Origin of the sequence: Belliella calami (genome assembly GCF_022549695.1) — a bacterium.
GTDB classification, from domain to species: domain Bacteria; phylum Bacteroidota; class Bacteroidia; order Cytophagales; family Cyclobacteriaceae; genus Belliella; species Belliella calami.
On record NZ_JAKZGS010000025.1, the window covers coordinates 1 to 45,682 of the forward strand.

General features: G+C 37.9%; 40 protein-coding genes and 1 rRNA gene. 12 read left to right on the top strand and 29 right to left on the bottom strand.

The features are described from left to right. From MM236_RS18495 to rpmH, 6 genes are all read right to left on the bottom strand, one after another. Positions 1–84: ribosomal RNA gene (locus MM236_RS18495) — 16S ribosomal RNA — on the bottom strand; the annotation flags it as partial. Between the two features lie 403 nt (positions 85–487). Further along, on the bottom strand, positions 488–994 hold the full coding sequence (locus MM236_RS18500) for a DUF2480 family protein (protein WP_241276485.1): 507 nt from the start codon (positions 992–994) through the stop codon (positions 488–490). Further along, positions 991–1,680: a tRNA (adenosine(37)-N6)-threonylcarbamoyltransferase complex dimerization subunit type 1 TsaB gene (tsaB, locus tag MM236_RS18505; protein ID WP_241276486.1), complete on the bottom strand. Its 690-nt coding sequence runs from the start codon at positions 1,678–1,680 to the stop codon at positions 991–993. Before tsaB ends, MM236_RS18500 begins: the two co-directional genes overlap by 4 nt. Before the next feature lie 10 nt (positions 1,681–1,690). After that, the gene (locus tag MM236_RS18510) at positions 1,691–3,361 is read right to left on the bottom strand and encodes a S41 family peptidase (protein ID WP_241276487.1); all 1,671 of its coding nucleotides are present in this window, start codon (positions 3,359–3,361) and stop codon (positions 1,691–1,693) included. Between the two features lie 6 nt (positions 3,362–3,367). Next, positions 3,368–3,745: a ribonuclease P protein component gene (rnpA, locus tag MM236_RS18515; protein ID WP_241276488.1), complete on the bottom strand. Its 378-nt coding sequence runs from the start codon at positions 3,743–3,745 to the stop codon at positions 3,368–3,370. Between the two features lie 45 nt (positions 3,746–3,790). Beyond that, positions 3,791–3,949, bottom strand: a complete 159-nt coding sequence (gene rpmH, locus MM236_RS18520) for a 50S ribosomal protein L34 (protein WP_014772384.1) — start codon at positions 3,947–3,949, stop codon at positions 3,791–3,793. 141 nt (positions 3,950–4,090) lie between these two features. Between rpmH and MM236_RS18525 the strand changes: the two genes are divergently transcribed. Further along, positions 4,091–5,770, top strand: a complete 1,680-nt coding sequence (locus tag MM236_RS18525) for a M61 family metallopeptidase (protein WP_241276489.1) — start codon at positions 4,091–4,093, stop codon at positions 5,768–5,770. A 208-nt stretch (positions 5,771–5,978) separates the two neighbouring features. Here the strand turns inward: MM236_RS18525 and MM236_RS18530 are convergent, their stop codons facing one another. From MM236_RS18530 to MM236_RS18560, 7 genes are all read right to left on the bottom strand, one after another. Further along, complete coding sequence (locus MM236_RS18530) at positions 5,979–6,713, bottom strand: LolA-like protein (protein WP_241276490.1); 735 nt, start codon at positions 6,711–6,713, stop codon at positions 5,979–5,981. A gap of 68 nt (positions 6,714–6,781) precedes the next feature. Next, complete coding sequence (locus MM236_RS18535; RefSeq protein ID WP_241276491.1) at positions 6,782–8,824, bottom strand: M16 family metallopeptidase; 2,043 nt, start codon at positions 8,822–8,824, stop codon at positions 6,782–6,784. Positions 8,825–8,848: 24 nt separating this feature from the next. Then, positions 8,849–10,177, bottom strand: coding sequence for a M16 family metallopeptidase (locus MM236_RS18540; protein ID WP_241276492.1), 1,329 nt, complete (start codon positions 10,175–10,177; stop codon positions 8,849–8,851). A gap of 242 nt (positions 10,178–10,419) precedes the next feature. Continuing rightward, positions 10,420–11,034: a hypothetical protein gene (locus MM236_RS18545; RefSeq protein WP_241276493.1), complete on the bottom strand. Its 615-nt coding sequence runs from the start codon at positions 11,032–11,034 to the stop codon at positions 10,420–10,422. 69 nt (positions 11,035–11,103) lie between these two features. Beyond that, positions 11,104–11,280: a hypothetical protein gene (locus MM236_RS18550; RefSeq protein ID WP_241276494.1), complete on the bottom strand. Its 177-nt coding sequence runs from the start codon at positions 11,278–11,280 to the stop codon at positions 11,104–11,106. Then, positions 11,277–12,440 carry a DUF4221 family protein gene (locus tag MM236_RS18555; protein WP_241276495.1) on the bottom strand — a complete coding sequence of 388 codons (1,164 nt, stop codon included), beginning with the start codon at positions 12,438–12,440 and terminating at the stop codon, positions 11,277–11,279. Before MM236_RS18555 ends, MM236_RS18550 begins: the two co-directional genes overlap by 4 nt. Positions 12,441–12,546: 106 nt before the next feature. Next, on the bottom strand, positions 12,547–12,783 hold the full coding sequence (locus MM236_RS18560; RefSeq protein WP_241276496.1) for a hypothetical protein: 237 nt from the start codon (positions 12,781–12,783) through the stop codon (positions 12,547–12,549). Positions 12,784–12,859: 76 nt separating this feature from the next. Between MM236_RS18560 and MM236_RS18565 the strand changes: the two genes are divergently transcribed. Beyond that, a complete protein-coding gene (locus tag MM236_RS18565) occupies positions 12,860–13,561 on the top strand; it encodes a protein kinase domain-containing protein (RefSeq protein WP_241276497.1) in 702 nt (233 codons plus the stop codon). Positions 13,562–13,571: 10 nt separating this feature from the next. Here the strand turns inward: MM236_RS18565 and MM236_RS18570 are convergent, their stop codons facing one another. From MM236_RS18570 to MM236_RS18585, 4 genes are all read right to left on the bottom strand, one after another. Further along, the gene (locus tag MM236_RS18570) at positions 13,572–14,333 is read right to left on the bottom strand and encodes an ABC transporter substrate-binding protein (RefSeq protein ID WP_241276498.1); all 762 of its coding nucleotides are present in this window, start codon (positions 14,331–14,333) and stop codon (positions 13,572–13,574) included. Positions 14,334–14,876: 543 nt separating this feature from the next. After that, on the bottom strand, positions 14,877–15,944 hold the full coding sequence (locus tag MM236_RS18575; RefSeq protein ID WP_241276499.1) for a M20/M25/M40 family metallo-hydrolase: 1,068 nt from the start codon (positions 15,942–15,944) through the stop codon (positions 14,877–14,879). A gap of 326 nt (positions 15,945–16,270) precedes the next feature. After that, complete coding sequence (locus MM236_RS18580; protein ID WP_241276500.1) at positions 16,271–16,624, bottom strand: four helix bundle protein; 354 nt, start codon at positions 16,622–16,624, stop codon at positions 16,271–16,273. A 93-nt stretch (positions 16,625–16,717) separates the two neighbouring features. Next, a complete protein-coding gene (locus tag MM236_RS18585; protein ID WP_241276501.1) occupies positions 16,718–18,301 on the bottom strand; it encodes an acyl-CoA carboxylase subunit beta in 1,584 nt (527 codons plus the stop codon). Between the two features lie 205 nt (positions 18,302–18,506). Here MM236_RS18585 and MM236_RS18590 point away from each other — a divergent pair, with 205 nt between their 5' ends. The 4 genes from MM236_RS18590 to MM236_RS18605 all read left to right on the top strand — a co-directional run bounded on the left by MM236_RS18590 (position 18,507) and on the right by MM236_RS18605 (position 23,467). Then, a complete protein-coding gene (locus MM236_RS18590) occupies positions 18,507–19,463 on the top strand; it encodes a Ppx/GppA phosphatase family protein (RefSeq protein ID WP_241276502.1) in 957 nt (318 codons plus the stop codon). Between the two features lie 129 nt (positions 19,464–19,592). Continuing rightward, entirely contained in the window at positions 19,593–20,666 is a 1,074-nt protein-coding gene (locus MM236_RS18595; RefSeq protein WP_241276503.1) for an Ldh family oxidoreductase, read from the top strand. Positions 20,667–21,289: 623 nt separating this feature from the next. Continuing rightward, complete coding sequence (locus tag MM236_RS18600; protein ID WP_241276504.1) at positions 21,290–22,657, top strand: Gfo/Idh/MocA family protein; 1,368 nt, start codon at positions 21,290–21,292, stop codon at positions 22,655–22,657. Between the two features lie 87 nt (positions 22,658–22,744). Then, positions 22,745–23,467 carry a DUF4397 domain-containing protein gene (locus MM236_RS18605; protein ID WP_241276505.1) on the top strand — a complete coding sequence of 241 codons (723 nt, stop codon included), beginning with the start codon at positions 22,745–22,747 and terminating at the stop codon, positions 23,465–23,467. Between the two features lie 452 nt (positions 23,468–23,919). On the opposite strand, the gene cysM is transcribed toward MM236_RS18605, so the two are convergent. The 6 genes from cysM to MM236_RS18635 all read right to left on the bottom strand — a co-directional run bounded on the left by cysM (position 23,920) and on the right by MM236_RS18635 (position 33,117). Then, entirely contained in the window at positions 23,920–24,798 is an 879-nt protein-coding gene (gene cysM, locus MM236_RS18610; protein ID WP_241276506.1) for a cysteine synthase CysM, read from the bottom strand. 5 nt (positions 24,799–24,803) lie between these two features. Then, positions 24,804–25,640, bottom strand: a complete 837-nt coding sequence (locus MM236_RS18615) for a serine O-acetyltransferase (RefSeq protein WP_241276507.1) — start codon at positions 25,638–25,640, stop codon at positions 24,804–24,806. A 21-nt stretch (positions 25,641–25,661) separates the two neighbouring features. Next, positions 25,662–26,231, bottom strand: coding sequence for a hypothetical protein (locus tag MM236_RS18620; RefSeq protein WP_241276508.1), 570 nt, complete (start codon positions 26,229–26,231; stop codon positions 25,662–25,664). Continuing rightward, positions 26,209–26,499 (bottom strand): FtsB family cell division protein, encoded by a 291-nt coding sequence (locus tag MM236_RS18625; protein WP_241276509.1) that lies wholly within the window; start codon positions 26,497–26,499, stop codon positions 26,209–26,211. Before MM236_RS18625 ends, MM236_RS18620 begins: the two co-directional genes overlap by 23 nt. A gap of 298 nt (positions 26,500–26,797) precedes the next feature. Then, positions 26,798–27,541 (bottom strand): peroxide stress protein YaaA, encoded by a 744-nt coding sequence (gene yaaA, locus MM236_RS18630; protein ID WP_241276510.1) that lies wholly within the window; start codon positions 27,539–27,541, stop codon positions 26,798–26,800. An 11-nt stretch (positions 27,542–27,552) separates the two neighbouring features. Beyond that, entirely contained in the window at positions 27,553–33,117 is a 5,565-nt protein-coding gene (locus tag MM236_RS18635) for a T9SS type B sorting domain-containing protein (protein WP_241276511.1), read from the bottom strand. A gap of 83 nt (positions 33,118–33,200) precedes the next feature. Between MM236_RS18635 and MM236_RS18640 the strand changes: the two genes are divergently transcribed. Continuing rightward, positions 33,201–34,253, top strand: a complete 1,053-nt coding sequence (locus MM236_RS18640) for a PorP/SprF family type IX secretion system membrane protein (protein ID WP_241276512.1) — start codon at positions 33,201–33,203, stop codon at positions 34,251–34,253. 5 nt (positions 34,254–34,258) lie between these two features. Here MM236_RS18640 and ftsY read toward each other — a convergent pair whose 3' ends face one another. From ftsY to MM236_RS18665, 5 genes are all read right to left on the bottom strand, one after another. Continuing rightward, positions 34,259–35,218 (bottom strand): signal recognition particle-docking protein FtsY, encoded by a 960-nt coding sequence (gene ftsY / locus MM236_RS18645; protein WP_241276513.1) that lies wholly within the window; start codon positions 35,216–35,218, stop codon positions 34,259–34,261. A 93-nt stretch (positions 35,219–35,311) separates the two neighbouring features. After that, the gene (locus tag MM236_RS18650) at positions 35,312–35,464 is read right to left on the bottom strand and encodes a DUF4295 domain-containing protein (protein WP_241276514.1); all 153 of its coding nucleotides are present in this window, start codon (positions 35,462–35,464) and stop codon (positions 35,312–35,314) included. A gap of 43 nt (positions 35,465–35,507) precedes the next feature. Further along, positions 35,508–35,690 (bottom strand): 50S ribosomal protein L33, encoded by a 183-nt coding sequence (gene rpmG / locus MM236_RS18655; RefSeq protein WP_014770901.1) that lies wholly within the window; start codon positions 35,688–35,690, stop codon positions 35,508–35,510. A gap of 31 nt (positions 35,691–35,721) precedes the next feature. Continuing rightward, positions 35,722–35,964, bottom strand: coding sequence for a 50S ribosomal protein L28 (rpmB, locus tag MM236_RS18660; protein ID WP_241276515.1), 243 nt, complete (start codon positions 35,962–35,964; stop codon positions 35,722–35,724). A gap of 616 nt (positions 35,965–36,580) precedes the next feature. Then, positions 36,581–36,751: a C1orf53 family protein gene (locus MM236_RS18665; protein ID WP_241276516.1), complete on the bottom strand. Its 171-nt coding sequence runs from the start codon at positions 36,749–36,751 to the stop codon at positions 36,581–36,583. Between the two features lie 88 nt (positions 36,752–36,839). On the opposite strand from MM236_RS18665, the gene rocD reads away from it, so the two are divergent. After that, positions 36,840–38,114: an ornithine--oxo-acid transaminase gene (gene rocD / locus MM236_RS18670; RefSeq protein ID WP_241276517.1), complete on the top strand. Its 1,275-nt coding sequence runs from the start codon at positions 36,840–36,842 to the stop codon at positions 38,112–38,114. A 126-nt stretch (positions 38,115–38,240) separates the two neighbouring features. Here the strand turns inward: rocD and MM236_RS18675 are convergent, their stop codons facing one another. Continuing rightward, positions 38,241–39,389 (bottom strand): hypothetical protein, encoded by a 1,149-nt coding sequence (locus MM236_RS18675; protein ID WP_241276518.1) that lies wholly within the window; start codon positions 39,387–39,389, stop codon positions 38,241–38,243. A gap of 206 nt (positions 39,390–39,595) precedes the next feature. Here MM236_RS18675 and MM236_RS18680 point away from each other — a divergent pair, with 206 nt between their 5' ends. The 4 genes from MM236_RS18680 to hemB all read left to right on the top strand — a co-directional run bounded on the left by MM236_RS18680 (position 39,596) and on the right by hemB (position 45,535). Then, complete coding sequence (locus tag MM236_RS18680; RefSeq protein WP_241276519.1) at positions 39,596–40,246, top strand: HAD family hydrolase; 651 nt, start codon at positions 39,596–39,598, stop codon at positions 40,244–40,246. A gap of 588 nt (positions 40,247–40,834) precedes the next feature. Continuing rightward, positions 40,835–42,046 (top strand): porin, encoded by a 1,212-nt coding sequence (locus tag MM236_RS18685; protein WP_241276520.1) that lies wholly within the window; start codon positions 40,835–40,837, stop codon positions 42,044–42,046. 1,972 nt (positions 42,047–44,018) lie between these two features. Then, positions 44,019–44,534: a TlpA family protein disulfide reductase gene (locus MM236_RS18690; RefSeq protein WP_241276521.1), complete on the top strand. Its 516-nt coding sequence runs from the start codon at positions 44,019–44,021 to the stop codon at positions 44,532–44,534. A gap of 29 nt (positions 44,535–44,563) precedes the next feature. Beyond that, complete coding sequence (gene hemB / locus MM236_RS18695; protein WP_241276522.1) at positions 44,564–45,535, top strand: porphobilinogen synthase; 972 nt, start codon at positions 44,564–44,566, stop codon at positions 45,533–45,535. Positions 45,536–45,682: the final 147 nt, after the last annotated feature.

Consider the following 45,682-nt stretch of genomic DNA (forward strand, 5'->3'; position numbering starts at 1 on the left):
CCGAAGTCTCGAATCCCGTTCGACTTGCATGTATTAGGCCTGCCGCTAGCGTTCATCCTGAGCCAGGATCAAACTCTCCATTGTAAAGTTTTTTTTAGGGATCTTTAAATCCCTTTGTTCCTGACACATCGGATATTTATATTCCAATCTAATTTTTGTATATAATAAAATATACTTTTTGTCGTTTCGTCTTACAATACTTCAATGAACTTATTCTCTTAAAAGAGATGTGTTTCAGGATCGTTTTCCCTGAAAGCGAGTGCAAATATCGGGAGATATTTTTAAGTTCCAAAATTGAAACCAAAATATTTTAAAATATTTTTAAACCCTTGATTTTTGCTCTTTTTTCAACCTTGGAATCATCAACTTTTTGATGTGTTCCTCCCAAATGGGAATGCAAACATAGAGCACTTTTGTAAATTTACCAAATCAGATCCTTAAAAAAATCTATTAAATTTAGTAAACAACTGTGTCCAAGCAAAATAATTTATTTGGGAGCCTTATAAAGCGGGACGGTACTACATGGTTCACCATACATAATTGATTTAGCATGCCCCTGAATCATGGATACAATTTTTCCATATGCAAATAATGGGATCGGGAATTTACTACATCCCTTAATCACTACTGGGCGATCTTTATACACCATGGGATCAACTGCACTCAGTGCTTTCTCGAAAAGATTTTGTTCTAATGCATCCAAATCACCCAAAATATAGTCAACATTGATCTTTGAAAGGTATGTACCTACCAAAATAAAAGCCCATACCGGAACAATAGCATCTACAGAACACTGTACCGAAACCACCTTACCCTCGAACTGTTCCCAATTTATTTGTTTCAAGGCAAGTCTAAAGTCCATTTCCTTCAAAACCAGACCTTGGAACAAATAGTCCTTAAGATCGAATATTACTCTTTCTTCGGTCCTATAGTATGTCTCTAAATCAATAGTCATGATTGGACTATTGGCCACTCTGTTGATTATCTCACTCATACCAAAAACGGGTTTTTCTTTGACTGTAAAACTCTGAACTCCTTTAAGTAGTTCGGTTCAAAATAAGCCAAGTCTTCAAAATCACCAGCGACAAACTTTTTGTATGCTAATTCCCCTACTGTTTTACTTGAAATGCTGAAAGGTAAAAATCGTGAATTGGGATGATCTAGGATATCTTTGGACTTCGCCATTCCATCACCAAGAAAATAAACATTCCCTTTGGTTAGGTACTCTTCAAAAGGATTCGATTCCAAAACTACAGGCTCGGCAGCTTTGACAACCTTACCTTCAAAATCCAATACACTTGCATAAACTTCCATCCTTCTTGCATCAATCATCGGGATCACATAATCGTCTTTCAAACATAAATGAATTGCCTGAAATGCCAATGCTTCCAATGTACCTACAGCAATCAATGGGATATCAATTGCAAAAGAGAAACCTTTCGCAATTGATACTCCAATTCGCAAACCTGTATAAGACCCAGGACCACAAGAGACAGCTACTGCATCTAAATCTTTGCTAACTAAATCTAGCTGATTCATTAGGTTAGAAATCACTCCCATCAGCTTTTGCGAGTGTACATTGTTCAGATGAACTTCATTCACTCCTAAAAGCAAACCATCTTTATGAACTGATACAGAACAGACCTGTGTTGCTGTCTCTATAGAAAGAATCAAAGCCATAAATGATAAATTACTTTTTCTTACTTGACGCTGAAAGGATATTTGAAATTTTGATAGGCTCAGAAAGAATCTTGACAGCTTCTTCTATATCCACATCACCTTTCAAAGAAGCTTCTATCACACCTTCTTGATAATAATACCTTGATATCAATTCATCTGACAAAGCATCTTTAATTTCCGACTTGAAAGTGATCAGGTCTTGCTCTTTGCTGTGTGTGACTTTTTTCTTCAAAACTTCTATTTGCGTTTTGATATCGTCATAATACTTTTCCTTCTCTGCATACTTCTCCAAGTCATCAATTGATTTCTCTACATAAGTAGTGTAATCATATTCCTTACCTTCTAGCCATGCTACAAAATCATCGTAAATTTGGTCTGAAACTTCAAACTCTCTTGGGGACGGGATCTCCTTGTTTTCTATGAAAAATTTATTCCCAAAATCGAAAACATGATTTCTGGCGACAAGACTGTATGTAATTGGCGCGTAAGTAGTGGATTCAGTTTCTGCATCCGGTTCGATCCCAGCCCCATCTAGCACAAGCCTTCCATTTTTCGTTTTAAATTCATTTCTCAATGAATCTGGAATTGAGCTAACTTTACCTGACCCGTCCTTTTTACTATAATCTATTGCTTGGATGCATCTTCCGCTAGGAATGTAGTATTTTGCAGTGGTCACTTTCACTTGTGAATTGTAAGAAAGCGGAATGGAAGTTTGAACAAGACCTTTACCAAAGGTTTTTTTACCAATCAGAATTGCCCTGTCATAATCTTGCAATGCACCTGCTACAATCTCAGATGCAGAAGCACTCCTTTCATTTATCAATACTACTAATGGAATATCCTTGTCTAGAGGTGATTTTGTAGTTTTATATACAACATTCACACTTTCCAACTTACCAATAGTACTCACGACTTCTTTTCCTTTCGGTATAAAAAGATTTACTATTTCAACAGCTTCTTTCAAAATCCCTCCTGGATTATCCCTTACATCGAGAATAAGCCTGGAAATCCCTTGTGATTTCAAATCTACCAAAGCTTTTCTCACATCAGATGCTGCATTGGTAGTAAAATCAGTAAGCTTTATGTAACCTGTCTTATCATCAACTTTTCCGTAGTACGGCACATTGCTAATGACAATCTTTTTTCTTACCAAATCCACAGAGATCGTATCATCTCCCCTCTTGACCTGAACATTGATAGAAGTGTTAGCAGGCCCCTTTAGCAAAGCTGAAATGTCAGCAGTTTCTTTTTCACGAACATCTACAGTATCTACTTTCAAAAATTCATCTCCAATCCTCAATCCTGCTTCTTGTGCAGGGAAGCCTTTGTATGGCATCAAAACCATATTTTTCCCTGTCCTATTTCCAATCAAAGCTCCAACGCCAGCATATTCTCCAGTGGTCAATAACCTGAAATCATCAGCGTTCTCTTCAGGTATATATTCAGTATAAGGATCAAGCTCCTCAAGCATTGCATTGATACCAACTGTCACCAAATTTTCTGCATCAATTTCGTCAACATAATATGAGTCCAACTCTCTAACTAATGAAGCAAAAATATCAAGGTTTTTGGCTATGGTAAATAACTTGTCATTTTTCAAATTGAATGAAAAAAGAGCACCTCCCATCAAAATGGTAAGGACAAGTCCAAGAAATACTTTGTTTTTGAATTTATTGATCATAAATGATTAGCTTTCACTGGAAAAATGATCCAGCTTTTTAAGAATTTTTTGAATAACAGGCTCAATGCTTTTGAACGTAGAAATGTCAGAAGAAACGTAAATAAAGGCAATATTTTTTTTGCATTTATTTTTATCTGTCAAAAGGTGCTTATTAAGCCTGTAGGCCTCTTTGATTCTTCTTTTGACATGGTTTCTGTCAACAGCTTTTTTGATTTTCCTTTTTGAAACAGAAAAAAGTACCTGATTAGTTTCAATTGGATTTTGAGGGTTCTCGAAATAGAGGACTTTGAAGGGGTATAAAAAAAAAGAGGAACCTTTATCAAAAAGTTCCTTTATTGACTTTTTAGAATGTAATCGTTCATTCTTAGAAAGTGTATAATTCATTGCATTTTTATTTACGTACTCAACATACGAAATCAATGCTGAGAATTATTTCTTAAGTGTTTTTTCAGAAGAAACGGTAAGCTTGTGTCTACCTTTTGCTCTTCTTGATCTGATTACTCTTCTACCGTTTGCAGTAGACATTCTCTCTCTGAAACCGTGCTTATTTCTTCTTTTTCTACGAGAAGGCTGAAATGTTCTTTTCATGACGCTATGATTTAATATTTTTTGTGCTTTCCTATGACTTCCTTCTAAGCTTCACCCTAAAAAGGACTGCAAAGATAGATAGGTTTTTTTTATTTACAAATCAGTCGATTACTTTTGTTTAAATCCTTTTGACAAAGATACATGCAATATTCAATATCACGAAATTCAAAAACTTCCCAATTCATACAAATCACCTTAAAGATTCCGTGCAAAAGTAATGAAAATATCCATTTGCAACTAGCCGCTTGGAGACCCGGTCGCTATGAGTTGGCGAATTATTCTCAAAAAATCCGTGCTTTTGAAGTGGTGCTTAAGGGAGAAAAAATTCATTTTTCTAAAATCACGAAAGATCTTTGGCAGTTTGTGGCAAGTGAAAACGGCATTTACGAGATTAATTATGAATTTCATGCGTCTCAAATGGATGCAGGAGGGAGTTGGTCAGACGATAGGCAGTTATACCTGAATTTTACAAATTTTATTTTTGAAGTTTCTGGTCGTGAGTCAGAAGAGATCTTTTTGGAAATAGATGTTCCGCAAGATTATAAGATTGCTACGCCACTTTTTTCTCATTCAGAAAAAAAATGGAAAGCAGAATCATACCAACATCTAATAGACAGTCCATTTTTAGGGAGTAAAGATTTAACACATTTTTCTTACAAAACCCTAAGTACCACTTTCCATCTTTGGTTCAATGGTGAAAAACATTTTGATGTGGACCGCTTGATCAGCGTGTTCAAATCATTCACAAAAATACAAATAGAAGCATTTGGCGATTTCCCTGCTGAAGATTATCATTTCATTTTTCAACTTTTACCTTATTGGCATTATCATGGGGTAGAGCATCAATTTTCAACTGTGATCACTTTTGGACCAGCATTGACATTGGGAGAGGAAAGTCAAATGAGAGAATTGATTGGTGTAAGCTCGCATGAATTGTATCACTTTTGGAATGTTTGTAGGATCCGTCCAAAAGGCATAACACCTTATAACTTGGCAAAAGAAGTCTATCTGGATTCGGGCATTGTGCTTGAAGGAGTAACTACATATATGGGAGACTTGGTCTTGATGCAGTCTGGTTACTTTAGCTTGGAGGAATATTGTGTTGAAATTCTCGACAAACTCCTTCAAAAAGAGTTTAACAGTTTTGGTTGGCAAAATCAGAGTATTGTAGCGTCTAGTCTGGATCTATGGTTGGATGGATACAAAATTGGAATTCCAGACAAGAAAGTGAGTATTTATAACCGTGGGGCATTGATTTCACTTTGTTTGGATTTAATGTTGATCAAAAATTACTCTTCCTTGTCTGATGTTATGAGAGAAATGTGGCTAGGGTTTGGGAAAAGAGGGGTTGGGTATGAATTAGCAGATTTTGAAAGACTGGTCAGCAACAAACTTGACAATGAAGTAAAATTCAAAAACTTCTTCAATCAGTTTGTTTTCGGCACTGAAGATTTGCTCCCGTTGCTCAAAGCACTTTTTTTGGAATTTGGAGTTGAAATAACGGAGACCTTTGATAAAAATGATCCTTTACTCCATGATTTTGGGATAAAAATGGTCGAAGGCAAAGTAAAGCTAATTCATCCAAAAAGTGATGCATACCAGAAACTAATGCTTGAAGACAGGATACTTCAGGTCGGGACGAGCGACATGACCATGTCACTTGAAAATCCAGAAAAAGGGCTTCTTTTAGTAATAGAAAGATATGGAAGAAAAGTTGATGTACAGCTTGAACCCGAAAAACTCAATGTATATCCCAAACTCATTTCAAAAATAAAAGAAACCAATAAGCTGACTGAATTTTGGGTTGGGAAAGGTCGGTGAAACAAAAAAGAGGAGATTTATGCAAACCTCCTCTTTATTATATGTTGTTCATGATAATCCGCTTTCTTTCCTGTAGCCATTTATAATATTGTATGGAGTACAATTCTATCAGCTGTAGATTGATGACTTTAGGCAATATCAATTATTTCGCATAAACATATGTGAAATATTCACTTATTGGCGTCATTGCGGAAAATCATATTGATTTTTATTTGAAATCTTCGTCGGTCAATTCTCGATTGAATTCGATGGTCACGAATTTACTTTCAAGTGCGAATGGCAGCATTGGACTTTGAATAGTGACAGTTCTTGGAATCAGCACCCCTTCGATATCTTGATAATCAGAATATGTAATATCTTCAGCGACATCAGAACTTGTTTTCAATTTCAAGCCTGATTTGACACTAAAGTATTCCATTGTCTTCATGCCGTTTGGAAGATTTAAGACTATTGCATGAGCTTCTTCACCATTTATTTCCTCGGTTCCTCTGAGCTCTAGTTCCACTCCTAGTTCTTCATATTTTGTTTCTGGAAAAATGAATGTTTGAAGTGTAATCATTCCCATCATTTCTTCTGGAACAGGCTGTTCTTGCCCCATTACAGTCATGGTACATTTCCCATCTACCAAAACAGTTTTTTGCTGAACATTTCCCATAGCTGAAGTCTGCTGCTTCATTCTGCTATTTTCTGCGTCAGAGATTGTCAACATTTCGATTTTTGTACCCTGAAAATCTGCTTCAGCTTCCATATACGCATTTCGTATCTTATCGATGTTTGCTTGCCCACCTACAGCCTTTATGTAATTTGCAATGACTGTTTGCGGATCATTCTCCAGACTCGAAACCTCAGTACTCGGATAATTTGTAAGAGTAATTGATTTTGAAACAGCACTTTGGGAAATTCCAAAGGCCAAAACAGGAACTAAAAGTGATGTGATCTTCATAAATCTTAAGTTTAAATTTTGTATAGAATATAAAAAGCTAGACTGGAAACCAGTCTAGCAAAATAATATTAATTGAATACAGATTCCTCAATGGTCGTATTGAAAACTACTTCATTCACAATCGCATCCAATGGGAAAGGAATCATAGGGGATTTGATGATCATTTTCATCGGATACATCACTCCGTCTATAGATTTGTAATCAGTGTAAAACACTTCTCCAGTCTCTTCACTTTCAGATTTGATTTTGAGGCCAGACTCTACGCTGTAATAATTGATGGTCTTAGAGCCCATAGGATTGGAGACTACAACTTTGTAGGCGTTTTCTCCTTCTACATCCTTGATTCCATCCACTTCCAAAGTATAACCCAAAGATTCAAAATGCAGCTCTGGAAATATAAACATATTCATCTTTGCTGCTTCGAACTGCTCGTCAGTAAGCTCTTGATTAGCTCCATTCGCTTGAACAATGCCTTTACCATCTTTCAAAAGTGTATTTGACATTACATTGCCACCCATACTTACTTTGTTGGAAAATGCTTGTTTTTGCTCATCATAGTAATAATCAAAATCCAATTTCATCCCCTGAACTTCCGCAGATGATTCAATGATCGAAGTCTTAATTGATTTTACCTTTTCATTTCCTCCAATAGCTTCAATGTAACTATCAATCACACCACTTGCTGTAACATCCGCATCCATGGCTACCAGGCGCTCTGGCTCTCCCATATTGGTAAACATTTTCACTTCACCAAATGCCATCAAGCCTTCCTTCACTTGTGCTCCATTTCCTACTACAGTAATGTACATATTATCCGGCTGCAAGAATTTTTTGGCCGCAGCATTGACATCCTCTACCGTAAGGGCATTCAAGCGCTGTAGGTAGGTTGCATAAAAATCTTTTGGCAATCCATAACGCTCCGTATTGATTGCAAAATTGGCTACTGTACTAGGACTTTCTAAAGACCTTCCAAAAGATCCACTTATGTTTGATTTTGCAGCATCCAATTCAGCTTGAGTGATACCATTATCTCTCATGTTTCTGATTTCGTAAATGATCTCATATACCGCTGAATCAGTAGCAGACCCTCTTACACTCGCATCTGCAGAAAAGCTTGCAACAAGTCTATCCGAGCCAATTCCTGCATAAGATCCATAAGTAAAACCTTTGTCTTCACGAAGGTTCATGAATAATCTTCCAGAACCTCCACCACCAAGTACTTGTCCTATAACCCTACTCGCCAAAAAATCTTCACTTGGCAAATGGTTTTGTATGGGGTAAGTAATATTGATGACAGATTGCTGAGAAGCTGACCTATCTACCAAAGCGACTACATTTTCAGAAGGAACTTCAGGAGTTGTATATTTGAAAGATGGTACATCCGCTTTTTCCCATGCGGAGAAGTGCTTCTCTACCATTTTTTTAGCTTCTGATAAACTGACATCTCCCACAATTGCCAAATAGGCAATATTTGGTTTGAAGAAAGTATTGTAATAGCTTTTAATATCTTCTACCGAAATGTTTTCGATAGTTGTTTCTGTCTCAGTCTCACCATAAGGATGATCAGATCCGTAAACCAATTTTCCTGACAAAATACTAGAGATAGAACTAGGATCATTTTTAGCTAAAGCCAATCCTGATTTAGATTGAGTTTTTAATTTTGAAAGCTCGTCCTCAGGGAATAATGGGCTGTAAAGCACATCTGCCATCAATTCCAAAACTTTCTCCTGATGCTTGGTCAAGGTCGAAGCTGTCAAAGAAGTAGATGTAGCCGAAATTCTCGCTCCAAGAAAATCAATTTCTTCATTGAATTTATCTTTCGATCTATTTTTAGTACCTGCAGTCATCATCTCACCTACAAAACCCAGCATTCCGGCTTTATCACCTTCAAGAATTGGATCTCTGTCCAAGATCAATGAATAAGTAACTCTTGGAAGTTTGTTGTTTTGAATAACAAAAACCTTAAGCCCATTTTTCAAAGTAAATGATTCTGCGTCTCCAAATCGAATTTCTGGTGCCGGACCTGGTTCGGGAAGTTTCGATCTATCTATCTGAGCTATTGCAACAGTAGAAAAAATGGAGAAAATAAAATATATAAATAATTTTTTCATGTTTATCACAATTAAGTTTTGAACTTATTCAGTTGCATCTGTTGGTTTAGGAAGATATTTCAACACTACTCGGCTGTCTTTATCAAGATACTTTTGAGCGACTCTTTTGACATCTTCCGCTGTTACTTTTCTGAATAAATCCAGTTGGGTATTGACATAATCGGCATTGCCATAAAACACGTGACCTTGAGCTAATGATTGTGAAATATTTGCAACAGAACCAAATCCATTGATAATTTGATTTTCTTTGATATTTATCAATTTTTGCAAGTCGTTTTTATCGATACCGTTGGTTTTGACTTGATCCAACACTTCGTCGATAGCAACATTCAAATCATCCACATCTACTCCCATATTTGCGATAGCAAGTACAAGGAACATCCCTCCATCCTCTAGATCATTTGGAAAAGCAACTGCTTGAATCGCTTTTTGGCTTTTGTCTACCAATTCTTTGTACATCAAAGAACTCTTTCCTGACAACAAGTAAGTACTAAGCAAGTCCAAAGCATACGTATCAGGATGATCTTTTTTCGGCATTAGGTAGCCTTGGAAAATCGCCGGCAACTGAATGTTGTCATACACAACATCTTCGATCTCGTTGCTTAACTTCTGAATCTCAATATTAGGTCTGTAAGGTTCGATTGTTCCTTTTGGGATTTCTTCGAAATATGCTCTTACCAATCTCTCAGTCTCTGCATAATCAATGTCACCAGCTATAGAAAGTGTGGCATTGTTTGGCTTGTAATAAGTCGCATAAAACTCCATGAATTCCTCCAGTTTGGACGCTTCCAAATGTTCAGCAGAACCAATGATTGGGGATTTGTACGGATGGTTTGGATATAATCTAACTGGAATTTCTTTTTGGAAAGAACCATATGGCCTCTCTTCCATAACCTCTTTCATCTCTTGCTTGATAACCTCTCTTTGGGTATCGACACCTACTTGATCTACTTTAGCTTGAAGCATTCTTTCAGACTCGAGATAAAGTGAGAGCTCTAGTTGATTGGATGGAAGGATTTCGTAATAAATAGTATAATCTTGGCTTGTGCCAGCATTCAATGTTCCACCAGCAGATTCTACAATTTCAAAAAACTTACCTCTAGGGATGTTTTCAGAACCTTCAAACATCAAATGCTCGAAGAAATGCGCAAAGCCAGTTCTTTCTGGATTTTCATTTTTGGAACCTACATGATATAATACTGATGTAGCTACAATTGGTGTTGTATTATCCTGATGAAGGATTACATGCAACCCATTGTCCAATGTGAATTCCTTGTATTCGATTTTGTTTTGACCAAAAACCGAAAACACGAAGAACACACCGAAAAGTGATAAAAAAGCGGATTTTCTCATATAATATATAGTTAATAATTAATTTGTGATTGTTTTAGATACAATAACCATACTCGATAAATTGTTTGAGCGGAAAGAATAAATTTTAATAAGTCTAAAATCTGTTTTAAAAGGACTTGAAAGTTAATGCCTAGTGATAACATTACCAATAATTAAATCGAACAAATCTTACTTTTTTAATTTTTGATCGAATATGGACATCTCTTTTCGGAATACTGTTCGAATTCGATCACATCAAATCTTTACAATCCTTCTGAATAAATATACATGAAGAGTGTTTGAATATCTTTCTTAATTGATTTGGGGTAAACTGTATTATTGTCCAAATGAGTAGTCCTTACATCTAGATCAATCAACACATCCTTTTCCGCCAAATCATAGAGCCTGTAGTTCGTTTGGATCCAATAATCAGGGTAAGTCCATAATGAGGATCCTACCACAGAGCTGTTTTGATTGGATTCATTGTACAGCATTGTAGCTCCCAATTTACTTAATCGTGCATATTTCCTTTCAACAATCTCCAAATCAAGTAAATACCGCACCCCTAATTCTGCATACAACTTTTCTCTGTTTCTTTCAGTTGTAAAATCTCTTATCCCTACTGATTTCAATTCGATTTCGTGATAATCAGTATCCCAAACCTCTCTAAAGCCATAGCTTTTCAATTCCTGAGGAAGGGTTTCCAGAAATGTCCTATAATCCTTTTGGGAAAAACCTGCTGGTAAATTGACCAAAATAATCTCCCCTCTATCAAGAGGTGGAAGCCAGGAATTGACATGGATCTGTTGCACTATTTGTTGAACAGGTTTTCCACAAGCAAACAAAAGGAGAATAAGTAAATAAGTAAAGTATCTCATGTTCAATAAGCTTTCAAAAGTTGAAAGAAAAACCTCTGACCGATTAAGATAGTTTATTTTAATTCAATATCAAAAAGCAAAATTCCAGTTAGGAACATATTGTATATACTCTTCAACAGGAGAAGTATATTTTTCCAAGTTCAAGACATATTCATGAATTTCTTTAAATACCCTTGAGTTACCATTCCCTATTTTTCCACCACAGCCAAAAGAAAGCAGGCAAATAAAAAAAATAAATTTCCTCATACTATCAAAAAAGTCTTGAAGTATAACTTATCCTCATTATTCAAATCCACATAGGTGATGTTCAACCCCTTCTCGTTGACAAAACATCTGTCAAGATAAACACCATCTTCTGATTGTTCCAAACGCATTTCAGCTATTTTTTCATAGTTGCTATCAAATGCCATAACAATCATATTTCTTGGCTCATGCAATGGATCTTTTGTATAGGTATCTCCATAATTTGGATTCGGCTCTAAGGCTATTCTATAAATCAAATCCCGATGCTCATCGTACAAAACAGATCCAAAAACAAATTGCTCATTGTAATGTGTCATATACACAGGATCATTGAAAACAGCATTTACAGGAATTGCCTTTATCTCCTTGAACTTTTCTGGTTTGGCTGAAAAGGAGGCTATTCTCTCAAACTTATCATTTTCAACATACAATTCTTCATCAGCAGCATATCCTAGAAAGTACTGCTTTTTTCTTTCAGAATAATCAGAATACAAATAGGAGAGTAAAACACCCCATGCTTTTCCATGCATCTTTTCAGGGTAACCTTTCACTCTATTAACTTCACCTGATTCTATATCTACTTCAATTAGCAAACAATCAGTATAAAACTTTTTTGGATAGTAAGAACTCATATCAGGAGAAGTATTCAAAATAAGTTTCTCTGGAAACTTTTTTAGAATTTTATTGTGATTAAACATAGGTAAAAACGTATCTCCAGACAAAGGAATCCCTGAAACAGGATCTACTTTAGTCCCTGGATCCAAAAATTCAAATGTCTTGATCAAATCAAAGTGCTGATTAACCAAATGAGTTTTATAATAATACCTTCTATTGAGAAAAATATTTTCTTCATCATGAATATGAAAATCATAAATATTTGAAAAGGCTTTTGGGCCATCAGGGGAATAAAGCAAACTTTCCATTAACTCTCCAGATTCCAAATCATAAAACTTAATTTCAAACATTTTTCGAGCATGGACTGCAAATACTTGCTTTCCTTTCCAATTAGGAACATATTGAATATACTCTTCAACAGGAGATGTATATCTATCTAAATCCAACATGTATTGGTGAACTTCTTTAAAAACTTTTATTCCTTCTCCATCTACTTTTCCATCACAACCAAAAGAAAGAAAACATATTAAAACTAAAATTCTTTTCATAGATTCTAAACAAATAAAAACAGTTTGTAAAATTTTAACCAAAAAACAAAAATAGCCACGATGACTTAAAACAATTTAATGAAATAAAAACATCGTGGCAATAAAATCAATCAATTCTCGGTGCTGTGACACAGCAATAGGTTGGCATGCAAGTACCGCCAGACTCTCCACACACCATATCCCTGTATTGATTACCTGAAGTGGCTTCAAGCTCCAACTCCACAAAAGTCTCTTCTGTAACCTCTATTGGCTCTGAAGAAATGAAACCCGTCGAAAATACCATCGCTGTAGCTCCCGCTACTGCCATGATTGCATTTGGAAATCTGAATTTTGAGTTTTTCATATGTTTATAATTTAAAAGTTGTTTTTCAAAAAAAAAAAAAAAAACAATTTTAAAAAGCAAGTAAACCAATTAAAAAATGAAAAAAAATATCAAAAAATTGATTTCTGAAGATCAATTAAAAGCAATCGAGAAATCTATCCTTGACATTATCTTAGACTTAGACCACCCCAATATCAATTCCATAGAAAAACTCCAACTCGACACAAGTGAAACTGAAGCTTTTTCAATTACTCCTTTCTGCAATCTTACATCGCTAAATGAGTTCATTGACAAGTATCCTGTATCATTGGAAATGGTCAATGTCCTAATTTGGGATACATTGACAGGGCTCTCTTACTTACATAGCAAAAAACTGGTGCACTCTGACTTAAAGCTCTCCAATATCCTTATGCATAAGGTTGGTAAAAAAATCACATTCAAACTAGGTGACTTGCTGACACTAAAAAGAGAAAATACCTTTTTAAAAATCGAAGGAGGATTTTATACTCCAGAGATCATAGCTCCCGAAGTCTATGAATCAGGAATGGTCACTTCCAAAATGGATATTTGGTCTTTTGGAGTACTACTTTATATTTTGTTTACAAAAAAATACCCTTTTGGAGACAGAAGAAACATTCCTGTTTCAAAAATCAAAGAGAACATCAAATCCAAAAGCATCATTGGTCCACCTTTGGTTTCGGTCATGGAGCCTTACAATCATTTCATAGAACTCTGTCTAAGCAAAAAACCGAACGAAAGACCCACTGCTAAAGACCTTTTGGAAATGATAGAACAATAATCAGGTCACATTATATTGTAGATATATAATTTTTGAAATATTTCAACCTACTCCCATACCAGCTAAAAATCTCTCCGTCAACCAACTGGATGGTAGAATCTGGCAGGATTGCCGAAAATTCATCCAGATGTTTTTGCTTGAATGGGTAAGGTTCTGAACTTAAAAGCAAAAAATCTGGGTTCATTTCGGTGAGTCCTTTCAACGAAAGCTCTGGATATCGACTTTCCCTTACCAAATTCTCAAAACCTGCCCGATCAAGCATATCGTCTATAAAAGTATCCTTACCTGCTACCATGATTGGATCTTTCCAAATCAAGTATATAGCTGTCCCTTTTTTCTTGGGAACATAATCCATATCCTTTTGAATCATATCAACCAATTGCTGTGCTGCTTCAGATCTTCCTGTGATTTCCCCAATCCCACGCATCATCTCCATTGCATCGCTTAGATCGAAGATATCACTCATCCATACAGGATACTTTTCCGCCAACATTACTATTCCCTCTTGATAATTCTCCTCCTTGTTGCCAATAATCAAGTCTGGCTTCAGCTCATCTATTTTATCAAAATGAAAATTCTTTGTTCCCCCAATGATTTGCTTTTCTTTTTTGAAGCCTTCAGGATGCACACAAAACTTGGTCACCCCTACTATCCTATCCCCTAAACCAAGATCCACCAAAAGCTCAGTCTGTGAAGGAACCAATGAAATAATTCTCTTCGGATTTTCGGAGATAGTTACTTTTCTTTTTAGTTGGTCGGTGTAGATGGGCATTTTAATTGGATTAGAAGATTACAAAATTAGAAGATTGGGAGGTTATAAGGTTGGAAGGTTGGAAAGTTTTAAGGTTGAGTCTACTCCGAAAAGTAGTAAAATGAGAATTTTATCCCTCTAATTTTAATCCTAAGACACTTTTTTCTAATGAAAATGGCTTTTTAAGAGTGGACTCAAGGTTGGAAGGTTTTAAGATTAAACATGGCTTGTGTCTCCACAAGCCATTTGACAAAATCAGCATTCTATGCAGACTTAGGGTAGAAGGTCTGTGAAGACACAGACCTTGGGGTTGGGGTTGTCAAATTGGAAGATTGAATTACTAAATATGAGTATCCGCAATGTTGTACGTTGGCTCAGAAGAGGCATTATGTGTTGCGGATTCTCGTCACCGGACAACTGCCAACAGAACCTCAAATCATTTATCAAACATTCTATTGATTGGCTACGTGCATTCAAGCAGATACACATATTACTAAAAGAACTTGTCTGACTACTTTCCCATTTAATTAACTATTTATCCTAATTAACCAATAATCTAATCCACTAAACCACATATCTAAAGTCAAACTTTGGATCGAAATCTTCCAAGAATCCTTTGATCAGCTGAATGACTTGTTGGATATCTTCTTTGCTTGCGGTCTCTACGGTGGTATGCATGTATTTCAATGGCAAAGAAATCAATGCCGACGGTACTCCTTCATTGGAATAGGCGAAAGCATCCGTATCAGTGCCTGTTGCTCGGGATGCTGCTGCTCTTTGGAAACCGATCTCTCTTTTTCTAGCAGAATCAATGATCAAATCCAACAATTTCTTGTGCACTGATGCTCCATATGCCAATACTGGCCCTTTGCCAGCCACCAAATCCCCTGAGGTGATTTTGTTGTACATTGGCGCCGTTGTGTCATGGCAAACGTCAGTGATGATTGCTACTTGCGGCTTGATTCTAGCTGCTATCATAGCAGCACCACGCAGCCCTATTTCTTCTTGAACTGCATTTACGATATACAATCCAAAAGGTAATTTGGTTTTGGATTCGTGGAGCAATCTTGCAACCTCTGCTATCATAAAGCCTCCTACTCTATTGTCCAAAGCCCTGCCACTGTAGAATTTGTCATTCAACTCAGTAAGTTCATCCTGAAATGTAATCACACAACCTACATGAACGCCCATTTTTTCGATTTCCTCTTTGGTTCGAGCTCCTACATCTATAAAGATATTGTCCAAAGTCGGTGCATCATCTTTTCCATCCTTCCTCACATGGATAGCAGGCCAACCAAAAACTCCAGGAATGACTTTCTCATCTGTATGGATATTGACACGCATAGATGGTGCAATCATATGATCCGAACCACCATTCCTTCTAACATAAATGTAACCTTCTGGAGTAATGTAATTGACAAACCAACTGATCTCATCCGCATGAGCTTCAATCACAACTTTGAATTCAGCATCGGGGTTGATAACCCCTACTGCCGTTCCATAATTGTCCGTAAAGTGAGTATCTACATAAGGCTTGATATAATCCAACCATACTTGCTGCCCTGAAGCTTCAAAACCTGTTGGACTTGCAGTATTGAGGTATTTGTATATAAATTTTTCTGATTTTGACATAATTTTAATTTTTAAAATGTCATCAGTCAACGGTCGACTGTCAACTGAAGACCAATTCACTATTTAAATTGTTCTATTTAATTGCTCATTTGGATAAATAAATTTCATCAAAGATTATCCGTTTAATTAAATTCTTAATATCACGGATTTGTGCCTTGCGAATAATTTTATTTTATGATTATCCGCTTTGTTGCCCGTAAAGAAAGAAAATAAGGATTAAAGTTCATTTAGGTGAACAGTAAACTGCGGACAGTCGTCTGTCGACGATTATCCGCAGAAATTCAAATAAATATTAAGCTACTGGCATAATTGCGGATAATCGAATTTTACTTTAATGAGTTCCTCAAGGCTTGTGTTTTTTTAATCAACTCTTCATATTGATTGTAAAGACTTTCAAAATTACTCTCTGAAATTATTTTTCTTTTTCTTCCCAAATACAAACAAGAAACAACTTCTAAAGCAGACCGAATACTATAATTCAAAAACCGTTTAAAATCTAGATTTGTTTGACCTGTTGATCCTTCTGCTATATTTAATGCAACTGAATCAGCAGCTCTCTGAAGCTGGGAAGCCAAAATAAACTTTTCATGATTTGGAAAATCATTTACTAACAAACTCACCTGATAGGAAAGCTCTATTGCTATTTGCCATACTGTCAACTTCTCAAACTTGAACCCCATGATACAATGATTTTAAACAACTATTATTTTCAACTACAACCCATATCATGAAGCGGACACCGAAACTGTTGTCTGCCGACAGTTGACTGTTGACTATAAAGGGATATTCCCATGCTTTTTCCTTGGGAGTTTGTCGACTTTATTTTCTAGCATTTTGAATCCTCGGATTAGTTTCTCACGGGTTTCTGAAGGGATGATGACTTCATCTATGAAACCTCTATGGGCAGCTCTATATGGATTTGCGAATTTGGCTGTGTAGTCGTCTATTTTTTCCTGAAGCTTTTCTTCTGGATTTTCTGCTTCTGCAATTTCTCTTTTGAAAATAATCTCTGCGGCTCCTTTGGCACCCATCACAGCAATCTCCGCTGTAGGCCATGCAAAATTCAAATCCGCCCCTATGTGTTTGGAGTTCATCACATCATAGGCTCCTCCATAGGCTTTTCTTGTGATTACCGTAATTCTAGGGACTGTTGCTTCTGAGAATGCATATAGGAGTTTCGCTCCATTGGTGATAATTCCATTCCACTCTTGATCTGTACCTGGTAAAAATCCCGGCACATCCACCAAAACCAATAAAGGAACATTAAATGAATCGCAGAACCTGACAAATCTTGCGGCTTTGACAGAGGCATCATTGTCCAAAACCCCTGCCATAGACTGAGGTTGATTACCAACTATTCCGATACTTCTACCAGCTAACCTTGCAAATCCAACTACAATATTATCAGCGAAATTTTTATGAACTTCCAAAAATGAGCTTTCATCCACTATTCCATCAACAACCTCCCTGATGTCATAAGGATGATTGACATTGTCAGGAATGATGTCATTTAAAACAGGCCTTGATTCATCCTCTTTCAGTTCATACGAATAGACAGGAGCTTCATCTTCACAGTTTTGAGGAATATAGCTCAGGAGTTGTTTGAGGTGATTGATACATTCAAGTTCGTTTGCACAAGAAAAATGGGTAACACCACTTTTGGAGCTATGTGTACTCACCCCTCCGAGTTCCTCAGCTGTGACGGTCTCTTGGGTTACTGTTTTGACCACATTGGGTCCTGTCACAAACATATACGAGGTATTCTCTACCATCAAAATAAAGTCTGTGATAGCCGGAGAATAGACTGCTCCACCAGCAGATGGCCCCATGATGGCAGAAAGCTGAGGCACCACACCCGAAGCGAGTGTATTGCGGTAGAAAATATCCGCATAGCCACCAAGTGAAACCACCCCTTCTTGAATCCTCGCACCTCCAGAATCATTCAATCCTATTATTGGAGCACCATTTTTCATGGCCATGTCCATAACTTTGCAGATTTTCTCTGCGTGAGTTTCCGAAAGTGACCCTCCAAAAACCGTAAAGTCTTGAGAATAAACATAAGTTAGCCTTCCATTGATTTCTCCATATCCGGTCACAACTCCATCCCCTAGATAATGCTCCTTGTCCAAACCAAAATCTTTTGCCCTATGCATGACAAATTTATCTATTTCCTGAAACGACCCTTCGTCCATCAGAAGGTGAATTCGTTCCCTTGCTGTAAGCTTTCCTTTTTTGTGCTGTGCTGCGATTCTCGCCTCACCTCCACCCAAAAGGGCTTCTTCATTTATTTTCTTTAGTAAATCTATTTTGTCCTTATTCGTAGGCAGGGTATAAACACCTTTGGTTTGGCTATCCATATCAGTCTAATGTTAATTTGGTTGTTTCAAATATACGGAGCAGAGTATTAGTGGAAAAACAATTCTGAAATTAGATCAAAAAAATCAAAGTTAAGGTGCTGTTAAATTTTAGTGGAAATTGGATAATTCATCTCTATAAAAATCATTGAAGACCACCAGTTTTAAATAAAACCTCTATATTCGCAGAACTTTAATTTAGGCGATAATGAAACCTAGAAAAGCAGCGATAATTGATATGGGCACCAATACATTTCATTTGTTATTGGTGAATTTGTATGAAGGAGATTTTACGACGATTTATAAAGAAAAAATTGCTGTAAAAATTGGACAAGGTGGTATTTCCGATAATACAATCACTCAAGACGCCAAAAAAAGGGCCCTCCAAACATTGCTACATTTCAGGAATCTAATTGATGGGGAAGGAATCACTGAAGTTTTTGCTTTTGCTACAAGTGCTGTAAGAAATGCGGAAAACGGGAAACAATTTGTAGAAGAAATAAAAGAGAAATTCAATATTGCGGTACAGGTAATAGATGGTCAGCAAGAAGCCCAACTAATCTATGAAGGAATTCGGTTTAGCGGATCTTTGAGTAGAGAAAATCATCTGATGATGGATATAGGAGGAGGTTCTGTGGAGTTCATAATCGGTAATGAATACGAAGCCCTTTGGAAACAGAGTTTTGAAATCGGTGGGCAGAGATTGTTGGATCTATTTCATTATCATGACCCTATCCAAGCAGAGGAGGTATCCAATTTAACATTATTTTTAGAGGAGAAGTTGACAGACCTTGTTGATGCTATCAGAACTTACACTCCAACTGGATTGGTCGGAGCTTCTGGGACTTTTGACACATTAAGTGATATTTATTATGCTTCACAACAAATAAAGAAAGGTAAAACAGAACAATCCTTCCTTCTGCCTCGTGTTGGATTTGAGATTATTGCTGATCAATTGTTGAATCTCAACAAGTCTGAACGTCTCAAAATACCAGGGATGATCCCAATGCGTGTCGATATGATTGTCGTGGCATCCTGCTTGATCTCCTATATTTTAAAGCACATTTCAGTAGAAAAGCTCGTTTGTTCAAGTTTTGCCCTCAAAGAAGGCGTGATTTCTCAGTTGATAGGAAAAAATTCCTTTGAAAGTGCTCAGCTAAATTAAAAAAACAATTGTAAGGTGCTATGTCTGAAGCTCAATAATATTATAAATTTGAGCCTTTTGATATTCCGATTACTTTGTCTATTGACTATCGTCAAATTTCTTTCTCTCCAAAAAAACTATGCGTTTAATATGAATAAATTTACTTATCAAGACCTTTTTTCTTTTTCCAAACAAATACTTCTCAACATCGGGTGTCCTGAAGAAGACGCTTCACTTGCTGCCAAGGTATTACTTTCGGCAGATTTGAGAGGAGTTGATTCACATGGTGTTGCGAGATTGTCGGGGTATGTTAGGCTTTGGGAAAAAGGACGGATAAACCCCACTCCCAATGTACATGTCAGCTATGAAACTCCCAGTACTGCTGTAGTTGATGGTGATGGTGGACTTGGATTGGTAGTTGCTCCATTCGCCATGAAAGTGGCAATAGAAAAAGCAAAAAAAGCAGGCACAGGTTGGGTTTCTGTTAAAAACTCTAATCATTACGGAATAGCTGGTTACCATGCTATGATGGCATTGGAGCATGATATGATTGGAATTTCACTTACCAATGCAAGCCCTTTGGTGAGTCCTACATTTTCGAAAGAAAGAATGCTCGGAACAAATCCAATTTCAGTGGCAATTCCTGCAAAGAACCAACCTCCTTTCGTAGGAGACATGGCTACTACCACAGCTGCAAACGGAAAACTTGAAATCCTTCAACGCAAGAACTTAGATGCTCCATTGGGCTGGGTACAAGATGCAGAAGGTATTCCAACAACTGATGCTAATGGTGTAAAAAAAGGTGGTGCACTTTTACCGCTTGGAGGTGATCGGGAACATGGCTCACACAAGGGTTATATCCTTGGTTCGATAGTAGATATTTTTTCTGCAGTTTTGTCAGGGGCAAATTATGGGCCTTGGGCGCCTCCATTTGTAGCTTTTTTGGAGCCAGATCCTAATCCTGTTGGTGAAGGGCTGGGGCATTTCTTTGGTGCTATGCGTGTAGATGCATTTCGTCCAGCTGATGAATTCAAAAGCCATATGGATAATTGGATTTCAAGATTCAGGTCTGCTGAACCTATTCCAGGACATGAAAAAGTCCTTATCCCTGGAGATCCCGAAAGAGAATTGGAAGCAGAAAGAATGGAAAATGGTATCCCTTTGATCAAACCCGTAGAAGATGATCTTAGAGTTTTGGGTGAGAAGTTTGGCGTTGTGCTTTGAGAGAATTAGTCAATTTAGTTATTGAGTGATTAGGGGAATTTGGCTCTTGGGGAATCAAGTTTTTGAGGGATTTGTGAGGAGAGAGACATGAGATATGAGACTTTGTATGTCCTAACAGAGAAATGAGAATATTCCCTGTAAAGCCTGTCCCGTGCTGATAGTTATCGGTACGGGAGGCATTTGATAAAAGTATCGGGTCATGACCTAATGACAAAAAGAATTAAATTAAAAATTTGCACTGAAAAGCCTGTCCCGATAATTTCGGGAGGCAACTGACACTAACATTGGGTTTCAACCCAATGCAATAGTAAATGTATGATTCACTTTTGACCTGACGGGACAATTGAATACCTGAAGACAATAAAAAAACATCAAAAAAAGCATCAACTTCTTTTAGAACTTTGACATTTTATAAATACATTTTGTGTGTGGTTTACCTAATCACTTTCGTATCAACCAACCACTTTTTGGAAGCCCATTATTCAACTATTCCACTCAATAAACCAATAACTCCATTAACAAACACACAGATCAGTGAAGGTTTTTCCCAGGGTTGCCACATTTCCGAATAGGTTGAAAACTTTTGTATATTGGTGAGTCAAATCACTTCAATTTCTTTATATATGGACAATCTGCAAAAAGGACGAAGATCTTTTATCACAAAATCAGCAGCAGCTTTAGCACTTTCAAGTTTGGGACTGGCTTCGTTTCAGCCTATTCAAAACAAGAAAAAACTCAAAGTTGCACTGATAGGCTGCGGTTGGTATGGTAAAATGGACTTATGGAGATTGATTCAGATTGCGAATGTAGATGTGGTAGCACTCTGTGATGTAGACAGCATGCATCTTGAGGAAGCAAATTCAATCTTGAAAAGCAGATTGCCAACAAGTGAACCCAAGCTTTATAAAGATTATAGGGAACTATTGAAATCCCATCAACTCGACATTACTGTCATCGGCACTCCAGACCACTGGCATGCGTTGCAAGCGATAGACGCAATGAAGGCTGGCTCCCATGTCTATTTGCAAAAACCAATTTCTGTAGATGTCATCGAAGGTGAAGCCGTAGTGGCCGCTGCAAAAAAATATGATAAAATCGTCCAAGTAGGGCTTCAAAGAAGAAGCACTCCGCATTTGATTGAAGCAAAAAGAAAAGTAATTGATTCAGGAAGGCTTGGAAAAATTGCACATGTAGAGATTTGTTCATACTACCACATGCGGGCAAATGGAAATCCTCCAGAACAAGAAATCCCAGACCATTTAGACTATGAACTTTGGACTGGTCCTGCTCCAATGAGGCCTTATGATGGACTTCCCCATCAGAGGTGGTGGAGGACATTTATGGAATATGGAAATGGAATCACAGGCGATATGTGCATACACATGCTAGATTGCGTTCGCTGGATGTTGGAATTGGGCTGGCCAAATAAAATTTCTGCTACTGGAGGCATTTACGTTCAGAACGAGGGAAAATCTAATATTGCTGATACACAAACAGCAATATTTGAATACGATGATATTAATATAGTCTGGCAACACAGAACTTGGGGACCACCTCAAGATCCAGATTATCCATGGGCTTTCAAGATTTTTGGAGAAAAAGGCTATTTGGCAGGAAGTCCATTTAGAGCGGATTTTGTTCCATCAGCAAAAGATGAAGAAAAAATCCACTGGGATGCTGTCTATGAAAAAGAAAAATACCCTGAAGATGTCAATGAAAATGGAATTGAAATACATGCAGTACCTGCTACAAGAAAGCATTTTGAGAATCTGGTAAAAGCTATTGACTTAAAATCTCAACCAATAGCAAATGTAAAGGATAGCCATATTTCAACAGCTTGCTGCATTCTTGCAAATATATCTATGGATTTGGGGAGGCCACTCTCCTATGATCCAGAATCAATGACAATACCTTTAGATAAAGAAGCAAATACAAAATTAAGACGACCTTATAGAAAACCATGGGTACATCCCGAGCCTAACGATATTTAGAAATTTTTATAAAGGTCTGTAGCATTTCAGAAACTTTGTCCGTCATGGGATAGAAATGACAAAAAAGATATTTCTAAACCAATTATTATGATTACTCCGATTAAAATTTCTCAAAAATTAAAATCCTTTGGATTTATGGTGCTGATTGCACTTAGCTTAGGGCTTACATCATGTTTGAATGATAATGATTCAACCCCCATTCCTCCTGCAGCATTTGTTTCAATTTACCATGGTTCACCAGATGCTCCTAGCTTGGACGTATTTGCAAACAGCAACCGTGTTACAAACAACCCATTTCGCTATAGCGAAACTTTACCTTACAACAGGTACTACTTAGGTGAAAGAACTTTTAAATTTTCCCCTTACAATTCTGTCACTTCTTTGCTGGAGAAAAAATTCACTGTTGAACAAGATTCAGTGTATTCCATCTTTATCGCAGGGAATGTTGATGATTTGGATGCAATTTTCGTAACAGATAGCTGGGATACACCAGTAAATGGAGAAGCTCAAATGAGATTTGTGCATCTTTCACCAGATGCTGGAACAGTAGATATCCAAGTTACTGAATCAGGTGCACCGTTGATTGGTGATATTGATTTCAAATCATATACTGATTTTGAAAGTTTGGATTCTGGATCTTACAATTTCCGTATAATCTCTAAAACTTCAGGAGAGACCATCCTTACTGCAAACAATGTTGAGCTAAGAGAAAACAGAGTTTACACTCTTGTTTTGAGAGGGTTACAGCAAGAAGACACAGAAGTTGACAAAAGATTGAACCTTCAGTTGGTTACCAATTTTATTAGATAAAACCAAATAGGTTTTCTAGCAATCCCAGAACAGTCGCTGTTCTGGGATTTTTTTTGGAATTTAATGAAAGAATGATCTGGATTTTTTTTGATTGAATGCAGGAGGATCGAGGAAATAACTTAAAGAATTATGAGTATCCGCAATGCTGCACGTAGGGTAAGAAGTAGCTTTGTAAGTTGCGGATACTCGTCATCAGACAACAGTTTACAGTCAACAGAACCACAAATCGTTCATCCAACAATCTATTGTTTGGCTACGTGCAAGAAAGCGGATACACATATAAAGAATTATCCACAATGACACCTGTAGGTGAATATATCACTAAAAATTATGCGCATAATCGTCAAAAGTCTACATTCATCCAGCCAGTTATAGCTGATTGAAATGAACTTCAAATTATATTACAAATGGCTACTGGAGTAAAAGCGGATATTCATGATAACTTAAATCAATCAGCCAAACAGATCTGAACTTAGATAGCGATCACCTCTGTCACAAGTAATACAAACTATTACACCTTCACTCAATTCAGAAGCTAATTTCATTGCAGCACACAATGCACCTCCACTACTCATTCCAGCAAGTATCCCTTCCTCCTTGGCCATTCTTCTTGTCATAATTGTCGCATCCTTTTCGCTCACATCGATAATCCTATCCACACGTTTTGGGTCAAAGATTTTCGGTAAAAATTCAGGAGACCACCTTCTGATCCCAGGAATACTTGAGCCATAAGTTGGCTGGGTTCCTATGATCTGAATGGCATTATTTTTTTCTTTCAGGTATTTGGACACTCCCATAATCGTCCCTGTAGTTCCCATAGCAGAAACAAAATGGGTTATCTTACCCTTCGTGTCATTCCAAATCTCTGGACCCGTGCTCTTGTAATGTGAAAGGTAATTATCCTTGTTGGCAAATTGGTTCAGCATAAAATAACCATCTTCGTCTGCCATTTTCTCTGCCAATTGCCTTGAATATTCTATCGTTTTCTCTGCTGGTGTGAGAATTACTTTTGCTCCGTAAGCTTCCATGGACAGGACACGCTCTTTGGTGGAATTATCTGGCATTACTAAAGTCATCTGGACACCCAGACTATTTGCCACCATGGCAAGTGCTATTCCAGTATTGCCGCTGGTAGCCTCTACCAATCGATCGCCCTTTTTGATATCTCCCCTTTCCAAAGCAGATTGGATCATATTGAAAGCAGCTCTGTCTTTTACACTTCCTCCAGGGTTTTGTCCTTCCAATTTGCAAAAAATCTGGACTTTTGGGTTTGTCGGAATAGTGTTTAGCTCTACTAATGGCGTATTTCCTATCAATTCAAATAATTTCATCTGAGCTATTCTGAGTCATTTCTAAAAACATACACGTCTGTCACTTCACTATCTGCATTGTACATTTTTGCTTGATAATATATCTTGCTATTTGCTGGAACCGATTTGGTCAGCCATACATTTCCGCCGATAATGGAATTTTCTCCAATGACAGTGTTACCTCCTAAAATGGTGGCTCCTGCATAAATAACCACATTGTTCTCAATTGTCGGGTGACGCTTGGTATCTGCATCTTCCTTGTGAACACTCAGTGCTCCCAATGTAACACCTTGATATAATTTGACATAATTGCCAATCACTGTAGTCTCTCCCACAACCAAACCTGTACCATGATCAATACAGAAATGATGCCCAATACTTGCGCCAGGATGCATATCAATACCTGTCCTGCTATGCGCAAACTCCGTGATGATCCTTGGAATCATTTTGATACCCAATAAATACATCTCATGAGAAATTCTATAGGCAGCAATTGCATAAAACCCTGGATAACATCTTAAAATTTCAGCTCGTGATTTGGATGCAGGATCACCAGAAAACATTGCATCAACATCTTGATGAATCAAATCATATACCTCAGAAAGATTTTCAAAAAACTTTGCACTCAATAATTCTCCATCCCCGTGGTGCAAATGTTTATTTTTCACCAAAATTTCAGAAAATTGTTTTTTCAAAGCTCCAAAGCTCTGCTCAATTTCTGCTTTGTCCTTGATTATATTCAATGCATGCTCTGGGAATAACAAACCTAATAAGGATTCAAAAAAGGTCTGTATTAACTTTGGAGAAGGACATTCAGGGCAATCTTGGTGTGATTTGTAAACTTTGTCTATTAATTTTTTCATGCTGGTCGGAGTGATATCAAATCAAAATACAAAACCCACACGGATTACATAAGGTTCATTGTAAGGTGACCTTAAATTATCATGTAGAAGATTGTATAAGAATGTAAAGTTAGCACCTCCCCTATTGCCAAAAGGCGTAAAATATCCTGCACCAACAAAAAATGAAGGAACCCACTCCCTTCTGTATTCGGCTGTATTTCTATTGAACAAATCAAAATTCAACATTTCATATTCTGTATGAGCAAATATATTTGGGAAGACATTGTATCTCAAAAATGTTCGTCCACCATATAGATTTCTATTTCCAGTTGAATTTCCAAAAAATCTACGATCATCAAAATACTGATAGGTGGCTCCAAGACCTCCAGAAAACTTGTCGGTTATCATCACTCCCACCAAAGGTGAAACATCGACAAATGTGATCGTCCCAAATTGCATTGCAAGATTACCTCCAAAATATAATCTTTCACTTAATGGTGGCTTACTTTCCGGATCTATTTCCCTTTGTGCTTGAGCACCGAAACTAAAACAAAATAGAAATACGGCAATTAAGAATAAACTAAAATCTTTATTTGTCTTGGATAATAACATAGAGGTCTTCTGTTTTCTTTTTCATCAAGTACCTTTCACGGGCAAACTTCTCCAGAAGTTCATTATTACTCATCAATTCCTGCCTATCTTGCTTTATTTTTTCCTTTCTATCTAGAAGATATTCCTTTTGATTTTCCAATTCCTTCACTTTGGAATTTAGTTTAAACTGCGAAAAAATATCATTTGAATCGATGAAAATCATCCATAACACAAACAATGTTGTGAATACAAAATAAAAATTCTTAGTGTATTTTAGGTATTTTCTCATTTTATGAAAAGCAAATATTTAACAAATATAGAAAATTATGATTATCCGCAATTACACCAGAAGGTAAATAAAACAATTGGACCAAGCGGATAATTGTCGACGGATGACAGTCGACAGCAGCTGAATTCAAAGTTTGTACCTAATTAAATATGGGTACTGGTGTGAAAGCGGATATTCATATAGAAAATTCAACAACATAGATAAAGTACGAATCTATAATAAATCAGGTCTGCATCAACTATGTCTCGTCTTAGAGTTTCCTGACGCTTATTTACTGTTCCACACACTGCGCTCAAAATCACCTTACAAACCTCCACTCTGAACCATCTCCATGCAATTCGTAACCAGCTTCGCTGAATGTCTTCAATTGCTCCGGGTCATTGATTCTATTTTTGATGATAAAATCAGTCATAAGCCCTCGGGCTTGCTTGGCAAAAATTCCGACTATTTGATATTTGCCATTTTTGTATTCCTGAAAAACAGGTGATACAACTTGGGACTTCAACTCATCTTGAGCTACAGCCTTGAAGTATTCCTGAGAAGCCAAATTGACAATAGGCTCACCTGAAGCGGCCGAATTGATAGCTTTTACGATCCTATTACTCCAAAATTCATAGAGGTTTTTACCCTTCTTATTCTCCAATTTGATTCCCATTTCCAACCTATATGGTTGAATCAGATCCAACGGTTTCAATAAGCCATACAACCCTGATAAAATCCTGAGGTGATTTTGCGCAAACTCAAAATCATCTTTTGAATAATTATCTACATCGATTTTGGTATAAACATCCCCTTTGAATGCCAACAGCGCCTGCTTTGCATTGTCTGGGTCAAACGATTTTTTGAATTCTTTGTATCTCTTTTCGTTTAAAGATGCAATATTTTCGCTTACCCCCATCAGTTTTCTTATCTCGTCAGTACTTTTCTTTTTCATGATAGATACCAATTCAAAGGTTTCTTTTTGAAAATCCGGGGTTGTAAAAACTTCAACATCCGTACTCGTTAAGTCTAATGTTTTTGCAGGAGAAATTAATGTAATCATATATAATTAAGCTAATCAATAACCAAGATTGCTTCTCTCAGTGTTTTCGTGATATTTTGATTGTTACTTCTAAACTGCACAACCACCGGATATGTTCCAATGGGTACAATCTTTCCATTTACAGTACCATCCCATGGACAATAACCATTAGTTGTATCACTTGGCAAGTTATTTTCTTCACAATAGAAAATCAATTCCCCCCAACGATTGTAAATAAACACGGCCAATTCATCAATAAACTCATTGGTATATACTACAAATTGTTTTTCAGGATTACTTGGATTCATAGCATTTGGAAATCTTACAGCAATATTACAATCTTCAATTACTTCAAATTCTACCTCTTCCTCACAACCCAAATCATCAAAAACCAACAATCTATAGTTACCTGCTTCAGTAGGGGTAAATGTTGCTTCTGTTGATATTGGCAATTCCTCCCCTTCTTTGTACCATTCATAATTATCATATTGCCCTGGATCAATTTCAATCAAAACATTCTCTGAAGCACAAATTGAATAGGATGGAAGTAATTCAGGCGCTACCAAGTCAGACTTTCTTATAGAAACCTGTTCTCTTCCAACTACACACCCAAAAGCATTTCTTATCTCAACCTCGTACAGACCATCTTCTTCTGCAATGAACACACTTGAATCTTCAAAATCTGGATCAGGAACCCTATTCCCACCTATTATTTCAAACCATTCAATGCCAAATCCATCAAAATCTCCACTCAAAGTAATAATTGTAAATTCGCTCTCTTCGCAAAAAGGATTAACTACCAAATCAAAATCCAATTCATCATCAAATTCTTCCGCAGTAAATGCTATTGGAGGAGTTGGACAATTTGAACCAACTCTTGGCTGTACATCAAGTGTATAATCCCCTGCTTCTCTAGGTCTGAAAGTCTGGCTTCTGCCTACGACTTCACCAGCATCATTTCTCCAGAAAAAGAAAACATCTTCTGGGACAGTGCCTGTCAAGATTGCATTATAAGAAATCCCCTCTACGCAATCTACCTGCACATCAGAAACCTCAAATTGAATTGCATCATTGACCGTCAAATTGATTCTTCTTTCTCTAGGACAAAAATCAGGATCTTGCCCTTCCCCATAGACGATATACTCACCAGATTCAATCAACAAATAAATTCCATCTATATCTGGAATCACTAGATTTCCATTAGGGTCCGTGATGGTGAAAACTAGATTTTGCTGAGTCAAAATGTCCAACTCAAAGCTTTCACATGCCACCACATTTGAAGGGACTGAAAAATCAACCAAGAATCTCCTTTCGATAGTCACTTCCCCTACAGGTATCGCACAGCCTGTCGCATCATCGTCCACTTGCACTTCATAATCTCCAAATCTAAGATCCTGGATAAGCGTAACTTGCCCATCTAAGTTCCCGGTAATTTCTTCTCCATCTCCTTGGCGCGTAATGGTGTAGGAATATGTCCCCGTAGGTGGTGCACTGAGTTCGATAGAGATAGTACCCGGTAAAATTTCATTGATTCCACAGGATTCATCTGTGCTATCCAAGCTCACACCGACAAGTTCTGCTGGTGGATCTAAATTTAAAATTGTGGCAGTGCGTGTAAATTCACATCCAAAAGCAGTCTGAGCTCTTATCGTATAATTCCCTGGTGCTAAATCAGCAAATTCAAAAACTTCTCCAGCTGGAACATTGGCAAACAACTCACCCGTTTCCATAATTTCCAATTCCGATAGATCAATCAGTATTTCAATCTCAAAAATACCGTCATCCGAATCACAATCCGTAGCAGGTGTTTCATCTCTAATCTCAAAATTTGGTAATGGAAAAACTTCTAGCTGAAGTACTTTTTCAACCAAACACCCAGGGACGATTGGGTCTTCTGTTACAAAAATAATCTGATAAAGACCTGGACTAGGCAAGTTCAAAGCAGGTGTGATTTCAAGTTCAAATGCTTCTCCTACTGAAAACGGAATCCTGTCAGGAGAACCGTCAAGTTGATAAAACCATTCTCCCGACACAGGGGTATCTGGAGCAAAAACAACCAAAGTCTCATCATAACAAACTTCTTCTGCAGTCTGAGTCAAATCAAATTCAAAAGCTGGCCCTACAAAAACAGACCTTGTTGATGGACATGCATCAAAAAACTCTTCATCACCAGTTTCCCTGAAAGAGACCGTTACGGTATAAATACTTTCCTCTTCTACAGTAATTTCATTGGAATTTTCATCCCCAAACTGAATTCCAGCTGCATTTCTCCATTCGAAATCATACAACCCATCAGCAGGATCATATCCATCAATGGCAGTCAATGTAATCGGGGAACCACTACAAAGCGTAATATCATCTGCAAGGGTAATCGCTGGAGGAGCTACCACTAGCACCTCAATGCTATTGTTTTCATTGTAGTATTCAGGATCGCCACACCTGTCAACCCTTAAAGTCACTGTGTGCAAACCTTCTCTTTGGAAAAAATAAGTCAAAGTTTGATTCTCTTCCCCTGGTCCACCCAGTTCAGACTCAATCACTTCGCCATCCTCATGCACAATCGTCCAGAAGTAACTATCAATATCTGGTTCACCTGCACCTTCAAACAAACCTTCGGCTCCATTTTCTGGATCAATACACAACCTCTCAGGGCCACTGATGGCAGGTTCGGGAATACTACTGCCAGACTGCTGCACAAATGATGGAAGTCCTAAATTCGAAGATGTGCCAGGCAGGAGCTGAAACCCTTCGGTTGTACCCGTACTAGGCTCACAAAGTCCTCCAGGTTGAATCGTACCTAAGAAATTCTGTCCAGGTCTTGCTACATAAATATCTCCCATTGGCCCCATTTGGATAGCTCCTATTGGGCCATTGATCCCAAGATCATTTCTTGTATCTAAAATACACTCTGCTCTTTGGGCGCTTGTTGTAGCTGTTTCGAAACACGCCCCACAACTCAAATCATCGTCCTCATCTTGTGAACTCGGACTTTGAATGATAAACTCTTCTACTTTCCCACCATTACCCGTATAGGTGACAAACATTCTGTCTCCTTCATCGGAAAACTCCACCCCATACACATCATCTCCATTACAATCCAAATCTACGATAGCATATTCCGTGAGTGCTCCAGTACTTTGGTCAAAATCAAAAATCTCTACACTGCTACATGCCCCATCCTGTATAGTCACAGCTACTTTTGTACCATCAGGGCTAAACTTCATGCTTCCTACCCCAGTGTCAAATCCGTGATTAGAACCAACAGAAGAAAAAACAGGTGGGCCAATCCCCAAAGAGCCTACTGGATACGCCCTAAAGGTATTATTTCCCAATTCATGAAAAAGCACCCAAGTAGTATCCCCTGCTGCGATGGCCGCTGAATGTTGTGTAGCTGGACTGAATAAGAAATTATCACTGGTCACTACATTCCCAACACCTGTAGGATTTTCAGCCTTGATATCGACTAGGGAAAACTTCACTTGACTGTTGCCGTCAGCAGCTGTAGATGTAGTAAATAAGTAAAAGATTGTCTCATCCTGAGGAATGGCAACCGCCAAAACTCCCTCCGAGGCTTGGTTACTCCCCCCGATATCTTCGCCATTTTCCATGACATCTCCATTCAAATCCCAAACTGTAGATCCATCTGTGTAAAATAAAACTTGACCAGTTTCATCAGAGATAGTAGTTGTGCCTGCGGGAATATTATTTGGATGTGTAACCGCTCTTGGCAAAGGCCCATCTGGATCATCTGGATCTGGATTGAAGTCCATCCCTGCTTGATCTCCAAAATACCATACTTGATTGCTCTGGTCATCTAAGTCCCACATTCGGATCCTTATGCTTGCATAAGCATAACATGAAGAACCTTCTTCTCTAACCAAAGCCCAGTACAACCCTGGCTCACACACTTCATTTGGTGCCTCTGGCCCCCATCCTTCATCACGCTTGTTAGACCAGAAGTATTCATAATTTCCTCCGCCTCCTTGGCCTGGACCACCTACACCACCTCCACCTGGCCCTCCAGAGCCTTGTCCTCCTCCTTGATCCCCTCCTCCTTGTTGTGCCTCAAGAAGTGGCATCAAATCAATACAGCTAGGTGCACAAAGTGTGGTGTCTTGAGGAGTGAAGTTCGCCTCTAAGTCATTCTCAAGTAGATTAATCGTTTTGGTAACATCCCTGGTCGTACCATCAGCAAAAGTAACCGTAAGTGTTGCTGTTACGCTTTCTCCAGAAGTAGCCTCTTCAGGAAGCAACAAATGCTCTTGATTAAAGTCCATTTCCAATGGCTCGCCATCCTCATCAGTTAACGCTGGTTCAAAAGTCCATTCAAAACTAACTGGCCTATAGTTCTCCGGAGTTATTGAGCTTGTCAATTGAAGAGGATTATTGCTACAAGGTTCTTCGGGTTGCCAAGAAAAATCCACTTCAGCTTCAACATCTGCATTGGGTGCAAACTGCGGAAACACCCTTCCGCAGAAATCCACTCCACCAAAAGGATCTTCGTTGATTTCTAGATCTTCAATTTCTTCCTCGTCAGGATTATCCACTCTTCCTACAAACTGTGGTCCCCCATCTACTTCTTCATAGATATAGTAAAGTCTCCCATCAGGACCTACTTTAATATCATAAAGCGCAAAAACATCATTTTCCAAAGGTATCAACTCAGGCTCGGCATCTAGGTCTGAAGATGGAACCCTCAGCAATTCATCACCTCTAGAAAAATAAATGTATTGTCCATCAGGACTGAATGCTGCTCCTTCAACGACATCATCTCCACCTGATTGGGAAATCGCAGTAATAGCGCCAAAACTTCCCGTAGCGGTATCATAATCTATCAAAATCAGATCTTCATTTGGGTTTTCGGGAATCAGTAGCAGCTGACCTGTGGCTTCATTAAAGATGATGGCTTTGGGGGTAAAAGGAATATTTAAATCATCTATTTGAGTGAAATCACCTTGCGTATCTTCAATTCTTCTTGAAATTAAATTTCCACCAGAAAAATTAATCAAATAAGATGGGGATTGGGCTGATTTTACTACAGCGATTGCACCTGTAGCTGGGCCGATATTTTGATTAAATTCAATAACAGCCCCTAAAGGAGGTTGATTTCCAGTAGCGGCCCCCATTGCGTTCATATCTACTACTGCATATTGTAGTTGTCCAGTTGGAGAAACATAAAAAGAATAAAACAATTTATCTCCGTCAGGCTCGTAACTCAAGGGGCTGATTGCAACTTGCTGTCTTTCATCAATATTTCCGTTGACTCCATTAGCAGCACCTTGCATCTGTTGATTGTCATTATTATAAATCAAGACTCCATTGGTATAAAAAATAACATTTCCAGAAATCGGATCTACTGCAACAGCATTGTTGTTTTCTCCAACAACTATCGTCCCTGGCAACGACCTAATAACTGGTTCCCCTCCCCTTCCAAATGAAATATAGTTATTTTCCTCACTTGCACCACAATAGCCAAAAATCCACTCGTTGTTATTTACCCCCTGGGAAAAACTTTTATTTATAATTAAAATGAAAGTCAACACACAAAAAAGTGCGAAAATTGAAATAAACTTGATAGATTTAGAGGGGCTTTTCATATTTTACATTCTGCCAGTAAAACAACGCTAAGTCATTAACGTTTACCAACTACATTGAATATCTTAAATAAACGAACAAAAACTTGATTAGGTCTTATCTACACCTTCTTTTTTTTACGATAATATTAATTTCTATTACGGAAACCGCATTGGCGCAAGATCCGCAATATAGTCAATATTATGCTGCTCCCTTATATTTAAATCCTGCATTTACTGGTGCAGAACAAGCTACACGGATTGGGGCCAATTATAGGAATCAATGGCCGGGAATGAATGCTCAATTCACTACATTTTCTGCATACATAGATACTTATCTGGATGACTATAATAGTGGCGTAGGCTTCCTTGTGATGAATGATGTAGAAGGCGCCGCAGAGTTGAGATCTACTACTATCTCAGCGCTTTATTCTTATGAGCTTAGGATTGGTCAAGGTGCATATTTTAGACCTGGTTTTCAAGCCAGCTATATTAGAAGAGATATAGGATTTTTTGAAAATCTAGTGTTTGCAAATCAAATAGATCCGACAAACCCTTTTGGCCCAACACTTCCTGGGGACGAAATTCCAGGTCTTGGTGAGCCTGTCAATTTACTTTCGTTATCGTTTGGAGGATTGTTTTTTACCGAAAAATTTTGGTTAGGAGCATCTACGCACCACGTCAATCAACCTAACCAATCATTTATAGATGATGGACAGAGCAGTGCTCTTCCTATGAAATTGTCCATCCATTCTGGTTACAAAATCTCTTTGGGTTCAGGTGGATATAGAAATGATTTCACACACATGTTCAAGGAGCGATATTTTGTACCTACAGTCAATTACAAAAGGCAAGGGCCATTTGAGCAATTGGATGTTGGAGCATATTTGTATATGGAGCCACTTATAGTTGGCCTATGGTATCGAGGTCTTCCTTACAAACCTGTAGAGCAGCAAAGTAACCGAGACGCCATTGTCATGATGGTGGGAGTCAACCTGCTATCTGGATTGAATATGGGATATAGTTTCGATTACACGGTTTCAAACCTTGGGATTCAGTCGGGTGGTGCACATGAAGTAAGCATTTCTTATGTTTTCCCAAGTCAAAACCAAGGAAAACCAAAACGAAGAGATACTGTCCTTCCATGTCCGAAATTCTAAAGAATTTATTTTTTCTTCTTAAATAAAGAGTCCACAAATTCCTTCCGGTTGAAAACTTGAAGGTCAGTCATCTTTTCACCCACTCCAATGTATTTTACTGGAATCTTGAATTGATCAGAAATACCGATGACTACGCCACCTTTGGCAGTCCCATCCAATTTGGTAATGGCAAGTGCATTGATATCGGTAGCTTTGGTGAATTCTTTGGCTTGCATAAAAGCATTTTGACCAGTGGAACCATCTAAAACCAGAAGGATTTCATGCGGTGCGTCTTCAATAAATTTCTGCATGACTCTTTTGATTTTAGTCAATTCATTCATCAAATTCACCTTGGTATGGAGTCTTCCTGCTGTATCTACGATTACTACGTCCGCATTCATTTCAACTGCTTTTTTGACAGTGTCGAAGGCTACAGATGCTGGGTCAGTATTCATTCCATGGGAAATTACAGGAACATCGACTCTTTTGCCCCAAAGGATCAATTGGTCCACAGCAGCAGCCCTAAAAGTATCCGCAGCGCCTAACACTACTGATTTACCGGCTAGTTTGAACTGATGTGCCAGCTTACCGATGGTTGTGGTTTTTCCTACACCATTCACCCCAACGACCATGATGACATAAGGTTTTTTGTCCGCCGGAAGGTCAAAATCGGCCAAATCTACACTTTGATTTTCTTCAAGTAATCCTACAACTTCCTCTCTGAGAATCACATCGAGCTCTGCAGTATTTACATATTTATCTTTTGAGACGCGTTCTTCAATCCTTCTGATAATCTTGATAGTGGTATCTACCCCAACATCAGAGGTGATCAGAATCTCTTCCAATTCATCAAGTATTTCCTCATCGACTTTTGATTTGCCGACTACAGCCTTACTCAGTTTTGAAAAAATATTTTCACTTGATTTCTGAAGTCCTTGGTCTAGACTTTCTTTTTTCTCCTTGGAGAAGAATCCGAAAATTCCCATAGTATTTACAATTTGAGCCCGAATATAATAAAAAAGTCCCTCTAGAGTCTTACTCCGAGGGACTTTATATTTGCAAACCAGTGCAAATGATAATTATTTGTTCAATGTTTCCTGAACCATAGTGGTTGGAACCATCTCTTCTCTGAAGGTGTAAGCACCAGTTTTTTCAGACTTAACAGCCTTGATAACTTTAGCGTAAGTTACACCACCTTCTTTCTTTAGGGTTGCTACTACTTTCTTAGCCATTTCTTTGAGGTTTTATATATTGTCTATTGACAACAGTCCTTGATTATTTAATTTCTTTATGAACCGTCACTTTTTTCAAGATAGGGTTGAATTTTTTCAATTCCAATCTCTCAGTAGTATTCTTACGGTTTTTTGTTGTGATGTATCTTGAAGTACCTGGAACACCAGAAGCTTTGTGCTCTGTACATTCCATAATCACTTGTACTCTGTTACCTTTCTTAGCCATCGCTCTGATTCTTTATAAAGAGTAAATCTTATTATTTAATGATAATGTAACCTTCGTTTTGAGCTTTTTTCAAAACAGAACTGATACCATTCTTGTTGATGGTTCTCAAAGCCTTTGAACAAACTTTCAATGTGATCCAAGCATCTTCTTCAGGCACATAAAAAGATTTCTTATGTAAGTTTGGAAGGAATTTACGCTTGGTCTTGTTGTTCGCATGCGATACATTGTTACCTACTTGAGGCCTCTTACCGGTGATGTCACAAACTTTTGCCATGATATATGATCGTAATATTTAAGACGTTTTTATAATTGAGTCTGCAAATATCGGAGTTTTTGCTGAATTACCAAAATCAAGATTCAAAATAATTCCGTAAAGTTTTAAAAATGTGGATGATTAGGGGAAAAAGACAAAAGATTCAAGACTTAAGACACAAGAAGCATAATTCTTGGCAAGGAATAAACTATTGGTTGATTAGGTTGCTAAGGGATTAGGATGCTAGTAGTATGAAATAATACTATTTAGTAATAAAGAGTAGAAGCAAAATAAAGCTCTTCCCATGGCACTTCATAAAATTACTTGACACTTTTTTTATAATTACGTCCACGTTCTAGCGGCAAGTCATTTCGACTAGAGGAGCCTGCCCCGTAGAATTACGGGGAGAAATCTCGTACTAATTTCACACACCAACTTCAATTTTCACTTTCCTGTTTCAAAGTCGGGACGAGACCTCTCTCCCGAATGCTTTCGGGATCGAGGTGACTTTGTTCTTGATTCTTGTCTCTCGACTTATTTCTTGCTTCTTTCTTCTTTGTTTCTCGCCTCTCGCTTCTTGTCTCTCGTTTCTATTCTAACCCCACAGAAACAGAACTTTAGCTGCTAAAATAGCTTTTTAAGATCTCCCTCCCTCTTCCTTATATGGGCAATGTTTGCAGCCATTTCCACAGCAGTGTCCTCTTCTTAGATGATATTGAGCTGTAAAAACCATCATTCCGTTAGAATTCAAATAATAATCGCCAGGGATCAACTTCATTGGTTCTGCTCGTTTCTTTTTTGAATTCATTCTTTATCCTCTGACGCATTTACTATATTTGTAGATTACGCTTAGGCAATCACACAGCATTAATTATAGCTGTAAAATTACAAATTTTATGATAGAAACAATAAACTCAAGTAAACAAGCAATCGAACTGGAAGATAAATATGGTGCTCATAATTACCATCCACTGCCTGTTGTATTGGCAAAAGGTCAAGGTGTATTTCTTTGGGATGTTGAGGGAAAGAAATACTTCGATTTCCTATCTGCGTATTCAGCCGTAAACCAAGGACACTGCCATCCGAGAATCAAAGAAGCATTGATCGAACAGGCCGGCACGTTGACCTTGACTTCTCGTGCTTTTTTTAATGATGTACTTGGCCCTTTTGAGAAATACATAACCGAATACTTTGGGTTTGACAAGGTTCTTCCAATGAATACTGGTGCTGAAGGTGTTGAGACTGCATTGAAGATTGCCAGAAAATGGGGTTACGAGAAAAAAGGCGTCGATGAAAATGAAGCGGTGATCGTCGTTGCAGAAAATAACTTTCATGGGCGAACAACTACCATCATCTCTTTTTCAAATGATCAAAATGCAAGAAAGAATTTTGGGCCATACACGGCCGGTTTCGTGAAAATTCCATACGATGATATTCCTGCTTTGGAAAAAGCATTGGAAGACAAAAATGTAGTGGCATTTCTTGTGGAACCGATCCAAGGCGAAGCTGGGGTTTATACACCTGCCGAAGATTTTATCAGAAAAGCATCCGACGCTTGCAGGTCGAAAAATGTACTTTTCATCGCTGACGAAATCCAAACTGGTATCGCACGGACAGGTTCCCTTCTAGCTGTATGTGGAAACTGCACCTGTGAGGCACATTGCGAAAAGCAGTCTAGTTATACTCAACCTGACATGTTGATCTTGGGCAAAGCTATATCAGGTGGATTCTACCCTGTATCGGCAGTACTTGCAAATAATGACATCATGAATGTCATCAAGCCAGGGCAACATGGCTCAACTTTCGGTGGAAATCCACTTGGAGCAAAAGTAGCAATCGCTGCATTGGAAGTGGTTAGAGACGAAAAGCTTGCTGTCAATGCCAGAAAACTTGGAAAGATCTTCCGCGAGAGAATGCAGGTTTTGGTTGATAAATATGGTATTTTGAAATTAGTAAGAGGAAAAGGTTTGCTAAATGCTGTAGTCGTCAATGATTCCGAAGACAGTTCTACTGCTTGGGATATGTGTGTAGCACTGAAAGACAATGGGCTCTTGGCTAAGCCTACCCATGGAAATATCATTCGCTTCGCACCACCTTTGGTGATGACAGAAGCGCAACTTCACGAATGTTGTGATATTATAGAAAAAGTGGTGAAGGAGTTTGATAAATGAAATATGACTTCATCGAAATAGAGTAGATGTACAATAGATATGATGTTGAAGTAAGATCGAAATATCGTAGTGATAATTTGAAAAGGGATGTTTATGGAATTTAAATCCTTAGCATTCCTTTTTTTCTTAACGGATCAATCCTATATTTTGAAGGTTTTTGAAGGCTTGGATTTGCCCTTTCACATCGCTATCGAAAAAACTTTGGAGAACAAAAGGCCATTCAGGTTGTGAATAAAGCTTCTGCAAGGCATGTGCATCTTTTATATAAAGCATGGTTGGGTTTGAGATGAATTCCGCCAACCCTTCGAATGTTTTTGGGTTGATCATTAGATTTTGACTGGAACAGACGATCATCATCTTTCCTGAAAACTGTGTCAGCAAATCATAATGCATACCCACGAACCTGAATGGCTGCCGATCAAAAGCATCCCAAACTTCCATGCTGTTATTCTTCATCCATTGGATTACACTCGGAATTGTCTTGGATTCGTCATGCTCATAGAGGTAATTTCGAGTATGCTCAAAAAGACGGACTTTTACGGCTATGCGCTGAAATTTTTCTCCATTCACCTCCGGTAATAAGAAATCCCAGGAATTGAATTGGTAAATTCTATCTACAAGTTCATTCTTTTTTCGCTTTCCTCCATAAAAAGACTCTTCCAACCCCATATACCATGCAAACTTTATCCATTTTTCATCTATGAATTCTTGTGAAGCTTCACCATTCGTGATTTCAAAGGGTCGGAAATTCATATTCTTCTGCAAATCAAAAAGAAGGGGATTGATAGCTAACATTTTACTTACTTGATCCGGAAAAATACTGAGGTAATGAAGCGCTATACCTGAAGCACTGGCATATGCAAGAAGATGGATTTTTTCACTTCCCAGAACCCCATTTCTAAACAACTCTAAATCTTTGGCTTGCTGATCTAGATTTAACCACTTGTAGGCATTGGACCAGTTCGCTTGCCCTGTATAGTTCACAAGCCGACTAATCTCTTCAGAATACGACCTCCCCAGAAAATATACAATGTTGAATTTATCCGAAAAGTCGAGCTGCTGATAGTAATTTGCAAAACACCCATCCAAAGCATCCGACAAAACCACCACAGTCTCTTTATCAGGATCAAATCCTTCTTCAAATACAAAGTCTACTTTGATTTTTACACCGTTGGCATCGTTGTGGTCTATGGGCACTAAAACATAATCGACTTCTCCTCCAATAGTTGCTTGGAATGTCAAAAAAAGAGTAAGTAATAAGCCAACTGTTTTCATAGCGTATAATTACAGCTAACATAAGCACAATTCTTGTTATATGGTTTAATCTAAAGTTAATTCTAGTTAAGCGTACTAATGAAGGATCAAAAACTGAAAAATTCAAAAACGCAAACAATTAAAATGAAACTGTTTCCTCAACATCCTGTGGCATTTCGGTTGTAAGCTTTACCTTTGCACCAAATTAAAACCAAACCTACTACCCCATGCAAAAAGCAATAATTTTCGATATGGACGGAGTGATCTGCCATACCAACCCTTTTCATTCTATGGCATTTAAATCATTTTTTGCCAAAAGAGATATGCAGCCTACAGAAGAGGAATTTGCCGAGCACATGTATGGCAAAAGCAATTCATATATCATGAGCCATTTTTTTGGAAGAAAAATAGAAGGTGAAGAACTGTTGCAGCTGGAAGACGAAAAGGAGAGCCTGTTTAGGGAAATTTATGCCGAGAAAATCGATCCAATAGCTGGATACTTGGAATTCCTAGATAGCATCAAAGCAAAAAACATCCCAACTGGAGTAGCTACTTCCGCTCCTTTGGCAAACTTAGAATTGATAGCCAAGAAACTATCACTTCTAAATAAAATGGAATCTGTCTTGGCCAGTGAAAATGTCAGCAAACATAAGCCTGATCCTGAAGTTTATCTTAAATCTGCCGATAACCTAAATGTATCTCCCAAGAATTGCATCGTCTTCGAAGATTCCTTCTCTGGTGTAACAGCTGCTTTGAATGCTGGAATGAAGGTAGTCGGCGTACTCTCTTCACATACCAAAGATGAACTGCCTCCATGTGATTTATATATCAACGATTATGTGAACCTAAAGCTAGATACAGTTTTAGATTTATTCTGATATTCTGGTGTTATGTTAGTTTAGGATTTACATATGAGTCAGTTGAACTGCGATTCCCAAAAACAATCACCTTGGCAGAATTTTCAACGTTAAGCGTTAAGTAGCTTGTTCTTTCAATCCGTACGATTAAGACAACTGCAGTTCTTAACTAAGACCAAGGGCTTATACATTAGATTACAATTTTTGAGTACTAATTCTTCAAGGGTTTAGAACCCTTGAAGAATTTCTTTTTAAAATTTTTGGGTCTCACTTAGTTTCCAGTAAGCTATCATAACTGAATTTACCTGATCTGATGTGCAAACAAACAACTATCAACTGATCCCTTAAAACCATTATTCACTTAACAATTTTTTGCCATTAATTTAACATTTGAGTTTCCTTAACATTTTGGTAACAATTAAAAAGAGGTCTAAGAAAGCATTTCTAATTGTTTTTCAAGCTTTTGTATCCAAAGAAACTCCTTATATAACATGCAACCCGAAATTCACATAACAAATTATTAATTTCTCCATCATCATAAAGAAATATTGGCTCACCACCTTTGTGACGCTGTACAATACTTCTTATTATTAAAACCCATTTCTGGTTATGCGAATCAAAATCGCTATGGCTATCATCTTAGGATTGATGGTCTTCTCCAAGGATGTTTTTGCAAGGGACATTCCAAGAGACTCAACCGCAACTGAGGAGGTTCAACAAACTTTGAAAAAAAGCTGGTTTGAGTCTATTCAATTGCGAGGCTATGCCCAATTGCGGTACAACCGTTTATTAGAAACCAATCCTGACTTATCTTGTGATCAGTGTGATAAATCTTGGGGAGATAATGGAGGTTTCTTTTTCCGTAGGATCAGACTTGTCTTTTATGGACAAATTCACGAAAGAATTTATTTCTACATCCAACCAGATTTTGCCTCGGGTGGAAACAATTTCGCCCAGATTAGGGATGCTTATTTTGATTTAGGTCTTGACAGAAAACAGGAGTTTAGACTAAGAATTGGGCAAAGCAAAGTTCCATTTGGTTTTGAAAACCTTCAATCCAGTCAAAACAGAACTCCACTTGACCGAAATGATGGACTCAATTCTGCAGTTGCTAATGAACGTGACATTGGGGTAATGTTTTACTATGCGCCTTCAGTAATCAGAAAAAGGTTTAGCTATTTGGTATCGTCAGGACTCAAAGGATCTGGAGATTACGGAGTGTTTGGCTTGGGACTATACAATGGTCAAACTGCAAATCAACCTGACAAAAACAACTCGCTACATGTCGTATCAAGATTGACTTATCCTTTTGAATTGCCATCAGGACAAATCATAGAAACATCCTTTCAAGGCTATTCAGGAAAGTTTGTGATCAATAGAAACCCACTGACTGACTTCGATCAAACGGAATTCAGGGAATACAGGTATGGCCCAAGTTTCATCCTATATCCTCAACCTTTTGGAATCCAGGCTGAATTCAACTGGGGAAGAGGCCCAGAATATGATCCTGAAACAAACACTGTCAATGATGCACCATTGGAAGGCGGATATGTATTGGCGTCCTATTTTCTTCAAAAAGGAAAAGATATTTTTATTCCATTTACAAGATATCATTACTATAAAGGAGGAAAAAAGCACGAGCTTGATGCCACCAAACACAGAGTCAAAGAATTGGAAATCGGAGTAGAATGGCAGCCACACAAAAACTTCGAACTTGTGGCTATGTACACGATATCAGACAGGACGTTTGAAGATTCATTGAATCCCGACAACAGACAAAAAGGTTCATTGCTAAGACTACAAGCCCAAATCAATTTCTAAATAGATTTGGGCTTGCCGCAGGGAACACAAGGGTACGTAAAGTTTTAACACTCCATACTTCATCCAAAAAAACCTTTGAGGAACTTTGCGACCTTCGCGGCAAACCCATCCTAGAAAAAAAACTTACCGCAGGGAACACAAGGTTGCGTAAAGTTTTAACACTCCCGTCTTCATCCAAAAAAATCTTTGAGGAACTTTGCGACCTTCGCGGCAAACCCATCCTAGAAAAAAAACTTACCGCAGGAAACTCAAGGGTACGCATAGTTTTAACTCTCCATACTTCATCTAAAAAAAACCTTTGCGGAACTTTGCGACCTTCGCGGCAAACCCATCCTAGAAAAAAAACTTGCCGCAGGAAACTCAAGGTTACGTAAAGTTTTAACTCTCCCGTCTTCATCCAAAAAAAACCTTTGAGGAACTTTGCAACCTTCGCGGCAAACCCATCCTAGAAAAAAAACTTACCGCAGGGAACACAAGGTTACGTAAAGTTTCAACACTCCATACTTCATCCAAAAAAACCTTTGCGGAACTTTGCGACCTTCGCGGCAAACCCATCCTAGAAAAAAAACTTGCCGCAGGGAACACAAGGTTACGCAAAGTTTTAACACTCCATACTTCATCTAAAAAAACCTTTGCGGAACTTTGCGACCTTCGCGGCAAACCCATCCTAGAAAAAAAACTTGCCGCAGGAAACTCAAGGGTACGCAAAGTTTTAACACTCCATACTTCATCCAAAAAAACCTTTGCGAAACTTTGCGACCTTCGCGGCAAACCCATCCTAGAAAAAAAACTTGCCGAAGGAAACTCAAGGGTACGCAAAGTTTTAACACTCCATACTTCATTTAAAAAAACCTTTGAGGAACTTTGCGACCTTCGCGGCAAACCCATCCTAGAAAAAAAACTTGCCGCAGGGAACTCAAGGGTATGCAAAGTTTTAACACTCCATACTTCATCTAAAAAAACCTTTGAGGAACTTTGCGACCTTCGCGGCAAACCCATCCTAGAAAAAAACACTTGCCGCAGGGAACACAAGGTTACGCAAAGTTTTAACACTCCATACTTCATCTAAAAAAACCTTTGAGGAACTTTGCGACCTTCGCGGCAAACCCATCCTAGAAAAAACACTTAACTCAGGAAACACAAGGTTACGCAAAGTTTTAACACTCCATACTTCATCTAAAAAAAACCTTTGAGGAACTTTGCGACCTTCGCGGCAAACCCATCCTAGAAAAAAAACTTACCGTAGGAAACTCAAGGGTACGCAAAGTTTTAACACTCCATACTTCATCCAAAAAAACCTTTGCGGAACTTTGCGACCTTCGCGGCAAACCCATCCTAGAAAAAAAAACTTGCCGCAGGGAACACAAGGTTACGCAAAGTTTTAACTCTCCATACTTCATCTAAAAAAAACCTTTGAGGAACTTTGTAACCTTCGCGGCAAACCCATCCTAGAAAAAAAACTTGCCGCAGGGAACACAAGGTTACGCAAAGTTTTAACACTCCATACTTCATCCAAAAAAACCTTTGCGGAACTTTGCGACCTTCGCGGCAAACCCATCCTAGAAAAAAAACTTACCGCAGGAAACTCAAGGGTATGCAAAGTTTTAACACTCCATACTTCATCTAAAAAAACCTTTGCGGAACTTTGCGACCTTCGCGGCAAACCCATCCTAGAAAAAACACTTGCCGCAGGAAACTCAAGGTTACGCAAAGATTTAACACTCCATACTTCATCCAAAAAAACCTTTGCGAACCTTTGCGACCTTCGCGGCAAACCCATCCTAGAAAAAAAACTTGCCGCAGGAAACTCAAGGGTATGCAAAGTTTTAACACTCCATACTTCATCTAAAAAAACCTTTGAGGAACTTTGCGACCTTCGCGGCAAACCCATCCCAAAACATAATTAGCGTTAAGCTTTTTTTATTTTTGCACAAAAGAATATATATTTAGTCACAACTAAACAAATATTCAAATGAAAGCACTTGCAGGTTTTGTATTATCCTTATTTATTTTTCTTTATTCCAATACTGAAAAAGCATCCACCAACTTCAAAGAGGAATTTAACAAAACCTTGGGAAAAAGTTCTGGAATCCCCGAATTGGCACAGGGCGAAGTAGTTGTTATTAACCTTTGGGCGACTTGGTGTGGCCCTTGTATTAAAGAAATCCCAGAGATGAATGAAATCGCTACTGAATATAAAGACAAAAATGTAAGATTTATCGCTTTTTCAGATGAGACAGAAAATGTATATGAAACTTTCCTGAAAAAAAGGGAAAACTTCCAATTTGAATACGAGTTGAGTTTTGGTAATAAAGCTGCGACTACGATACTAAAAGCCTTGGATAAAAGTGAATACAAAGGACGAGCGATTCCATTACACGTATTGATTGACAAAAATGGAGAAGTTGCAGACGTTTTTATAGGTGCTTCACCAATGAATATCGAAAAAATCAAAAGCTTTTTGGAAGCGAATGCTTCTGCGGAATAATGTTAACTTTGCATCAAAATTCACTTGATATGCAAAGAAGACCAAGAAGAAACAGGAAGTCCCAAGCCATCAGAAATATGGTGGAAGAAACAAGACTTTCTGTCAAAGACTTTATTTTCCCAATGTTTTTGATCGATGGGATCAACCAAAAGATTGAAGTAGCCTCCATGCCGGGGATATATCGATATTCTTTGGATTTGATGCTGAAAGAAATCGAGGAATGTGTCAATCTTGGCATCATGGCATTTGATATTTTCCCTGCATATCCTGAGAGCAAAAAAGACCGATTTGCCACAGAAAGCCATAATTCAGAAACTTTTTACCTCAAAGCAATTCATAAAATCAAGAGCACATTCCCGGAAATCGTGGTGATGACGGATGTTGCAATGGATCCTTATAGCTCTGACGGCCATGATGGATTGGTGGAAAATGGAAAAATCCTCAATGATGAAACTTTGGAAATTTTGGGAAAAATGTCTTTGGCTCAAGCCCAAGCTGGAGCAGATATTCTAGGCCCTTCAGACATGATGGATGGGCGAGTTGGTTTCATCAGAAATGTCTTGGATAAAAATGGTTACACTGATGTTTCCATCATGTCATATACGGCCAAATATGCGTCTGCATTTTATGGACCATTCCGTGATGCATTGGATTCAGCACCGAAATCTGGAGACAAGAAAACCTATCAGATGGATGCTGCCAATTACTATGAAGCTTTGATAGAAGCTGACTTAGATACCGAAGAAGGTGCAGATTTTCTAATGGTAAAACCTGCTTTGGCTTATTTGGATGTAATTCGACTTTTGAAAGACAATTCCAATTTGCCAATAGCAGCTTATAATGTGAGCGGTGAATATGCCATGATCAAAGCTTCAGCAGAAAAGGGCTGGCTAGACGGCGAACGCGCCATGCTGGAATCTCTCCTTAGCATTAAGCGTGCTGGAGCCAATGTCATTTTGAGTTACTTTGCAAAGGAGTTTGCTTTGCTAGAAAAAGATTAGAAGATTGAAAGATTGGAAGATTGAGTCCACTCCGAAAAGTATTTAAGCTAAAATTACTTGAAAAAGAATGGTTAAAATCCTTGATTTTCTTTCTGTTACATGCTGGTTTATTATATTATAAATAGCTATATTACAGATAGTTAAAGT

Excerpts from the sequence above, each read along its gene's own strand:
- MM236_RS18500 (WP_241276485.1), bottom strand. The coding sequence starts at position 994 with ATGAGTGAGATAATCAACAGAGTGGCCAATAGTCCAATCATGACTATT.
- tsaB (WP_241276486.1), bottom strand. The coding sequence starts at position 1,680 with ATGGCTTTGATTCTTTCTATAGAGACAGCAACACAGGTCTGTTCTGTA.
- MM236_RS18510 (WP_241276487.1), bottom strand. The coding sequence starts at position 3,361 with ATGATCAATAAATTCAAAAACAAAGTATTTCTTGGACTTGTCCTTACC.
- rnpA (WP_241276488.1), bottom strand. The coding sequence starts at position 3,745 with ATGAATTATACACTTTCTAAGAATGAACGATTACATTCTAAAAAGTCA.
- rpmH (WP_014772384.1), bottom strand. The coding sequence starts at position 3,949 with ATGAAAAGAACATTTCAGCCTTCTCGTAGAAAAAGAAGAAATAAGCAC.
- MM236_RS18525 (WP_241276489.1), top strand. The coding sequence starts at position 4,091 with ATGCAATATTCAATATCACGAAATTCAAAAACTTCCCAATTCATACAA.
- MM236_RS18530 (WP_241276490.1), bottom strand. The coding sequence starts at position 6,713 with ATGAAGATCACATCACTTTTAGTTCCTGTTTTGGCCTTTGGAATTTCC.
- MM236_RS18535 (WP_241276491.1), bottom strand. The coding sequence starts at position 8,824 with ATGAAAAAATTATTTATATATTTTATTTTCTCCATTTTTTCTACTGTT.
- MM236_RS18540 (WP_241276492.1), bottom strand. The coding sequence starts at position 10,177 with ATGAGAAAATCCGCTTTTTTATCACTTTTCGGTGTGTTCTTCGTGTTT.
- MM236_RS18545 (WP_241276493.1), bottom strand. The coding sequence starts at position 11,034 with ATGAGATACTTTACTTATTTACTTATTCTCCTTTTGTTTGCTTGTGGA.
- MM236_RS18550 (WP_241276494.1), bottom strand. The coding sequence starts at position 11,280 with ATGAGGAAATTTATTTTTTTTATTTGCCTGCTTTCTTTTGGCTGTGGT.
- MM236_RS18555 (WP_241276495.1), bottom strand. The coding sequence starts at position 12,440 with ATGAAAAGAATTTTAGTTTTAATATGTTTTCTTTCTTTTGGTTGTGAT.
- MM236_RS18560 (WP_241276496.1), bottom strand. The coding sequence starts at position 12,783 with ATGAAAAACTCAAAATTCAGATTTCCAAATGCAATCATGGCAGTAGCG.
- MM236_RS18565 (WP_241276497.1), top strand. The coding sequence starts at position 12,860 with ATGAAAAAAAATATCAAAAAATTGATTTCTGAAGATCAATTAAAAGCA.
- MM236_RS18570 (WP_241276498.1), bottom strand. The coding sequence starts at position 14,333 with ATGCCCATCTACACCGACCAACTAAAAAGAAAAGTAACTATCTCCGAA.
- MM236_RS18575 (WP_241276499.1), bottom strand. The coding sequence starts at position 15,944 with ATGTCAAAATCAGAAAAATTTATATACAAATACCTCAATACTGCAAGT.
- MM236_RS18580 (WP_241276500.1), bottom strand. The coding sequence starts at position 16,624 with ATGGGGTTCAAGTTTGAGAAGTTGACAGTATGGCAAATAGCAATAGAG.
- MM236_RS18585 (WP_241276501.1), bottom strand. The coding sequence starts at position 18,301 with ATGGATAGCCAAACCAAAGGTGTTTATACCCTGCCTACGAATAAGGAC.
- MM236_RS18590 (WP_241276502.1), top strand. The coding sequence starts at position 18,507 with ATGAAACCTAGAAAAGCAGCGATAATTGATATGGGCACCAATACATTT.
- MM236_RS18595 (WP_241276503.1), top strand. The coding sequence starts at position 19,593 with ATGAATAAATTTACTTATCAAGACCTTTTTTCTTTTTCCAAACAAATA.
- MM236_RS18600 (WP_241276504.1), top strand. The coding sequence starts at position 21,290 with ATGGACAATCTGCAAAAAGGACGAAGATCTTTTATCACAAAATCAGCA.
- MM236_RS18605 (WP_241276505.1), top strand. The coding sequence starts at position 22,745 with ATGATTACTCCGATTAAAATTTCTCAAAAATTAAAATCCTTTGGATTT.
- cysM (WP_241276506.1), bottom strand. The coding sequence starts at position 24,798 with ATGAAATTATTTGAATTGATAGGAAATACGCCATTAGTAGAGCTAAAC.
- MM236_RS18615 (WP_241276507.1), bottom strand. The coding sequence starts at position 25,640 with ATGAAAAAATTAATAGACAAAGTTTACAAATCACACCAAGATTGCCCT.
- MM236_RS18620 (WP_241276508.1), bottom strand. The coding sequence starts at position 26,231 with ATGTTATTATCCAAGACAAATAAAGATTTTAGTTTATTCTTAATTGCC.
- MM236_RS18625 (WP_241276509.1), bottom strand. The coding sequence starts at position 26,499 with ATGAGAAAATACCTAAAATACACTAAGAATTTTTATTTTGTATTCACA.
- yaaA (WP_241276510.1), bottom strand. The coding sequence starts at position 27,541 with ATGATTACATTAATTTCTCCTGCAAAAACATTAGACTTAACGAGTACG.
- MM236_RS18635 (WP_241276511.1), bottom strand. The coding sequence starts at position 33,117 with ATGAAAAGCCCCTCTAAATCTATCAAGTTTATTTCAATTTTCGCACTT.
- ftsY (WP_241276513.1), bottom strand. The coding sequence starts at position 35,218 with ATGGGAATTTTCGGATTCTTCTCCAAGGAGAAAAAAGAAAGTCTAGAC.
- MM236_RS18650 (WP_241276514.1), bottom strand. The coding sequence starts at position 35,464 with ATGGCTAAGAAAGTAGTAGCAACCCTAAAGAAAGAAGGTGGTGTAACT.
- rpmG (WP_014770901.1), bottom strand. The coding sequence starts at position 35,690 with ATGGCTAAGAAAGGTAACAGAGTACAAGTGATTATGGAATGTACAGAG.
- rpmB (WP_241276515.1), bottom strand. The coding sequence starts at position 35,964 with ATGGCAAAAGTTTGTGACATCACCGGTAAGAGGCCTCAAGTAGGTAAC.
- MM236_RS18665 (WP_241276516.1), bottom strand. The coding sequence starts at position 36,751 with ATGAATTCAAAAAAGAAACGAGCAGAACCAATGAAGTTGATCCCTGGC.
- rocD (WP_241276517.1), top strand. The coding sequence starts at position 36,840 with ATGATAGAAACAATAAACTCAAGTAAACAAGCAATCGAACTGGAAGAT.
- MM236_RS18675 (WP_241276518.1), bottom strand. The coding sequence starts at position 39,389 with ATGAAAACAGTTGGCTTATTACTTACTCTTTTTTTGACATTCCAAGCA.
- MM236_RS18680 (WP_241276519.1), top strand. The coding sequence starts at position 39,596 with ATGCAAAAAGCAATAATTTTCGATATGGACGGAGTGATCTGCCATACC.
- MM236_RS18685 (WP_241276520.1), top strand. The coding sequence starts at position 40,835 with ATGCGAATCAAAATCGCTATGGCTATCATCTTAGGATTGATGGTCTTC.
- MM236_RS18690 (WP_241276521.1), top strand. The coding sequence starts at position 44,019 with ATGAAAGCACTTGCAGGTTTTGTATTATCCTTATTTATTTTTCTTTAT.
- hemB (WP_241276522.1), top strand. The coding sequence starts at position 44,564 with ATGCAAAGAAGACCAAGAAGAAACAGGAAGTCCCAAGCCATCAGAAAT.